Genomic DNA, 57,671 nt, shown 5'->3' with positions numbered 1-57,671 from the left:
TGGCACACACCCCGGCGTCGCTCCAGCACTTCCACCAACGGCGTCGCCACTTGGGTGGCCTCCGCATCGAAGGTGAACTCCTCGAAAATCTTCTCCATCAGCGCTCGAACGCCAAGCATCAACGGTCGTCCCGCCGGAAAACAACTTTCCGAAAATTCCACGAAGCTGCGCTTGAGGTGCACGTAGGGTGACTCGAAACGGTAGCGGCAGGCGTCCAGCAGCGTCGTTGAGAGTGGCCGCCCGCTGTAGGTCAGCGCGTTAGCGGTCGACTCCCAGGCGGGGGACAGATTGAAGTCCAGCTCGGGTCGGGCCAGCACCTCGACGCTCAAGCGGGCATTGATCAACAACTCGTCATGGGGCCGCTCGAAAGCCAGGCGGGTCAGCGGGTTACCGAACACGTCCCGTTCATCGCGCCGGGTGGTCGGCTCGGGGCTGATCAGCAGCTCTCGTTCGGTGCAACGCTGCCAGTCACAGGCTCGCGGCCACAGGTGGGCAAGCTGCTGGGCGAGGGACACCGGGCTGTCGTAGTGATAATGAGTGTCATGGAGTATCTGGTAACGGGCGCTCATCAGACGGACACCGTGCGCTGGCTGACGTCATCGACGTGAGCAAAATGGCGCAACGCCAAGCGATCGGAAACCTGTCCGCTGACGTCGGCCACTTCCTGCAACAGATCGGCCAAGCCATCAAGAGCGGCGCGCAGGCTGGCCTCGCCGAACAGGGGATTCTCCAGGCAGCGCAGGTCAAAGCGTGACAGGCGCGTCACCAGCGCCGGCAATGCGGTTTCCCGCGGTGCGCCGAAATCATCGTTCAGGCGTTTAAGGGTGCGTGCCACCAATTTCAGCTGGAACAGCACAGCGTGAGGGTTCTGTTCGTCCAGCAGCAGCAGGTCGAGCACCGGAATCAACTGCGCCACCGCCAGATAACGCGAGCGGTACGTGATGCTGCTATTGCCCAACTCCAGCAGCCATTCCAGCCCGGCCTGATCGAAAACCGCCTCGCCCCGCAAGAATGCCGCCAGGCTGCTGCTGAGAAAATGCAGACGCTCCAGGCGTCGACCGATCATCAGGAAGCGCCAGCCCTCGTCACGGGTCATGTCGTCCAGGGCGAATCCGGACAACGCGGCCAACGACATTACCAATCGATTGAGAAAGTCCAGCAGCTCACCAAAGTCCGGTTCGCTGGTCTCCAGCTCCAGGGCTTCGCGCTGCAGCTCCACCAGCGCCTGCCAGTTCTCACGCGACAGCTTGCCGCGAACCTGTGACGCAGCCCACTGCAAGCGCTGCAGGTTGGAGCGCAGGCTGAATGACCAGTCATCTCCCAGCATCGCCGCCAGCAGGCGCTCGGGTAATTCGCCCTCCTCCGGCAGCAGCATCAGGCTCTCGCCCAAGGAGACAGCCGACTGCAGGGCCTGCGGGTCGTCACCGTCGACATAGCGCGCCAGCATGATCCGTAAAAGACGGGCGCTGTCGTCGCAACGTTCGCAGTAACGGCCAAACCAGAACAGGTTTTCCACCACGCGGGATGGCAGGTACGGGTCGCGTCGCACAAGGTCATGAACGCCCACGGTTCGCTGGGCCTTCCACTGCTCGCTGCCAGGCGCCTGCTCGCCGAGGACCCAGGTGTCCTTGCTAGCGCCACCGCGCTGCATCGACACCACTTCGGCATCGGCCTCGGCGGCCACGCGGGTCAGGCCACCTGGCAGAACCCGATAATCATCTTTTCCGGACACGGCATACACGCGCATGCCGATGGCCCGGGGCTGGATCTGGCCGTCTTCGGCCTGCCAGACCGGCGCCTGGGACAGTTGCGCCAGTTCCTGGGCAACGTAGGCGTAGGGCCTTGCCTGCATGCGCGCTGCCAGTTGGCCGCGCTGCTCCTCGCTCAGGTCACGACCGAACACCGGGGTGAAGCTCTGGGACGGAAACGCCGGCTTGATCAATAACTGCGGCAGTTTCTCCAACGCCTGCGCCAATACTGGCGGCTCACCGCACCACCACGTGGCAATGGAGGGAAGCATCAACTCTTCGCCAAAGAGGAACTGGCAGATCTTCGGCAAGAAACCCAGGAGCCCTGGGGATTCCAGCACGCCACTGCCCAGCGCATTGGCCACCAGCACCCGGCCCTGACGCACCGCCTCCAACAGACCTGGCACGCCCAAGGCCGAATCGGTGCGCAGCTCCAGGGGGTCGCAGAAATCATCGTCAAGCCGGCGCATGATGGCGTGGACCCGGCGCAACCCACTGAGGGTCTTGAGGTACACCGTGGCATCTCGCACGGTCAAGTCGCCTCCCTCCACCAGCGGATAGCCGAGCTGGCGCGCCAGGTAAAGGTGTTCGAAATAGCTTTCGTTGAACCGCCCCGGTGTCAGCAGCACCACCAGCGGCGCCTCGCCATCGCAAGGGGCCTGCCGCGCCAGGGTTTCCTGCAAGGTGCGGAAGAAGCCAGACAGGTGCTTTACCTTCAGGTCGCGATACAGGTCCGGAAACGCCCGGGACACGATCATCCGGTTCTCCAGCGCGTAGCCCGCACCTGAAGGTGCCTGGGTCCGATCCGCGGTGACCCACCAACGACCATCGGGCGTACGCGCCAGGTCCACGGCGTACAAGTGCAGGAAATCGCTGTCTGGTGGGGTGATGCCCTGGCACGGCCAGAGAAAATTATTGTGTCCAAAGACCAGCTCCGCCGGCAGCAGCCCTTCGCTGATCAGTCGCTGCGGCCCGTACAGATCGGCCAGCACCGCATTGAGCAAACGTGCCCGCTGGGCGATGCCGGCCGACAGCAGCTTCCATTCCTGGGCATCGATGACATGAGGTAGCAGGTCCAGCTCCCATGGACGGTCGGCGCCCTTCGGGTCCGCGTAGACATTGTAGGTGACGCCGTTTTCCTGGATCTGCCGGGCCAGTAGGGCCTGACGCTGGAGCAGTTGGGCCGGCGTGCTGCGCTGCAACTGGTCGAACAGCCGCCGCCAGTGCGCACGCACCGCACCGCTGTCATCCAGCAATTCGTGATAGGTGCCCGTCGTCAACGGGTAACGGTCAAGCAGGTCAGGCATGGAAAGCTCGGCAGGACGGCAATGAAAGGTGAGACTAGCGCAAGCGCATGATGCCCGGATAGGTGAAATATCCGGGCATCCTGTGGGACTTAGAAACGGCGCAGATCGAGCGTGAGCGGAAACTCGTCATCCACTGCCAGGTTGGGTATCGGAAGCTTCCCAGGCGTGTGTCCGATCCGGAAGAAACGCGCCATCCGCCGGCTTTCCGCTTCGTTGGCATTCACCGGCAGGCTGTCGTAGTTGCGCCCACCCGGATGCGCCACGTGATACTGGCAACCGCCCAGTGAACGCTGCATCCAGGTGTCGAGTACATCGAAGACCAGCGGCGCATGGACCGGGATGGTCGGTTGCAGGCAATTGCTCGGTTGCCAGGCGCGGAAACGCACCCCGGCGACGAACTCGCCCACCCGACCGGTGGGTTGCAAGGGGACCGGCACGCCATTGCACGTCAGCAGATACCGTTGCGGCGCCAGGCCGCTGAGTTTGATCTGCAAGCGTTCCAGGGACGAATCCACATAGCGCACCGTGCCGCCCACCGCACCCTCTTCCCCCAGCACATGCCAAGGCTCCAGCGCCTGACGCAACTGCAGCTCGATGCCGTTGACCGCATAATCGCCAACCTTTGGAAAACGGAACTCCAGGTGCGCGGCGAACCACTCGGCGCGCAGCGGATAACCGGCGACATTGAGCTCAGCGATGACGTCAGCGAAATCCTGCTCGATGAAATGCGGGAGCAGAAAGCGGTCATGCAGCTCAGTGCCCCAGCGCGCCAATTTGGCCGGCGCGTAGGGCTCGCGCCAAAACCGCGCGACCAGTGCTCGCAACAGCAATTGCTGGGTCAGGCTCATGCGGGCGTGAGGCGGCATTTCGAAAGCGCGCAATTCCAACAGGCCGAGTCGCCCCGTGGCACCGTCCGGAGAATAGAGCTTGTCGATGCAGAATTCGGCGCGGTGGGTATTGCCCGTCACATCGATCAGCAGGTTGCGCAGCAACCGATCCACCAGCCAGGGCGCACACGCTTCGCCGGGCTCGGGCATTTGCGCGAAGGCGATTTCCAATTCGTACAGCGCGTCATTGCGCGCTTCGTCCACGCGGGGCGCCTGGGATGTCGGACCGATGAACAAGCCGGAAAACAGGTAGGACAACGACGGGTGGTTGTGCCAGTAGCTGATCAGGCTGCGCAGCAAGTCGGGACGGCGCAGGAAAGGTGAGTCAGCCGGCGTCGCGCCTCCGAGGACGAAATGGTTACCGCCACCGGTGCCTGTGTGCCGGCCATCGATCAGGAATTTTTCGGTGGTCAGTCGGTTCAGCCGCGCTTGCTCATAAAGAAACTCAGTGCGTTCGACCAACTCGTCCCACGTCGCCGACGGTTGCACGTTGACCTCAATGACACCCGGGTCCGGCGTGATACGAAAATTGCTCAGGCGCGGATCGCTCGGCGGCTCGTAGCCCTCCAACAGGACCGGGCAATTGAGCTCCTCGGCCGTCGCCTCGATTGTGCTGACCAACTCCAGGTAATCCTCGACCCGCTCCAGCGGCGGCATGAACAGATACAGGCGTCCTTCCCTGGCCTCGGCACAGAAAGCGGTGCGGGTCAGCCAGTCGGCCGATTCGTCGATCTTCGGCGCGCGCTCCTGCTCCAGCGCCGGCTCGCCGTGATCGGCCAGTTGCGAAGTGTCGGGCAACTCGGGCAAATCCTGATTCGGGTCGGTGGGATGGATAAACGGGTATTCAGCCGCCGTCACCCACGGCTGGGACGCCAGTGGCAGGCGATAGCCCAGGGGAGAATCGCCCGGCACCAACCTGCAATGGTTGTCGCGCAGGTACCATCGGCCGCTCTGCCATTGATCGCCCTTGGCGGTGCGGGCCAGTGGCAGGACTTGGCCGATGACCTTGTCCAATCCTTGACTGAAGACCTTGCGCAACCGTGCCCGCTCCAAAGGTTCTTCCAGCCGAGGATCCTCGGCTGTCACGTTTGACGGTAATGAGCCTTCGCGCCAGAGGTAATAGAAGTTGTCTTCGTAGGCCGGGAACACGAATCGCGCGGGAATCTTCAAGCGTTCGGCGACGCTCGCCAGGAAACGTCCAGCGAGTTCGCCATCGGCGCCGTAGTCCTGCTGCTCGTCGGCAATCAACGCGCCGTTTTGCCAGATCGGCACGCCGTCACGGCGCCAGTAGCAGTTGAGCGACCAGCGCGGTAGTTGCTCGCCGGGGTACCATTTGCCCTGGCCGAAATGTACCAGCCCCTGGGGCGCGTAGTGCGTGCGCATGCGCTGGAACAGCTCGGCGGAGAGACGGCGCTTGTCCGGCCCCAACGCCGCGGTGTTCCACTCGGCGCCGTCCGGGTCATCGATGGAGACGAAGGTCGGCTCACCGCCCATGGTCAGGCGCACGTCGCCTTCCAGCAGGTCGGCATCTATCTGCCGGCCCAGGGCCTGGATCTCAAACCATTGCGCTTCGGTGTATGGCTTGGTCACCCGTGGCGCTTCCCAGATGCGCTCCACGGACATTTCGTGGCTGAACTCGGACTTGCAAGGCTCCACCAGGCCACTGATCGGCGCCGCCGAAGACGGATCGGGACTGCACGCCAACGGGATGTGTCCTTCGCCAGCGAACAACCCGGACGTGGCATCCAGGCCAATCCAGCCGGCACCCGGCAAATAGACTTCGCACCAGGCATGCAGGTCGGTGAAATCCACTTCCGTACCGGACGGGCCGTCGAGGCTTTTCACGTCGGCGGTCAGTTGGATCAGGTAACCGGAAACAAAACGCGCCGCCAGCCCCAGGTGACGCAACAGCTGCACCAGCAACCAGGCCGAGTCGCGGCAGGAGCCGGACGCGTGCTCCAAGGTGTGCTCCGGCGTCTGTACGCCGGGCTCCATGCGGATCAGGTAACTGATGTCTTCGCTCAGGCGCTGGTTCAACGCCACCAGGAAATCCACCGCCGGCAGCGGGGTGCGGTCGATGCCGTCCAGATACGCCTGGAACCTGGGCGTCAGCGGCAGTTTTTCCAGATAAGGCGTCAGCTCATGCTTTTCGTCGGGGGCGTAGGTAAAAGGAATTTTTTCAGCGTAGGGCTCGAGGAAAAAATCGAACGGATTGAACACCGCCATCTCGGCGACCAGATCGACTTCGACCCGCAGCTCAGCGGTTTTTTCCGGAAACACCAGTCGCGCCAAGTAGTTGCCCTGAGGATCCTGCTGCCAGTTGATGAAGTGCTGGTCGGGCGAGACCTTCAACGCATACGAAAGAATCCGCGTGCGGCTATGGGGTGCCGGGCGCAGGCGGACGATCTGCGGGCCGAGCTCGACGGCGCGCTCGTAGCGGTAATGCGTGACATGATGCAAAGCGACATGGATCGACACGGCGTGCCTCCTGCGGAGCCTGGGCGTTATCGAAAGCGGCGCAAGACTTATGCCATGCAGGCAGGTCGGACACTTTCTACTTCTACTCAAGGCAGTAGAGCACTAAAACCGCGCGATGCCTGTATTGATCTGCACAGGCCGCACATAAATGCGGCGCAGGCGCTGGCGGTTCGACTCAGCGGCGGGGGCGAGAGGCCTTGGCGGACTTGATGATGAGTTCGCGTTGGTGGCGGATCTCCACGAGCTTGCCGCGCATTTCGCGGTGGCGTTTGCTGTTTAGCAGTAACAGCCCCAGCAGGGGCATCAGTACGGCGAAGATAAACACGCCCGGGTGCGGACCGTAGGCGAACGTCGGCAGCACCGCGGCCAGGCAGGTCAGGAAATAACCCGCCACCCACCAGATTGCCCAGGCGCGTCCGCGGGCGATCAAGAGGTTGCCCAGCACCAGGATGAGCACCAGGGCCAAAGTGCCGAGCCCGACATAGTCGGTCCTGGTCGACGGCTCCAGGGCACGCCAATATGTGGCCCCGGCCAAAACAAGCAGCGTCGAGCCGGAAAAGCAGCCCAGCAGGATCGTCCCCATGAAAACCGGAAAGTAATGGGCCAGGAACTGTTTCAGAGATCCGCCCCCGATCATTCCGTGAACTCCTCATACAGGCCGACGGCAACGGTATTCACGGCGCCTCCGCCCGTATAACTGCCGATGATCCCCAGAGCGCCGCCGAGGGAATCCTTTATCTGGGTCAGCGTGGCGTGCCTGATTTCAGCTGAAGAATAACGCTTGGGCAGAGCGCCCGCGCGTTGCTGCAGTTTAAGCAGCTTCGCAGTAAGGCTCGGATCTTTCAGGGTCAGCAATTCCTTGGTCAGTTTGCTGCGCTCCTGACGATTCAAACCCTTGAGCAATTGATACCAGCTCTTGCCGGTGCCCGCCGCTTTATTGGCTTTGAGCAATCGGACGGTCGTCAGGGCCGAGCCGCCAACGCCGACCAAGGACACCCCGTCAAGAATCGGCGACACGATGTTGTACCAATCAGCGTCGTTCATCTCATCGTTGCCAGTAGGATTGGTCAACTCATTCGCCACCCGCATCCCACCAATGACGCACTGCGCGGTACTGGCCGTCGCGGCCGCGGCGCCAAGGGCAACGACAAAAGCACTTGCCCCGGCGGTAAAAGGCACGGCGACGCTACCACTGAACACCACGACCCAACCAATCACGGCGGCCACGCAGGACAGGCCAGCGTTGGCCGCTTCAAATCCAAGCTTCGATTCACGCGGGCTGCTTTTTACCTGATCGATGAATTGCTGTGGGGCGATGTACTTTTTGGCTTCGCGCAAGATGATGCGCTTGGGCGCGATGCTGCAAATCGGCTTGAATTCGCGCAGCGTGACTACGTTGTAGTCCGAATCGATGTACACCACCCCCGCGCCGACGATGCCAGGGTCGGCGTCAATCGCAGCAAACAGGCGCGGTAGGTTGATCTGGCTTTCGATACGCTTGCGGGCCATGAACTGGGAATAGCTCAAGTCCATGCCGATGCCGGTTGAAGCACTGCTCATATGAATCGTCCTTGAGGAATGGAAGGTGAGGCTTATCCACACTGAACCCTGTGCGAGAGCTCTGCATGGGCGGGCGCCACGATAACAAACGGCCAGCACCCTCGCTAGAAAGCAAAACGCCAGCACTTAAGGCTGGCGTTTTGCGTTGTAGCTTTAGCGATCAGCGCGGCACGACGGGCTTGCGTGCGGGCTTGGGTCCTTTGCCCTTCGCCGCGTCCTTGCGCTCCTTGGCGGCCTGCTGGTTGCGGGCAAACGCGGCGGCCTTGGCTTGTTCGCGCTTGTCCCAAGGATTGCCGCCGTCGCTCGCGCGCGGTGGCAAACCGGTGTGCTGGGTCAGGATCTTGGTGGTTTCCTTGGCTACCTTGTGGCTGCCGGCTGGCGTCGAGTTCTTGCGACGAGCGCTCTGGTAGCTGTCGGTCGCCGGCTGGTGCAGCGGGATCAACTGGTTCTTGCCCGGCCCGATCAGGTCGGCGCGGCCCATGCGGGTCAATGCCTCGCGCAGCATCGGCCAGCCTTTCGGGTCGTGATAACGCAAGAAGGCCTTATGCAGGCGGCGTTGCTCCTCGCTCTTGACGATAGTCACCGCATCACTCTTGTAGGTGACCTTGCGCAGCGGGTTCTTGCCCGAGTGGTACATGGCGGTGGCCGTGGCCATCGGCGACGGATAGAACGCCTGCACCTGGTCGGCCCGGAAGCCATTGCCCTTGAGCCACAGCGCCAGGTTCATCATGTCTTCGTCGGTGGTGCCCGGGTGAGCCGCGATGAAGTACGGAATCAGGTACTGCTCTTTCCCGGCTTCCTTGGAGTACTTCTCGAACATCCGCTTGAATTTGTCATAGCTGCCGATGCCCGGCTTCATCATCTGGTTGAGCGGACCTTCCTCGGTATGCTCCGGCGCGATTTTCAAGTAGCCGCCGACGTGGTGGGTCACCAGCTCCTTGACGTATTCCGGCGACTCGACCGCCAGGTCGTAACGCAGGCCGGAGGCAATCAGGATTTTCTTCACGCCAGGCAATGCCCGGGCGCTGCGGTACAGCTGGATCAGCGAAGAGTGATCGGTATTCAGGTTCGGGCAGATGCCAGGGAACACGCAGGACGGCTTGCGGCACGCGGATTCGATTTCCGGGCTCTTGCAGGCGATGCGGTACATGTTCGCGGTCGGGCCGCCGAGGTCAGAGATGACCCCGGTAAAGCCCGGGACCTTGTCGCGGATCTCTTCGATCTCGCGAATGATCGACTCTTCGGAACGGTTCTGGATGATTCGACCTTCATGCTCGGTGATCGAGCAGAAGGTGCAGCCACCAAAGCAGCCGCGCATGATGTTCACCGAGAAACGGATCATGTCGTAGGCGGGGATTTTTTCCTTGCCGTACGCCGGATGCGGGACGCGCGCGTAAGGCATGCCAAACACGTAGTCCATTTCTTCAGTGGTCATCGGAATGGGCGGCGGGTTGAACCAGACGTCGACCTCGCCGTGCTTCTGCACCAGGGCGCGGGCGTTGCCCGGGTTGGTCTCCAGGTGCAACACACGGTTGGCGTGGGCGTAGAGCACCGCGTCGCCACGGACCTTTTCCACCGACGGCAGGCGGATCACGGTCTTGTCGCGGGTCATCTTCGGGCTCGCCAGGATCTGCACGACCTTGGCTTCGCTCGGGTCCTCGACCGGCCCCTTCTCCTGCTCGATGGCGCAGGCTTGGGTATCTTGGGTGTTGACGTACGGGTTGATGATCTTGTCGATCTTGCCCGGACGGTCGATGCGCGTGGAATCGACTTCGTACCAGCCTTGCGGTGTGTCACGACGGATGAACGCGGTGCCGCGCACATCGGTAATGTCTTCGATCTTGTGACCATAGGACAGCCGCTGGGCGACTTCGACAATCGCCCGCTCGGCGTTGCCGTAGAGCAGGATGTCGGCGCAAGCGTCGATCAGGATCGAGTTGCGCACCCGGTCCTGCCAGTAATCGTAGTGGGCGATGCGGCGCAAGGACGCTTCGATGCCGCCGAGCACGATGGGCACGTGCTTGTAGGCTTCCTTGCAGCGCTGGCTGTAGACCAGGCTCGCACGGTCCGGACGCTTGCCTGCCAAGCCGCCCGGGGTGTAGGCGTCATCGGAGCGGATCTTCTTGTCGGCGGTGTAGCGGTTGATCATCGAGTCCATGTTGCCGGCCGCGACACCGAAGAACAGGTTGGGCTCGCCGAGCTTCATGAAGTCGTCTTTGGACTGCCAGTTCGGCTGGGCAATGATCCCGACGCGAAAGCCCTGGGCTTCCAGCAAACGGCCGATGATAGCCATGCCGAACGACGGGTGATCGACGTAGGCATCACCGGTCACGATGATGATGTCGCACGAATCCCAGCCGAGCTGATCCATCTCCTCCCTGCTCATGGGCAGGAACGGCGCCGGGCCGAAACATTCGGCCCAGTACTTGGGATAGTCAAATAACGGCTTGGCTGCTTGCATGTCGATGACCGGTATAAAAGATGAAAAATCGCGGGCGCGGAATATAGCACAAAAATTAACCAACTGTGGCGAAGGAGCTTGCTCCCATCCGGCTGCGCAGCGGCCAGGGGTCTGCTGCGCAGCCCAGCGGGAGCAAGCTCCCTCGTCACAAAGGCGGTTTAAGCGAACAGGTTATTCGTCGTCGTCAAAATTGTAGCTACCCGGCGCCAGGTTTTCGAAGCGCGTGTATTTGCCGATAAATGCCAGGCGGATAAACCCGATCGGGCCGTTCCGCTGCTTGCCGATGATGATTTCGGCGATGCCCTTGTGCTCCGTTTCCGGGTGATACACCTCGTCACGGTAAACGAACATGATGACGTCGGCGTCCTGCTCGATCGCTCCGGATTCCCGCAAGTCCGAGTTCACCGGACGCTTGTTGGGGCGCTGTTCCAGGGAACGGTTCAACTGGGACAGTGCCACCACCGGACAGTTGAATTCCTTGGCCAGGGCCTTGAGGGAACGGGAGATTTCGGAAATCTCGTTGGTCCGGTTGTCACCGCTGGAACCGGGGATCTGCATCAACTGCAGGTAGTCGATCATGATTAGCCCGACTTCACCGTGCTCGCGCACCAGGCGACGGGTTCGCGCGCGCATTTCCGACGGGCTGATACCGGCCGTATCGTCGATGAACAGCTTGCGGTCGTTGAGCAGGTTGACCGCCGAGGTGAGGCGCGGCCAATCGTCGTCTTCCAGCTGGCCGGAACGGACCTTGGTCTGGTCGATACGCCCGAGGGACGAGAGCATACGCATGATCAGCGATTCGCCTGGCATCTCGAGGGAGTACACCAATACAGCCTTTTCACTGCGTAGCACGGCGTTTTCCACCAGGTTCATCGCAAAGGTGGTCTTACCCATGGATGGACGGCCGGCGACGATGATCAAGTCGGACGGCTGCAGGCCGCTGGTCTTCTCGTCGAGGTCGGTATAGCCGGTGGACAGGCCGGTGATGGCGTTGTCGGTGTTGAACAAGGTGTCGATGCGGTCGATGGCCTTGGTCAGCAGGTCGTTGACGCTCACCGGGCCGCCGGTTTTCGGCCGGGCCTCGGCGATCTGGAAAATCTGCCGCTCGGCTTCGTCGAGAATCTCAGCGGCGGTGCGACCTTCCGGATTGAACGCACTGTCGGCAATCTCAGTGCTGATGCCGATCAACTGGCGCAAGGTCGCCCGCTCGCGCACGATCTGGGCGTAGGCCTTGATGTTGGCGACCGACGGCGTGTTTTTCGCCAGTTCGCCGAGGTAACCGAGGCCGCCGACCTGGGATGTCTGACCTTCCTTGTCCAATTGCTCGGCCAGGGTCACGACGTCGATCGGCATGTTCTGATCGGCCAACTTGGCGATCGCGCGGAAAATCAGCCGGTGGTCATGCCGATAGAAATCGCCGTCGGAGACTTGATCGAGCACGCGTTCCCAGGCGTTGTTGTCCAGCATCAGGCCACCGAGCACGGCCTGTTCGGCCTCGATGGAATGCGGAGGCACCTTCAGGGCAGCGGTTTGCAGATCGTATTGCTCGGGGGCGGTGATTTCGTTCATGGCCACGTCTGGTTATGAAAATCAGGAATTGCAGAAAGACAAAGGGCACGACCTGTAAACAGGATCGTGCCCGATGTTACCGGCAAGCACCCGAGGGTGCCAGCCGACAGGTGTTGCTTAAGCTGCTACCACGACAACGCGTACGGTGGCTTCAACTTCGGCGTGCAGGTGCACGGCTACGTCGAATTCGCCTACGTTGCGGATGGTGCCGTTCGGCAAACGAACTTCGCTTTTCGCAACTTCAACGCCGGAGGCGGTCAGTGCGTCAGCGATGTCGTGAGTACCGATCGAACCGAACAGCTTGCCTTCGTCGCCAGCGGTGGCAGTGATGGTCACTTCCAGCTCGGCCAGTTGGGCAGCACGGCTTTCAGCCGAGGTTTTACGGTCTGCGGCAGCTTTTTCCAGCTCGGCGCGACGCTCTTCGAACGCAGCCAGGTTGGCAGCGGTCGCAGCGGTGGCTTTGCCGTAAGGCAGCAGGTAGTTACGACCGTAACCGGCCTTAACGTTTACTTTGTCACCCAGGTTGCCCAGGTTGGTGACTTTTTCCAGAAGGATCAGTTGCATGTGAAAATCCTCTAACTTTTAACCTTCACCGTTCGCGTTGTCGGCGTCTTTCGGCGCCATACGACCGCGAAAATCAATCAGGCTGTCGACGATGGCCAGGACCACCAGCAACGGATAGATCAGCTGCATGAACAGCAACAACGTGACGTACAACCCCACCAGCCAGAACCTGGCCAGTCGCTTTTGCGCCACCAGCCCGTGAATCAGGGCCAGTGCGGCGAACACCAGCGGTACACTGCACAACGGCGTGAGCATGGCCATCTGCGGACCGAAGTTCGGTCCCAGTAGCATGCCCGCCAGCAGCAACATCGCCAGTCCAAGCGGGAAGCGGATGGCGCGAAACTCGCGACCAAAACCACCCGGGTTGTACAACAACGCCTGCCAGTAGCGCCCGATAACCAGGCTCAGCACACTGACGATCTGCAACAAGGCCGCAATCAGGCCGGTCAGGACGGGGGCGATCAGGGACGCGAAACGCGCCTGCTCCTCTACCGACATCTTCTGGTAGAGATCACCGAGCGCCTCGGGCAGGATTTTTATCAAAGCCTGCGACAGCATCTCGATCTGGGGTGCGAAAGCCACCCCGAGCACCACTGAAAACACCACGCCTATCGCTATGCTGACCAGCAGCACGCGGTTCCAGGATTCGCTGGCGCGCAATACCAACGCCAGCGCCGAAGACCCCAGCAGCACCATGAGTGCGCGCGGGTCAGCGGAATACATCCACCAGAGCAAAGCCGGCAGAAGCCCCAGAGCAAGAACGCCCAAGGCGTCCTTCAATCCGCGCCGCAGGAGTACAAGACTACCCGCGGCAGCACCCAACCAGTACAACAACGGCAATGCCGCACATCCAGCCACTACCAGAGTGGCCTGCACACGTCCCCGCATGATGAAGTCAGCTAAGGCGCGCATGCATTCAATCCCTTACTACTTGTCGACTGCCCGGTCTCAGCGGCCGTGGCTGTCGGTGTAGGCCAGCAGGGCCAGGAAGCGGGCGCGCTTGATAGCGGTGGCCAGCTGACGCTGATAACGAGCTTTGGTACCGGTGATGCGGCTTGGAACGATTTTGCCGGTCTCGGATACGTAGGCTTTCAGAGTGTTGAGATCTTTGTAATCGATCTCCTTCACGTCTTCAGCGGTGAAGCGGCAGAATTTACGACGACGGAAGAAACGTGCCATGTGATTGGCTCCTTAAAAGGTCCGTGGATTACTCGTCAGCGTTATCGCTGTTGTCGCTGTCGCTATCGCTGTCATCGCCATCGGCGCTGTCAGAGTGCTCAGGACGGTCGCGACGCTCACGGCGCTCACTGCGGTTTTCTTCAGCCTTGAGCATCTCGGATTGGCCGGTGACGGCTTCTTCGCGACGGATGACCAGGTTACGGATCACTGCATCGTTGTAGCGGAAGTTGTCTTCCAGCTCGGCCAGGGCCTTGCCAGTGCACTCAACGTTCAGCATCACGTAGTGAGCCTTGTGAACATTGTTGATTGCGTAGGCCAGTTGACGACGGCCCCAATCTTCCAGACGGTGGATTTTGCCGCCGTCTTCTTCGATCAGCTTGGTGTAACGCTCAACCATGCCGCCGACTTGCTCGCTTTGATCCGGGTGGACCAAAAAGATGATTTCGTAATGACGCATGAATGCTCCTTACGGGTTGTAGCCTGCCGCTCAAAAACGGTCAGACAAGGAGTGAATGACACTTATGGACTTGAGGACGCTAGACACATAAGTGCCTGCCATCACAGCAAGGGGCGCAATTGTAGAGAAGGGCTCAAGGCGGCGCAAGGCAATTGGCGAATATTTGAACAACCGCCGATCCTGCCCTACACAAAACAATGTGGGAGCAAGTTTGCTCCCACATTTTCATCATGCGTTGGCTCAGGGCTTTTTAGCGGCAGCCTTGACGCCACGCTGGCGCTGGGCCTCGAACAGGCAGACACCGGTCGCGACCGAAACGTTGAGGCTGCTGACGCTGCCGGCCATCGGCAGCTTCACCAGATAGTCGCAATGCTCGCGAGTCAGGCGACGCATGCCCTTGCCTTCGGCACCCATGATCAGGATGGTCGGGCCCGTCAGGTCCTGGTCATAAATGCTGACTTCGGCCTCGCCCGCCGTGCCCACGACCCACAAGCCGCGTTGCTGGAGTTTCTCCAGGGTGCGCGCCAGGTTGGTCACCGCCACCAATGGAATCACTTCCGCCGCGCCGCAAGCGACTTTACGCACCACCGGCGTCAACGTCGCCGACTTGTCCTTGGGCACGATCACCGCCAGCGCACCGGCGGCATCCGCCGAACGCAGGCAGGCACCGAGGTTGTGCGGGTCGGTCACACCGTCCAGCACCAGCAACAGGGGCGCACCTTCGGTTCGGTCGAGCAGCTCGTCGAGCATCGCTTCGCCCCAGACCTGGCTCGGGCTGACTTCAGCCACGACGCCCTGGTGCACGCCTTCGACCCAGGCGTCCATCTCACGACGCTCAGCCTGACCGACCGCCACGCGATTTTCGCCGGCCAATTCAATCAGGGTCTGCACCCGCGGATCGCTACGCCCCTCCGCCAACCAGATCTGCTTGACCCGCTTGGGGTGATGACGCAGCAGCGCCTCCACGGCATGCACGCCGTAGATTTTCTCCAACTGACTCATGACTTGGCCTTGGGTTTACGCGCCCCGCCACTCTTGGCTGGAGTCGAGCCTGCTTTCGGCGGGCCTTTACGATGTTTGCCCGGTTTGCTGGTCGCCTTGTCCGGGGCCGACCTTGCGGCCTTTCCCCCAGACGACGCTTTACCGCCGTTCTTGGCTTCGGTCAGCAACGCCTGCTTCATTTCACGACTTTTGCGCAGCTCGGCGTTTTTCGCCGCTGCATCGCTCGGGCGATAGGCTTCGGCGGCCTTCTCCTTGGCCGGACCGCGACGCCCGGACTTGGACGATGCTGGCTCGGCGCCGGTCTTGGCCGCAGGCGCCGCGGTTTCGGCACCGCGCTTCTTGCGGCCAATCGGCGCGCTGATGGTTTTTTCAGCCATTTCGAAGTCGATCTTGCGCTCGTCAAGGTCGACGCGCATCACGCGCACTTCAACCGTGTCGCCAAGACGGAAGCTACGGCCAGTGCGCTCGCCCGCCAGGCGGTGGTGCACAGGGTCGAAGTGGTAGTAGTCGCCAGGCAGCGCGGTGACGTGCACCAAGCCTTCGACGTAGATATCGGTCAGTTCGACGAACAGGCCAAAACCGGTCACGGCGGTGATCACGCCTGGGAACGATTCACCCACGCGATCCTTCATGTACTCGCACTTGAGCCAGTTCACTACGTCGCGAGTCGCTTCGTCGGCACGCCGCTCGCTCATCGAGCACTGCTCGCCGAGTTGCTCCAGGGCTGCTTCGTCGTACGGATAGATGCGCGCCTTGGGAATGGTCATCGCACCGGCACGCTTGACGTGCGGCGTGTCCATCTTCGAATGGATGACGCTGCGGATCGCCCGGTGCGTGAGCAGGTCGGGATAACGACGGATCGGCGACGTGAAGTGGGTATAGGCTTCGTAATTCAGGCCGAAGTGGCCCTGGTTATCGGCGCTGTACACCGCTTGGCTCAGGGAACGTAGCATGACAGTCTGGATCAGGTGGAAGTCCGGGCGATCCTTGATACTGGCCAGCAAGGCTTGGTAATCCTTCGGCGAAGGGCCGTCCTTGCCTTTGTGCAGGGACAGACCCAGCTCACCGAGGAACGCTCGCAGTTTTTCCAGGCGCTCAGGCGGCGGACCGTCATGGACCCGGTACAGCGCGGGAATCTCGTGCTTTTTCAGGAATTCAGCGGTAGCCACGTTGGCCGCCAGCATGCATTCCTCGATCAGCTTGTGCGCATCGTTGCGAACGGTCGGACGGATTTCGGCGATCTTGCGCTCGGAGCCGAAGATGATCCGGGTTTCCTGGGTTTCGAAATCGATCGCGCCCCGCACATGACGTGCTGCCAGCAACACCTTGTACAGCGAATAAAGCTGCTTGAGATGCGGCACCACATCGGTGTATTCGCCACGCAGCTTGCGCGACTCGGCCAGCTTCGGCGTTTCCAGCATCGCGCTGACCTTGTTGTAGGTCAGGCGGGCGTGGGAATGGATCACCGCTTCATAGAAGCAATAGTCGGTCATCTCGCCGGACTTGGAGATGGTCATCTCGCAAACCATGGCCAGGCGATCGACTTGCGGGTTCAGCGAGCACAGCCCATTGGACAGTTGCTCCGGCAGCATCGGCACCACGCGCTCGGGGAAGTACACCGAGTTGCCGCGCACCTGGGCTTCGGCGTCCAGCGCCGAGCCGAGCTTCACGTAGCTGGAGACGTCGGCAATCGCGACGTACAACTTCCAGCCACCGGAGAACAGGCGCAACTTGCCTGGCCTGGCTTCGCAGTAGACGGCATCGTCGAAGTCCCGTGCGTCTTCGCCGTCGATCGTCACGAACGGCAAGTGGCGCAGGTCGATGCGCTTCTCCTTGTCTTTCTCCTCGACTTCCGGCTTGAGCTTGGCGGCCTCTTTCAGGACCGCATCAGGCCAGACGTGGGGAATATCGTACGTGCGCAGGGCAACGTCGATCTCCATGCCCGGAGCCATGTAGTTACCGACCACTTCCACGATATCGCCTTGAGGCTGGAAGCGCGGGGTCGGCCAGTGGGTAATTTTTACTTCGACGAACTGACCGATCTGAGCGTTGGCGTTGCGGCCCGGAGTGACCAGGACTTCCTGCTGGATCTTCGGGTTGTCCGGAATGACAAAACCGATACCGCCTTCTTCAAAATAGCGGCCGACGACCGTTTCGTGGGCACGGGACACCACTTCGACGATCACGCCTTCGCGGCGCCCACGACGGTCCAGGCCGGATACGCGGGCCAGCGCACGGTCACCATCGAACACCAGGCGCATCTGCGCCGGACTCATGAACAGATCGTCGCTGCCATCGTCCGGAATCAGGAAACCGAAGCCGTCACGGTGGCCGGCGATGCGACCCAGGATCAAATCGAGCTTGTCGACCGGGGCATAGGTGCCACGCCGGGTATAGATCAGTTGAGCATCGCGCTCCATGGCACGCAGACGGCGGCGCAGGGCTTCGAGCTGATCCTCGGTGGTCAGGCCGAACTCTTCGACCAGCTGCTCGCGGCTAGCAGGCGAACCCCGATCGGCGAGGTGCGCCAGGATCAGTTCGCGGCTAGGAATAGGGTTTTCATATTTTTCCGCTTCACGAGCGGCCTCGGGATCGAGGGACTGCCAATCGGCCATTAGAGAGTTTTCACCTTGTCTATATGCGGGTTAGTTTGGCATAGGCGTAATGAAACGGGAAATTTCAAGCGTCAGATGCCTTTTCTAAAGTCTTTTGACCGACCTTTAAAGCCCTGGATCGCACCACTGGTGAAATTTAACGGTTTTTTTGCTCGCAGGGGTTTACAGTTAAAAACACGCTCCGTATAGTGCGCGCCATCGACGACATACACATGTTGTCGATACTGCCCAGATGGTGAAATTGGTAGACACGCCAGCTTCAGGTGCTGGTGACCGCAAGGTCGTGGAAGTTCGAGTCTTCTTCTGGGCACCAATTCAAGCTTCAAGGTTTCTTGCCTTGAGCCTCTCAAAAACCCGCGAAAGCGGGTTTTTGCGTTTCGCCCCACTGGTTTTCCGTTTTGGCAATTATCAAAACAAAAACAGGGGTTTACAGATCAAAACGCGCTCCGTATAGTGCGCCACATCAACAGCGGCAACGCTGAAGATGCTGCCCAGATGGTGAAATTGGTAGACACGCCAGCTTCAGGTGCTGGTGACCGCAAGGTCGTGGAAGTTCGAGTCTTCTTCTGGGCACCAATTCAAGCTTCAAGGTTTACACACCTTGAACCTCACAAAAACCCGCGAAAGCGGGTTTTTGCGTTTCCGGGCTTAACGCCCCCTCCGTGGCGAGGGAGCTTGCTCCCGCTGGAGGGCGCAGCCCTCCCTGACAATCCGCCAGACAAACCAGACTCCCCAAGCCGCACATGAGAAACAATATCGTTTATCATTGTTACAAGTTTTTGCTACACGACAGTGAGGAACCCCGCGAATGATGTTTCGAACCACCCTGCGCCGCGCCCTGACCTTCACCCTGCTCGGCCTGACCCTCGCCACGCCCCTCACCGAAGCCGCCGACAAGGTAGAACTGACCCTCTACAACGGCCAGCACAAAGAAGTAGGCGACGAATTGGCCAAGGCCTTCGAAGCCAAGACCGGTATCCATGTCAACGTGCGCAAGGGCAGCAGCAACCAGCTCGCCAGCCAAGTGGTCGAAGAAGGTGAGCGCTCCCCAGCCGATGTGATCTACACCGAAGAATCGCCTCCGCTGAACAAACTCGGCGAGCAAGGCTTGCTGGCGAAGATCGATGACGCCACCCTCGACGTACTGCCCAAGGACTATGTGGCCCGCGACGGCGCCTGGATGGGCGTGACCGCCCGCGTGCGCGTGGTCGCCTACAACCCCAAGCTGATCGACGAAAAAGACCTGCCGAAAACCGTCCTCGATTTTGCTCAGCCGCAATGGCAGGGCAAGGTCGGCTTCGTTCCGACCAGCGGTGCGTTCCAGGAACAAGCCGTCGCCATTATCAAATTGCATGGCAAGGAAGCAGCCGAAGAATGGCTCACCGGGCTGCGCGCGTTCGGCAAGGTCTACAGCAACAACATGGTTGCCCTCAAGGCCGTGGAGAACGGCGAAGTGGCGACCGTGCTGGTGAACAATTACTACTGGTTCGCCCTGCAGCGGGAAAAAGGCCAGCTCGACTCCAAGCTGCACTATTTCACTGGCGGCGATGCCGGCGGCCTGGTTACCGTCTCCAGCGCAGCTGCGCTCAAATCCAGTAAACACCCCAAGGAAGCCCAACAATTGCTCGCCTACATGGCCAGTGAAGAAGGCCAGCGCGTGATCACCCAGACGTCCGCCGAATACCCGCTGCACAAGGGCATGACGTCGGATCGCGGCCTCAAGCCTTTCAACGAACTCGAACCACCGAAAGTCACCCCGGCCGACCTCGGCAACGCCGAAGAAGCACTGGAGCTGGAACGTGAAGTCGGCCTGAACTGATGACGCCTTCGCTGACTGCCGGGAATTACGTTCCGCGGCGCAAGCGCCCGTCGATCGGGTTGCTGGTTCCCGTGTTGCTGCTGGTGCTGCTGAGTGCTCTGCCGCTGCTGTACGTCACCGTAAAAGCCTGGCAAGCCGGCTGGGCCGAGGCGCTGCACCTGCTCTGGCGGCCTTACGTGTTCGGCTTGCTGCGCAACACCCTGGCCCTGATGATCGGCGTCACGCTGGCCTGCGGCATCATCGGCCTGTCCCTGGCCTGGCTGCTGGAGCGCAGTGACCTGCGGGGCCGCCGGGTCTGGGGCGTCATTTTGTGCCTGCCGTTCGCGGTGCCGGCGTTTGTCAGCAGCTTCACCTGGGTCTCCCTGAGCGCCCAATTCGAAGGGCTGGGCGGGGCAATCCTGGTGATGACCCTGTCCAAATACCCGCTGATCTTTCTTCCCGTGGCAGCAACCCTGCGCAACCTCGACCCTTCCCTCGAAGAGTCCGCGCGCACCTTGGGGCAGAATCGCTGGGGCGTGTTCTTTCGCGTCACCCTGCCGCTGCTCTGGCCTTCGCTGCTGGCCGGCTCATTGTTGATTGCCCTGCACATGCTGGTGGAGTTCGGCGCGCTGTCGATCATCGGCCTGCAAACCTTTACCACAGCGATTTATCAGCAATTCGAGCTGGAATTCAGCAATGCCAATGCCGCCATGCTGTCGGCCGTGCTGTTGGCGCTGTGCCTGGTCCTGCTGTGGCTGGAGTTGCGAGTGCGCGGCAGGGGCCGTCATGTGCGCACCGGACAGGGCGCGGCGCGACAGCCCGAGCAAGTGCGACTCGGTGCCTGGGCAGTACCCGGTCAGTTGTATTGCTTGGCATTGGCGGTCATTGGCAGCGGTATTCCGCTGGGGATGTTGGCGTACTGGCTGGCGGTGGGCACTTCCGCCGCATTTCCGGCGGGCGAAATCGGCGAGGCGCTGCTGTCATCGCTGGCGCTTTCACTTGGCGGCGCCGCGCTCTGCCTGATACTCGCGGTGCCGGTCGGCCTGCTGGTGGTACGTCATAAGGGTCGCCTGGCGCTATGGGCCGAACGCCTGCCCTACTTGCTGCACGCCCTGCCAGGGCTGGTGATCGCCCTGAGCCTGGTGTATTTCGCCCTGCATTATGTACCGGCGCTGTACCAGACTTCAGGTCTGCTGCTGATTGCCTATGCGCTGCTGTTCCTGCCGCTGGCCCAAGCGCCGGTGCGTACCGCGCTGAACAAGGCTGCGCCGCAGCTGGAAGAGGCCGCGCGAACACTGGGAGCTTCGTCGCTCAGTGCGTTCTGTCGCGTGACGCTGCCGATCATCTTCCCGGCGCTGGGCGCGGCGTTCGCGCTGGTGTTCCTGGATGCGATGAAAGAGTTGACCGCCACGCTGCTGCTCAGCCCCACCGGGCTCAACACGTTGGCAACAGCCGTATGGGCACATACCTCGAATGTGGAGTTCGCGGCAGCTGCGCCTTATGCGGCGCTGTTGATCCTGGTGTCGGGGCTGCCGGTTTATCTGCTGACGACGCGGATGTATCTGAGCCGCTGAAGCGGCCATCGCAAGCAAGCTCGTTCCACAAGGCAACCCTGTGGGCGAGCTTGCCTGCGAAAGGCCAGCGCAGGCTTTTCGATCAAGCCCTGAACTGCCCCAGGCTCGCCTTCAACTGCGCCGCCAAACTGTCCAGCACCTTGCCGCTGGCCGTGGTCTCGACCACGGCCTGGGCGGCTTTTTCGGCCTGGACATGAATGGTTTCCACTCGGCTGCGCACCGCTTGCGCGCCTTGGGCCTGATGCGCGGCTGCCTGGGTTGCCAGGCCGATGGCCGCATGGACTTGCTCGACGGAGGCCTGCACCGACTGCTGCAACCGCGCGCTGTCGCGCAGCACCAACAAACCCTCGCTGGCCTGGCGCCCGGCCTGACCAATCGCAGCCACTGCTTCACGCGCGCCCTGTTGCAAGGCGACGATATGGGCCTGGATGTCGCCGGTCGAACTCTGGGTCTTGCTCGCCAGCGCCCGTACCTCATCCGCCACCACCGCGAACCCACGTCCGGTTTCGCCGGCCCGCGCCGCCTCGATGGCTGCGTTCAAGGCCAGCAGGTTGGTTTGCTCGGCGATGCCATGAATCACAGTCAGCACCACTTCGATCTGCTCGCTCTGCTGCGCCAACCGCTCGATGACTTTCGCCCCTGTATCGACCTGACCGGCCAACGCCTCGATCAACCCCCCCACCTTGGCCGAGGTGCGGGTGTTTTCGTCGGTAGCCTTGCGAATCTCCACCACTTGCTGCAACGCCGCCTGCATCGCCTGGCTTTCCGACTGCGCTTCGTCGGCCATTTGCGACAGCGCCCGCAAGCTCTCGGCCACTTCATCGCGCTGCATGCCGGCCGCCGCATCGGCACCGGAGTTGCGCAAGGTCATCGCGCCAATTTCCTGACCGGTCCGCTGGGCCACATCCCCTGCCTCGCGCACGATGGGCTGCAACTTATCCACAAAGCGGTTGACTGCCGAGGCCATCTCGCCGATCTCGTCCTTGCTGTTGATTTGCACGCGCTTGGTCAAGTCGCCCTCGCCCGCCGCCAGGTCGTTCATCGCCGCGATCAGTAGCTTCAGGCGATTGACCACCCGACGCCCCAGCACCACGGCCAGCAACACCAGAACGCCAAAGCCCACCAACGCCAGGCCCAGGCCGATACGCCAGCGCAAGGTTCCTGCGGCCTCTTGCACGGTAGCGGCGGTGTTGGTCTGCATTTGCGTGGCGGTTGCCTGCGCCGAACCCAAGCGGCCGCGCATGGCGGCGGCGCTGTCGGCGGCGGCACCCTTGAGGCTGTCGCCCACCAGTTGGTCGCTGCTGGCAATCAACGCAGCAAAGCGTTGGTCGAGAGCCCTCAGATCGGTCTCAACGGAGGCCGTCGACACCCCCATCAACACCTTGCCGATTTCCACGCCGTTGGGGTTGATCGAAGCTTCGAGGTAATACACGGAGGGATCGTTCTTCGCAGCATCCAGCACTTTGTCCAGCGCGCGCTCGCCCTTGCCCTTTTCCAGCAAGGCCTTGTTGATCGGGTTCTCCCGGTTCAGGTAGCGCGTAAGGTGTTCACCGGCGGCGTCGTCATAAATGACAAACAGCACGTTGGGATTGCGCTGGGCCCGGCGGGCGAATTCAGAAAGGGTCGGCACGTCGCTGTCCCACATGGCGCGCGGAGCGACCGAAGCCAGAAGCTGCGCCATATCATTGGCGGACTCCTTGAGGCTTTTCTCCAGCGTCGTGCGCAGTTGCGCCTGCTCGTCCTTCAATCGCGTGGACAAACCGGCGGTAAGGCGCTGCCGGGTGCTGGCCGACAAGCTGTCCAGGCTTGAGGTGACTTCATGCCCGGCCTGCTCCAGTTCACCAGACAACTTTTGACTGTCGCCCCCCAGCCGCGCGTTTAGATCGGCCTCCAGCGCGGTGACCGTGCTTCGGGTCAGCGCAACGGCGACCAGCACTTGCACCAAAAGGGCGATACCGAGGGTAACGAACACCGGCCGCAGCAGACGGCTTTGTAACAGTGAGAGAACGGCCGACACAGGAGAATCCCTCTACTAACGCCATTAATTTGATAGCACTCGTATAGACGTGCCGGTAATGGAGTTGCAAAGCAAGTGTCGTGCCGCACGGGCGGCAGAAATGACAAAGGACCCTAACGAGGGTCCTTTGTGTTTTACATCAACGACTTATCAGCCGAATGGGTGACGCAGAACGATGGTTTCGTTACGGTCCGGCCCCGTCGAAATAATGTCGATCGGCGCGCCGACCAACTCTTCGACACGCTTGATGTAATTGCGAGCCGCTACAGGCAGCTCTTCCAAGGTCTTGGCGCCTACGGTCGATTCGGTCCAGCCTGGCATCTGCTCATACACCGGCTCCAGGCCGATGTAGCTGTCGGCATCGGTCGGTGCGTCGATGACCGCGCCGTCCTGGTTCTTGTAGCCCACGCAGATGTTGATGGTTTCCAGGCCGTCCAGTACGTCCAGCTTGGTCAGGCACAGGCCCGAGATGCTGTTGACGTCGATGGCGCGACGCAGGATCACGGCATCGAACCAGCCGCAACGACGAGCACGACCGGTGGTGGCACCGAACTCGTGGCCGCGCTTGGCCAGGAAGGCACCGACATCGTCGAACAGCTCAGTCGGGAACGGACCCGAGCCGACGCGGGTTGTGTAGGCCTTGGTGATGCCCAGGATGTAGTCCAGGTACATCGGGCCAAAACCCGAACCGGTGGCGATGCCGCCCGCGGTGGTGTTGGAGCTGGTGACGTACGGGTAGGTGCCGTGGTCGATGTCCAGCAACGAGCCCTGGGCGCCTTCGAACATGATGTCCTTGCCGGCGCGGCGCAGCTCGTGCAGCTCGGCGGTGACGTCGAGCATCATCGGCTTGAGCAGCTCGGCGTACTCCATGCACTCGTCCAGGGTCTTCTGGAAGTCGATGGCCGGCTCTTTGTAATAGTTGACCAGGACAAAGTTGTGGTAGTCCAGCAACTCGCCCAGCTTGGCGGCGAAACGCTCGCGGTGGAACAGGTCACCGATGCGCAGGCCGCGACGGGCGACCTTGTCTTCGTAGGCCGGGCCGATGCCGCGACCGGTGGTGCCGATCTTCAGTTCGCCACGGGCCTTTTCACGGGCCTGGTCCAGCGCAACGTGATAGGACAGGATCAGCGGGCAGGACGGGCTGATGCGCAGGCGCTCGCGCACCGGCACGCCCTTCTCTTCCAGCTTGATGATTTCCCGCAGCAGGGCGTCGGGCGCAACCACCACGCCGTTGCCGATCAGGCACTGCACACCTTCGCGCAATACGCCCGACGGGATCAGGTGCAGGACGGTTTTTTCACCATCGATCACCAAGGTGTGACCTGCGTTGTGGCCACCCTGGTAGCGCACTACGGCGGCAGCATGTTCGGTCAGCAGATCAACGATCTTGCCTTTGCCCTCATCACCCCACTGGGTGCCCAGGACTACGACATTCTTACCCATAACACTTGTCCTCATTCGCGCAAACTTGGTGCCGGCTGATGGCCGGCAGGAAAACTCAAGAAGCCAGCGGCAATACTTGCCAAAGCCCGTTCTGCTGAATCAATTGCCGGTCGCAGTCCGCTTCACGGGCGGCGGCCAAAGGCTGCCCAGGCAATGCCTGGACAACACGCTGACCCTCACTGCGCAACTGGCAGACCATCTGCCAGAGTGCCGCATCCGTACTGTCAGGCATCCAGATACCGCCAGACGGTAGCTCGATTTCAGCACGCCCCAGGGTCACCAGGGTTTTCAAATCGGTAGAGAAACCGGTCGCCGGACGGGCGCGACCAAAGTCGGCACCGATGTCGTCGTAGCGACCGCCCTGGGCGATGGACTGGCCAACACCCGGCACGAACACGGCGAACACCACGCCGGTGTGATAGTGATAACCGCGCAACTCGCCCAGGTCGAAATACAGCGGCAACTCGGGGAAGCGCACCGACAAACGATCGGCAATCGCCAGCAGATCGTCCAGTGCCGCCAACACCGGCGCCGGCGCATGGGCCAAGCGTTCACGGGCCGCAGCCAACACCTCACGGCCGCCACACAGATCCACCAACGCACGCAACATGCCGGACAACTCGGCCGGCAGGCCTTCGGTCAGGCTGACAACCTCGTCGATGGCCTTGCGCTGCAGCGCGTCGAACAACTGCTGTTCCACTTCGCCGGACAAACCGGCCGCACGGGCCAGGCCACGGTAGATGCCGACATGCCCCAGGTCCATGTGGACATCCGGCACGTCAGCCAGTTGCAGCATAGCCAACATCAGGCTGATGACTTCTACGTCACTGCTCGGGCTGGCGTCGCCATACAGCTCGGCGCCCAGCTGGATCGGGCTGCGCGAAGACGACAAGGCACGCGGCTGGGCATGCAGGACACTGCCGGCGTAGCACAGCCGGCTGGGACCTTCGCGGCGCAGGGTGTGGGCGTCGATGCGTGCCACTTGCGGCGTGATGTCGGCACGAAAGCCCATCTGCCGACCCGACTGAGGATCGATAACCTTGAAGGTGCGCAGGTCCAGGTCCTGGCCCGCGCCGGTCAGCAGGGATTCCAGGTACTCGATATGCGGGGTAACGACGAACTCGTAACCCCAGCTCTGGAACAGATCCAACACCTGCCGACGCGCAACTTCAATACGCGCAGCTTCCGGTGGCAGTACTTCTTCGATGCCATCTGGCAGCAGCCAGCGGTCTACCGTTGCCATTACGCCATTCCCCTATGGTCCGGGCGGCCAGCCTTCAGGCTGGCCTTGAGTGAAGCAGAAAATGCCGGCGCCATGCGAAGATCCGCAAACCACGCGCAAGGGCGACGTGACGAATGGCCCTGGATCGGCCTCGCCAAGCACTTTCCTCGAAAAACCTGTCGAGTCGTTCAACCCGACACCTGCACCTGTAACCACAATCAAACGTGCAGACGCAAAAAAGCCGGGAATTTCCCGGCTGCCGCATCATACACACGTTTTCCGAAAGGATCACCCCGCCCGACGTTTTAGCCGCCGGGCGGAGTGCTTCAGGTCAACGTCGCATCAAGGCTTGGACTTTTCCAGGTACTGGAAGAAGTCACTGCTTGGGTCCAGGACCAGAACGTCGGATTTGTTCGCGAAGCTTTCACGGTAGGCACGCAGGCTACGGTAGAACGCGTAGAACTCCTGATCCTGACCATAAGCCTTGGAGTAGATCGAAGCGGCCTGGGCATCACCATCACCACGGACCTCTTCCGATTCACGATAGGCTTCGGCTAGCAGCACGCGGCGTTGGCGATCGGCGTCGGCACGGATGCCTTCGGCCAGCTCGTTACCCTTGGCGCGGTGCTCGCGAGCTTCACGCTCACGCTCGGTGCTCATCCGCTCGAACACGCTGCGGTTCACTTCCTTCGGCAGGTCGATGGCCTTGACCCGGACATCGACGACTTCGATCCCCAGCTCTTTTTCCGCCATCGCATTCAGCGAACGGGTGATGTCGGCCATGAGCGCATCACGCTCACCAGACACCACTTCGTGCAGGGTGCGCTTACCGAACTGGTCCCGCAGGCCCGACTCCAGGCGACGTGACAGACGCTCGTCGGCGATCTGCTTGAGGCCCGAGGTCGCGGTGTAGAAGCGCTCGGCATCCTTCACGCGCCACTTGGCATAGGCATCCACCATCACGGCTTTCTTTTCCAGCGTCAGGAAGCGTTGCGTCGGTGCATCCAACGTCATCAGGCGAGCGTCGAACTTGCGCACCTTGTTGACGTACGGCACTTTCACATGCAGCCCCGGCTGGACATCAGCCTGGACCACGCGACCGAATTGCAGCAACACCGCCCGCTCGGTCTGAGCCACGATGTAGAAGCAGTTCCAGGCAGCGATCGCCACGACGACACCGACAATAAGGGCGATCAGCGATTTATTGCTCATCAGCGACTCTCCCTGGTACGTGCTTGCTGTTGCTGCAGATCCGCCGCCGCGCGGGCATTGGCTTCATTGCTGGCGGCTGCCGCGCTGGTCGGCGGCGTGCTGGTGTTGCGACCGCTCTCGACCATCTTGTCCAACGGCAAGTACAGCAGATTGCTCTGGCCGTTCTTGTTGCCGGTCACGAGGACCTTGCTGGTATTGCTGAAGACTTCCTGCATGGTGTCCAGGTACAGACGCTGGCGGGTCACTTCGGGGGCCTTGCGATACTCGGCTACCAGTTTGGTGAAGCGGTCAGCCTCACCCTTGGCGCGGGAGACCACTTCGTCGCGATAACCGTTGGCATCCTCGATGATGCGCTGGGCCTGGCCACGGGCTTCCGGCACGACGCCATTGGCATAGGTTTCGGCCTGGTTGCGCGAACGCTGCTCGTCTTCACGGGCACGGATCACGTCGTCGAAGGCTTCCTGTACTTCACGCGGTGCCGCTGCGCTCTGCACGTTAACCTGGGTGACGGTGATGCCGGTGCGATAGGTGTCGAGGAAGCGCTGCAGGCGTTCCTTGATTTCGCTGGCCATCAGTTCACGACCTTCGGTCAGCACCTGGTCCATGGCGGTGGAACCCACCACATGGCGCAAGGCACTTTCGGTCGCATGCTGCAGGCTGATTTCCGGCTGGTCGACGTTCAGCACGAAGTCCTGCAGGTTGGTGATCTTGTACTGCACGGTCAGCGGCACTTCGACGATGTTTTCGTCTTCGGTCAGCATCTGGCCCTGCTTGGTGTAGGCACGCTCACGCGTGACGTTCTCCATGTACTTCTGATCGATCGGCGGGAAGTAGATGTTCAGGCCCGGGCCTACGGTTTCGTAGTACTTGCCGAAGCGCAGCACCACGGCCTGCTCCTGCTCGTCCACGACATAGACCGCGCTGTACAGCCAGACAGCCGCGAGCACGACAAGACCGATGCCGAGCAGGCCGAAACCGCCGCCCTTGCCCGGACGGCTGCCGCCATCGTCACCGCGTTTCTTGCCACCACCGAACAAACCGTTCAGGCTTTCCTGCAGCTTGCGGAAGGCCTCGTCGAGATCCGGTGGTCCCTTGCGGTCGCCGTTGTTACGACGCTTGCCGCCCCAGGGATCCTGGTTATTCGAGTTGCCACCCGGCTCATTCCAAGCCATAGCGCTCTCCATCTGATAAAGCAAAGACGCGCCCACGGCGCGCCGGCCAATGCTACAGAATGCCTGACACAGCTTTCTCAGGCTTTTATTGCAAAGTGTGTTGCTCGATGAATTCCATCGGTTGCAGCCCTTCACGACTGACCAACCGGTTCAGTTCCGCCCGAGGCAGGCGAACGGCCAACAGGCAGACGCCATCTTCATCATGTTCTTCTTTCTGCACCGCGCCCAACTCGAAGAACTGGGCACGCAGCCGGGCAAAACGCTGCGGCAGCTTCAAGGTGCCGACGAACAAGTCATCGCCCAACAGCTCCGCCACGGCCTGCTTGAGCAGGTCCAGTCCACTGCCATCACGAGCTGACAGCCAGACCCGTTGCGGCTTGCCGTCGGCATCGCGCTGGATCTGCGGCTCCACGCCCTCGAGCAAATCGAGTTTGTTGTATACCTCGAGGATCGGCAAGTCCTGGGCCCCGATCTCGCCCAGCACGATCATTACCTGCTCGATCTGCAGCATCCGGTCCGGCTCGGCGGCATCGATCACGTGCAGCAGCAGGTCGGAGTTGCTCGACTCTTCGAGCGTAGCCCGGAAAGCCTCGACGAGTTTATGCGGAAGGTGACGGATGAAGCCCACGGTGTCGGCCAGCACGATCGGCCCGAGGTCAGCCAGGTCGAGCCGGCGCAGGGTCGGGTCGAGCGTGGCGAACAACTGGTCGGCGGCGTAGACGTCGGACTGAGTGACGTTGTTGAACAAGGTCGATTTGCCGGCGTTGGTATAACCCACCAGTGAAACCGTCGGGATGTCCGCCCGCTTGCGACCACGACGCGACTGCTCGCGCTGGCTGCGGACTTTTTCCAGCCGCCCCTTGATCTGGCGCAGGCGAACCCGCAACAGGCGCCGGTCGGTTTCCAGCTGGGTTTCACCCGGACCACGAAGGCCGATCCCGCCTTTCTGGCGTTCAAGGTGAGTCCAGCCGCGGACCAGCCGCGTACTCATGTGTTCAAGCTGGGCCAGTTCGACCTGGAGCTTGCCTTCATGGGTACGTGCGCGTTGGGCGAAGATGTCGAGAATCAGCCCTGTGCGGTCGATCACGCGGCACTCGAAGACACGTTCGAGGTTGCGCTCCTGACTGGGCGTAAGGATGTGATTGAAAATCACCAGATCGATGTGCTCGGCCTTGACCAGGTCGCGCAACTCCTCGACCTTGCCACTGCCGATCAGGAACTTGGCGGTTGGCCGATGACGCGGCACGTTGACAAACGCGACGGTCTCGGCGCCGGCCGAAATTGCCAATTCCTGAAACTCCTGCGGATCTTCGCGCGCCTCAGGGTCCTGTCCTTCCAAGTGAACGAGAATAGTCCGCTCACCACCACCGTGGCGCTCAAAGAACAAAGGAGGCTCCTATCAAGCGTTACCCGGTTCAGCGTCACCGCCTTCGGATTCGGTTGCACTAGGCAGACGAATTGGACGAACCGGCACCACTGTCGAGATAGCGTGTTTGTAGACCATTTGGCTGACGGTATTCTTCAGCAGGATGACGAACTGGTCGAAAGACTCGATCGTGCCTTGCAGTTTGATCCCGTTGACCAGATAGATGGACACCCCAACTTTTTCTTTACGTAAAGTGTTCAAGTAAGGGTCTTGTAGCGAATGCCCTTTTGACATGTGCCGCACTCCTTTAAGGATCAATTATAAAAATCGGAATCAGATGGCTTGGGCCGTCACACCCCCAAGGATAGACGGCAATTGCAAGGACTCAGCTCAATATGGAGATGGTCCCAAGGTATTTCAAGGCGCGTGGCAGATTGTCGCAATCAAGGCTGTCGAGCCAATGCAAGTCAGTCCAGCTGCGCAGCCAGGTGAACTGGCGCTTTGCCAATTGGCGCGTGGCGATAATTCCGCGCTCGCGCATCTCGGCTGACGTCAGCTTGCCGTCCAGGTAGTCCCAGACTTGTCGATAACCTACCGCACGTATAGACGGCAACCCGGCATGCAGGTCACTTCGCTCACGCAGGGCTACGACCTCGTCTATGAATCCCTGTTCCAACATTAATGTGAATCTTTGTTCAATTCGCCGATGCAGCACTTGCCGGTCCGCCGGAGCGATGGCCAGATTCGCGACAGTATAGGGCAATTGTTGCAGTCCCGAAGCGGCTGCTTCAGTACTTCGCGCAGATTGTCGCTGCCTGAGGGCCGTCATGCTCTGGCCGCTGACCCGATAGACCTCCAGGGCCCGGCTGAGCCGCTGCGGGTCATTGGGGTGAATACGCGCCGCCGACTGCGGGTCGATGACCGCCAATTGCTCATGAAGTGCTTGCCAACCAAGGCGCGCGGCTTCTTCTTCGATCTGCGCGCGCACTTCGGGGTCGGCCGCCGGCATGTCCGCCAGCCCGTCGACCAAGGCCTTGTAATACAGCATGGTGCCGCCCACCAGCAGCGGGATCTTGCCCCGGGCGGTGATCTCGGCCATGGCCTGGAGCGCGTCACGGCGAAAATCGGCTGCCGAATAAGCCTCGGCCGGGTCCAGGATGTCGATCAAGCGATGGGGAAATTCGGCCAGCAATTCTTTTGACGGCTTGGCGGTGCCGATGTCCATGCCGCGGTACACCAGCGCCGAATCGACGCTGATCAACTCGCAGGGAAGGACTTTGGTCAGTTCAATGGCCAGGTCGGTCTTGCCGGCGGCCGTCGGCCCCATCAGGAAAATCGCAGGAGGGAGCTGGTTCATCAACGACCGCGCAGGAACAGTTTGTCCAGGTCGTCCAGGCCCAGTTGGGTCCAGGTCGGCCGGCCGTGGTTGCATTGGCCACTGCGTTCGGTGTTTTCCATGTCCCGCAGCAGGCCGTTCATCTCCGGCAGGGCCAGGCGCCGGTTGGCACGGATCGCGCCGTGACAGGCCATGGTGCCGAGCAGTTCATTCAGGTGCGCCTGGATCCGGTCACTGGTGCCGTACTCCATCAAGTCCGCCAGCACATCGCTGACCAGCCGATTGGCCTCGGCCTGTTTCAACAAGGCCGGGATCTGCCGGATCGCCAGGGTTTCCGGCCCCAGCCGCTGCAACTCAAAGCCCAGGCGCTGGAACCAGCTCACATGCTCTTCCGCACAATCGGCTTCGCGCTGGCTGACCGCCAGGGATTCGGGCACCAACAGCGGCTGCCCGCTCAGGCCTTCGCTGGCCATGGCGACTTTCAAGCGCTCGTACATGATCCGCTCGTGGGCGGCGTGCATGTCCACCAGGACCAGGCCCTGGGCGTTTTCCGAGAGAATATAGATGCCCTTGAGCTGAGCCAGGGCATAACCCAGCGGCGGGATGTCGCCCTGGCCGTCGGGAAGTGCCGCCGCGCCGTTCTCCGGCAATGGCTTGAAGAATTCCCGATAGGCCGCCTGGGCCTCGGCTGCCGGCACGTTCGATTGCGGGCGTGGGGTGTATTGATACTGATAGCCGCTGCCGGCACCGCTGCCGGCCGTATTATTGTAGCTCGGCTGAGGCTGGGGTTGCTCCAGCAGGGCATTGGCCGCCAGGCGCATTTCGCCCTGGGGCCCGAATTCGCCAGCGTCCAGCCCCGTTGGCCGGACCATGCCCGCCACTGCCGCCGGCGCCGCCAACTGATCTTCCGGACGCACATCGCCCAAGGCGCGGTGCAAAGTGCCGTAGAGGAAATCATGAACCATGCGCCCGTCACGAAAACGCACCTCGTGCTTGGTCGGGTGCACGTTGACGTCTACCACCGCCGGATCGACTTCGAAAAACAGCACGAAGGTCGGATGCCGGCCATTGAACAGCACATCGCGATAAGCCTGGCGTACGGCGTGGGCCACCAGTTTGTCGCGAACCGCACGACCGTTCACATAGAAATACTGCAAGTCCGCCTGGCTGCGGGAGAACGTCGGCAACCCAACCCAGCCCCACAGGTGCAGGCCATTGCGCTCCACCTCGATAGGCAATGCCTGTTCCAGGAAACCCGCACCGCACACCGCGCCGACACGTCGGGCGCGGGCCGCATCGTCGTGGGCCTCGTGCAGGCTGAGGATGGTCTTGCCGTTGTGACGCAGGTGGAACGCCACGTCAAAACGCGCCAGGGCCAGGCGCTTGATGACTTCCTGCAGGTGGTCGAACTCAGTCTTCTCGGCCTTGAGAAACTTGCGCCGGGCCGGGGTGTTGAAGAACAGATCGCGCACTTCCACCGACGTGCCAACCGGATGGGCCGCGGGCTGGACGCGAGAGGCCATGTCGCGGCCTTCGGTCTCGACCTGCCAGGCCTGCTCGGCGTCGCGGGTGCGAGAGGTGAGGGTCAGGCGCGAGACGGAGCTGATGGAAGCCAGGGCCTCGCCACGAAACCCCAGGCTCATGACCCGTTCCAGGTCTTCGAGGTCGCGAATCTTGCTGGTGGCGTGGCGGGCCAGGGCCAGCGGCAAATCGTCGGAAGGAATGCCGCCACCGTCATCGCGAACCCGCAGCAACTTGACGCCGCCCTGCTCGACATCGACGTCGATGCGCTTGGCCCCGGAGTCGAGGCTGTTTTCCAGCAATTCCTTGATGACCGAGGCCGGGCGTTCGACCACCTCGCCGGCGGCGATCTGGTTCGCCAGCCGAGGGCTGAGCAGTTCGATGCGGGCGGTGCTGCCGATCACGTCGTCACTCATTGCTTGGCCGCCACTTCATTACCCGGAATGGTCAGGGTCTGGCCGATCTTGAGCTCGTCACTCTTGAGATTGTTGGCGCTGCGCAAGGTGGCGGGCGACACCTGGTAACGCACGGCAATCATGGCCAGGGTTTCGCCAGGATTGACCCGGTGATCCCGTGGACCCTGGACGATCTTGCCGGAATCGCGCAGCCAGGCGATGTAGGTGCCCGGCGGCGGATTCTGCTGGAAGAACTGCCGCACGCCGCTGCTGATGGATCGGGCCAGGGCCTGCTGATGGCTCGCAGACGACAGTTTCGAGGCTTCGTTGGCATTGGAGATGAACCCGGTCTCCACCAGGATCGACGGGATGTCCGGCGACTTGAGCACCATGAACCCGGCCTGCTCGACGCGCTGCTTGTGCAGCGGCGTGACGCGCCCGATATTGCTCAGGACTTTCTGGCCGACGTTCAGGCTGGAGGTCAACGAAGCGGTCATCGACAAGTCAAGCAACACACCCGCGAGCATCCGGTCCTTGTCGTCGAGGCTGACATTGCCCGCACCACCAATCAGGTCGGAGCGGTTTTCACTGTCGGCCAGCCAACGGGCGGTCTCGGAGGTTGCGCCGCGGTCGGACAGGGCAAACACCGAGGCCCCGAATGCGGCTTTCGAAGGCGCGGCGTCAGCGTGGATCGAGACGAAAAGGTCGGCGCCCTTCTTGCGAGCAATTTCCGTGCGGCCGCGCAACGGGATGAAATAATCGCCAGTGCGGGTCAGTTCGGCGCGGAAGCCTTTCATGCCGTTGACCTGGCGCTGCAATTCGCGGGCGATCGAGAGCACCACGTCTTTTTCACGCTGCCCACGCGAACCTGAGGCGCCCGGGTCCTCGCCACCGTGGCCGGCGTCGATCACGACAATGATGTCGCGCTTGCCAGCAGGCGCCGGCGGGAGCTTGAGCGCAGGCTCGGTCGGGGTCACCGGCACCGCGGGCACCGTGGCAACCTTGGTCGGCGGCGGTGGCGGCGGGTCGGCATCGGACGGGTTGTCGAACAGGTCCACCACCAGTCGATTGCCGTACTGGGCGTTGGGGGCCAGGGTGAAGCTCTTCGGGGTCACGGCTTTTTTCAGGTCGATGACCACCCGCAGGTCGGTCGGCGTACGCTGGGCCGAGCGCATCGCGGTAATCGGTGTATTGGAGGTGGGCACGTTCAACGGCGCGCCGAGGGACGCACCATTGATGTCGATCACCAGGCGATCCGGGGCCGTAAGGGTAAAGACGCTGTGCTGCACCGGGCCAGTCAGGTCGAACACCAGCCTTGTATTGTCCGGCGCCCGCCAAAGGCGAACGCTGTTGACCTTTGTCTCAGCCACAGCATCGACGGCCAGTGCCGTAAGCAACAGTCCTACGACAGCAACCACCGCGCGAAAGCGCATACCAAACCCCATCATCAATTAGTTTTCCAATGCCAAAGCGGCACACCACGACTCGCCACGCGAGCCCTGCGGAGACAGTTTCACCGAACGCCCGCCATTCTGCGCGCCAATGGTAATGGTCAGGTCGGGCTTTGGCAAAAAGCCTGCACCTTTCTGGGGCCATTCGATCAGGCATAAGGCGTCGTCTTCGAAATAATCACGGATACCGAGGAACTCCAATTCTTCGGGGTCCACCAGCCGATACAGGTCGAAATGGAAGGCGCGGATGTCACCGATCTCGTAGGGCTCGACCAAGGTAAACGTCGGGCTCTTGACTGACCCGACGTGGCCGAGACCGCGGATAATGCCACGGGACAAGGTGGTTTTCCCCGCGCCGAGATCCCCTTCAAGAAAAATCAGGCCGTGGCCGGCGGTGATCTGCGCGATGCGGGCACCAAATTGTGTCATGGCATGTTCGTCCGCCACGTACAGGGTTACTTCAGACACGGTGAACGCTCCTCCAACAACTGACGAATGACCGGAATCAGGTCGGTCGCCACCAATCCACGTCCCAGTTGACCGGCTTGCGCGCCGGCACTGGCGTGCAACCAGACTGCCAGGCAGGCCGCGTCGAAGCCTTCCAGGCCCTGGGCCAGCAAGGCGCCGACCACGCCGGCCAATACATCTCCCAGGCCAGCCGTGGCCATGGCCGGATGACCCTGGCGGCAAACGACCAGGCGACCGTCCGGACTCGCAATCAGGCTGCCGGCGCCCTTGAGGATCACGGTGGCTGTATATTTTTTGCTCAACGCATGGGCAGCCGCCGGACGATCGGCCTGCACCTGGACCGTGGAGATCCCCAGCAATCGCGCCGCCTCGCCCGGGTGTGGGGTGATGACGCAATGCCCGGGCAGGCTGACCGCGCCGCTGCTCAACAGGTTCAGCGCATCGGCATCCCAAACTTGCGGCAACGGCGCATTGGCCGCCGCCGACAACAGACTACGGCCCCAGGCGGCCTGGCCCAGGCCCGGCCCGACCACCAGCACGCTGGCCTGCTTGAGCAAGCCCATCAATTGGTTCGCCGAATGGGTGCCTTGCACCATGACTTCCGGCAAACGCGCCAGGACGCAGGTTACATGCTCGCTGCGCGTCGCCATGGAAATCATGCCCGCGCCGCAGCGCAGGGCGCTTTCGGCGCTCATCTGGATCGCGCCGCCGAAGCCCCGGTCGCCGCCGATCAACAACACATGACCGAACTTGCCTTTGTGGGATGTGGGCGCGCGAGGCGTCAGACGTGGCAGATTGCGCGGCAGGAGTAATAGAGCGCTGGCCGGTGCCGATTCAACGATGTCCGGGGCCGCGTGCAAGTCATTGAAAAACAACTCACCGACCCGGTCCGCCGCATCCCCCGTGAACAGGCCAAGCTTCAGGCCGATGAACGTCACGGTCAGGTCAGCTATCACCGCAGTGCCCAGCACTCGACCGGTATCGGCACACAATCCCGAGGGGATATCCACGGCGGCGACCGGCAGGCCACTGACGTTGATGGTATCGATGGCCCGCACATAAGGCTCGCGCACATCACCACTCAGCCCCGTGCCGAGCAGTGCGTCGAGCAATACACCCCGCAACTCGCATTCGTCCGTCCAGGGTTCTACTGGCACACCAACCGCCACGGCTTCGGCGTGGGCATTGGCGGCATCACCGAGCAAACGCCGGGGCTCACCCACCGCCAGCACTCGGACCGACCAGCCGGCGCGCCGGGCCAGGGTCGCGACCAGGTAGCCATCGCCGGCGTTGTTGCCATGGCCGGCCAGCACGGTCAGCTCGCTGGCCTCGGGCCAGCGCCGGACAATGGCTCGCCAGGTGGCACGGGCGGCGCGCTGCATCAATTCGAAGCCGCTGGTGCCCGCCGCGATCAGTTGTGCGTCGAGGGCCCGGACCTGCGCGGCACTGTACAGCGCGTCGGGAAAATCATCTTTAGTCTGCGGCATGCGTCTTCGGGCTCCGATGTCTGGCAGAATTATACGCATCTCAGCTCCGGTTTCTCTCGCCTCATGCCTGCCATTCCCACCGATCTTGCCACTCTCGCCCAATCCATCAAGGACTGGGGCCGCGAGCTGGGTTTCCAGCAGGTCGGCATCAGCGGCCTGGACCTCGCCGAGCATGAACAGCACCTGCAAGGCTGGCTCGAGGCCGGTTACCACGGCGAAATGGACTATATGGGCGCCCACGGCAGCAAGCGCTCGCATCCAGAAGAATTGGTACCCGGCACCTTGCGCGTGGTGTCCCTGCGCATGGATTACCTGCCGGGCGACACGCAAATGGCGCAACGGCTTGCCCAACCGGAAAAAGCCTACGTCTCGCGTTATGCATTGGGCCGCGATTACCACAAATTGATCCGTAAACGCGTGCAGCAACTGGCAGAAAAAATCCAGGCGGCCATTGGCCCCTTTGGCTATCGCGCGTTCGTCGATAGCGCGCCGGTGCTGGAAAAAGCCATCGCCGAACAGGCCGGGCTGGGCTGGATCGGCAAGAACACCTTGGTGCTGAACCGCAAGGCCGGCAGCTATTTCTTCCTGAGCGAACTGTTCGTCGATCTTCCGCTCCCGGTAGACCCGCCCCATGCCAGCGAACATTGCGGAAAATGTACCGCCTGCCTGGATATCTGTCCTACCAACGCATTCGTCGGCCCCTACATACTCGATGCACGGCGGTGCATTTCCTACCTCACTATCGAGCTGAAAAATGCCATCCCGGAGGACCTGCGGCCATTGATCGGCAATCGGGTGTTCGGCTGTGACGACTGCCAGATCGTCTGCCCGTGGAACCGCTTCGCCCGGCCGTCGGGGGAAGGCGACTTCAAGCCCCGCCACAACCTGGACAATGCTGAACTGGCCGAATTGTTCATGTGGGATGAGGACAAATTCCTCAGCAACACCGAAGGTTCGCCACTGCGCCGCGCCGGTTACGAACGCTGGCTGCGCAACCTGGCGGTGGGGCTCGGGAACGCGCCTACGACGATACCGGTAATGGAAGCGTTGAAGGCGCGACGGGACTATCCGTCAGCCTTGGTGCAGGAACATGTGGAATGGGCGTTGCGCCAGCACGCCGAGCGTCAGACTTCGTCGTTATAGACAAACTTGGGCATTTCCCAGTGGAAGCGGATTGCCAGGAGCCGCAGCAGGAAACCGCCAAACAGCGTGATGAGGATCGACTGTTCGCTGGGCAGTTGCAGGAAAACGCATAACAAATAGCACCACGCGGCGGCAAACGAGACGCTGGCATAAAGCTCACGGCGGAAGATCAGCGGGATATCGTTGCAGAAAATGTCTCGGAGGATGCCGCCGAACACTCCTGTTATTACGCCGCTGACCGACGCAACCAACATGCCGTGCCCCATCTCCAGTGCGGTCATGCAGCCAATCAAGGTGAACGCCACCAAGCCCACGGCGTCGAGCACCAGGAACAATGAGCGCAAGTGACGCATCCAGCGTGCCAGGAATACCGTCAGCATGGCCGCCGCGGTGGTCAGCACCAGGTATTCCGGATGCTTGACCCAAGTCAGCGGGTAGTGCCCCAGCAGCACGTCGCGCACCGAGCCGCCACCCAGCGCCGTGATGCAGGCGATCAGCACCACGCCGAACCAGTCCATGCCCCGTCGCCCGGCGGACAGCGCGCCGGTCATGGCTTCGGCGGTTATGGCGATCAGATACAGCATCAGCAGCATGATGGCGGTCCTTGCAGGAAGGCGCGCAGTCTAGCCAGTTTGGGCTGGCACCAAAAGAGGGCGGCGCCGCTCAACGGCTAAATCCCCTGTGGCGAGGGAGCTTGCTCCCGCTCGGCTGCGCAGCAGTCGCAAACCAGACGATTGAGTCTTCCTGGAAAACTGTTGGGGCCTGCTACGCAGGCCAGCGGGAGCAAGCTCCCTCGCCACAAAAGCAATCCCGCCAGTCGCTGGAGTGCCGGTTAGAACTTGATGAAATGCTTGCGGTAATGCTGCAACTCGGCGATGGACTCGCGAATGTCATCCAGGGCCAGGTGCGTGCTGCCTTTCTGGAAGCTGTCGCGAACTTCGGGGGCCCAGCGGGCGGCCAGCTCCTTGAGGGTCGAGACGTCCAGGTTGCGATAGTGGAAATAGCTTTCCAACGATTTCATGTGGGTATACAGGAAGCGCCGGTCCTGGCAGATGCTGTTGCCGCAGATCGGCGATTTGCCCCTCGGCACCCATTGCTCGAGGAAGGCGATGGTCCGGGCTTCCGCCTCGGCCATGCTGATCTTGCTGTCGCGCACCCGCTGGGTCAGGCCCGAGCCACCGTGCTGGCGAGTGTTCCACTCGTCCATGCCGGCCAGGATCTCGTCGCTGTGATGGATCGCAATTACCGGGCCTTCGGCCAAGGTGTTGAGATCGCTGTCGGTGACGATGGTGGCCATCTCGATGATGACGTCGGTGTCGGGGTTCAGACCGGTCATTTCCAGGTCGATCCAGATGAGGTTTTGCGGGTTTTGCATGGGAAAGCTCCTCGGCGTAGCTGCGCAGTTTAGCCTAGGCAGCCTCCGGGGCGTGCTAAACTCGCCGCCGTTTTACCCTATTCGCTGCATTTCTTCATACGGAACACCCATGGCCAAACGCCAACTCAATCGTCGTCAGAACTGGCGCATCGAAAAGATCCAGGGCGAGCGCGCCGCCCGCGCCGCCAAACGCGAGTCCAGCGCTGTCGAAGCCTTGGAAGGCGGTGACCTGGGCCCGGAACAGACCGGGCTGGTGATCGCTCACTTCGGTGTGCAGGTCGAGGTCGAGGCCAAGGAAGGCGAATTGGCCGGCCAGGTTTTTCGATGCCACTTGCGGGCCAACCTGCCAGCGCTGGTGACCGGCGACCAGGTCGTCTGGCGCGCCGGTAACCAGGGCATCGGCGTGATCGTCGCGCAATTGCCGCGCCACACCGAGCTGTGCCGTCCGGACAGCCGAGGCCAACTCAAGCCCGTGGCCGCCAACGTCGACATGATCGTGATCGTGTTCGCCCCGCTGCCCGAGCCTCATGCCAACTTGATCGACCGCTACCTGGTGGCAGCCGAGCACGCCGGCATCCGTCCGTTGCTGCTGCTCAACAAGTTCGACCTGATCGACGAACACAACGCCCCGGCGTTGAACGCGCTGCTGTCGGTCTATCGGGACCTGGGTTACCCGGTGCTGGAAGTCTCGGCTCATCACGGCAATGGCATGGAGCAGTTGCAGCAGCAACTGGACGGGCGCATCAGCGTGTTCGTCGGCCAGTCCGGCGTCGGCAAGTCTTCGCTGGTCAACAGCCTGCTGCCAGAAGTCGAAACCCGCGTCGGGCCGTTGTCCGAATTGTCTGGCCAGGGCACCCACACCACCACCACCGCGCGGCTGTTCCATTTCCCCGGTGGCGGAGAATTGATCGACTCGCCGGGTATCCGGGAATTCGGCCTGGGGCATGTCAGCCGGGCCGATGTCGAGGCCGGGTTCATCGAGTTCAACGAGCTGATCGGCACCTGCCGCTTCCGTGATTGCAAGCACGACCGCGAGCCCGGTTGCGCCCTGCTAAAGGCATTGGAAGAAGGTCGCGTGCATCAGCAACGGATGAACAGCTACCGCTCGATCATCGCCAGCCTGCCGGAAAGCAGTTACTGACCCCAGTTAGACGATCGTTCCCACGCTCTGCGTGGTAACGCATCCGGTGACGCTCTGCGTCACAAGGGACGCGGAGCGTCCTGGGCGACATTCCCACGCAGAGCGCGGGAACGATCAGACGGAAAAAAGCCGACGATGATGTCGGCTTTTTTGTGGGTCACTGCGCTGGCGGTTCCGTCGGTTTCGGTGCGGCGTCGTCGAACAGGTTCAGGCGTTCGCGCAACTCATGGGCCGGCACCGGCTGCTGGTCCGCTGGCAGCGCGTTCGGATCAGCCGCCGCACCAGGCGTCACGGGTGCAGTGGGCGCTTCACCCGGCGCGCCCTCGCTTTGAGCTGGGTCTGGCGCCGGATCGTCGGTCTGCGAACCTTCGATGGCTTTCTGCGCCTTCTTGGTCAACACCACGATATCAATACGCCGGTTGACCGGGTTGAACGGTTCCTTGCGATCGAACAGCGCCGAGGACGCGTAACCGACGACCCGCGCCACTTGCTCGTCCGGGTAGCTGCCCGCCACCAGGGCGCGCCGCGCTGCGTTGGCCCGGTTGGCCGAGAGCTCCCAGTTACCGAAGTCGCCTTTGCCAACGTACGGCTTGGCATCGGTATGACCGCTGATGCTGATCTTGTTCGGCACCGCTTTGATGGTATCGGCCATGGCCAACAGGATGTCTTCGAAATAGGGTTTCAGCCGCGCGCTGCCCGAGTCGAACATCGGCCGGTTATCGGCGTCCATGATCTGGATGCGCAGGCCGTTCGGGGTGATCTCGAAGAGGATCTGGTCCTTGAATTTCTGCAGCTCCGGGTTCTCCTCGACCTTGTTCTGCAATTCCTGCAGCAGCAACTCCAGACGCTCGCGCTCGACCTGCTCGGCCATGCCTTCGGCCTCATTGGCGTCGACGGTCGCCTTGTCGGGCTGAGGCTGCGACTTGACCTCGGGGTTGAGCGTATTTTCCGGCGCGAGGACGGGCGAGCCGCCCAGATCGATAATGTACGGCGTGCCGCTCTCGGAAAAACCGACCGGATCCTTGAAGTACCCGGCGATGGCGATCTTCTGTTCCGGGGTCGCGGTGGACAGCAGCCACAGCACCAGGAAGAACGCCATCATCGCCGTCGCGAAGTCGGCAAAGGCGATTTTCCAGGCACCGCCATGGTGTCCGCCGGCAATGCGCTTGATGCGCTTTACGATGATCGGCTGATTATTTTCCATTGCTTAGCGACCGCGAACCGCTTGTTCCAGCTCGGCGAAGCTTGGACGATGCGCCGGGTACAGGACTTTGCGACCGAACTCCACCGCCAGGGATGGCGGCATGCCCGAGGCGGAGGCCACGAGCGAAGCCTTGATGGCCTCGTAGACATTGAGCTCTTCCTTGGCGTCGTGGGCCAGGGAATGGGCCAGCGGGCCGAAAAAGCCATAGGCGGCCAGAATACCGAAGAACGTACCTACCAGCGCCGCACCTACGTGCAGGCCGATGGACGCCTGATCGCCCTCACCCAGGGAGGCCATGGTCACCACGATACCCAATACCGCCGCGACGATACCGAAACCGGGCATGCCGTCGGCGATGCCGTTGACCGCGTGCGACGGATGTTCCAAGTCTTCCTTGAGGCTGTACAGCTCCATGTCGAACAGGCCTTCGAGCTCATGGGGCGCCATGTTGCCGGACGACATGATGCGCAGGTAATCACAGATGAACGCGGTCATGCGCTCATCCTTCAGTACGGTGGGGTACTTGGCGAAAATCGGGCTGGAGGCGGCGTCTTCGATATCGCCCTCAATCGCCATCATGCCCTCACGGCGGCTTTTGTTGAGGATCTCGTAAACCAGCCCCAGCACTTCCAGGTAGAAGGTGTGGCTGAAACGCGAGCCGAACATGCTCAAGGATTTCTTGAGCACGTGCATGGTCATATAGCCAGGGTTGGCCTGCAGGAATGCGCCAAGGGCCGCACCGCCGATGATCAATACCTCGAAAGGTTGGATCAGGGCTGCGATCTTGCCATGGGAGAGCACGTATCCGCCGAGTACGCTCGCGAACACGACAATGATGCCGATAATTTTAGCCATAGGTAGAAAGTACTTATTTAAGTCGGGTTCAAGGTCATATTCGGAAGCTGAAAAATCTCTTCTTCTACTTATCGGCAAAACTGCGCCAGACTATAGCCAGTTCTGGCGAAAAGCCAATTTTGCCCCGTTCCGGGCGTTGATACCTCATGTGAAGATCGCGTCTAGTCATGGCTAACGAAACGAAGGTTCCAACTCCGCGACCCACCACGCTCGAAGGCTGGGTAAAGCTGCTCGAAGGCATCCACTTGCCGGTGCCCCTGGCCAGTCATGACCTGGTCTGCAAGGCTATTGCCGACAGCCGCCGCTCGTTGCGCGACATTGCCGAACTAATGCAGGGCAGCCCCGCCCTGGCCCTGAGTGTCATCCGCGAAGCTAACCATCACACCCACGGCACCCTGGCGGAACCGGCGGAAAATCTCGAGGTGGCCATCAACCGCCTCGGCCTCAAACGCACCGAGGAACTGCTCGCCCGCCTGCCCTCGTTGCCGGAATATGAAATTCCCGTGGCGCTGCGCCAATTGCAATTGATCAGCCAGCACGCCTCGCAACAGGCCAACGGTTTTTTCGCCAACCGCCTGGCTCGGCTGTGGCAGGACATCCATTGGGGCAGCCTGTTATTTCTCTCGCCGCTCTGGCCACTGGCCCTGACGCACCCGCGGCTGCTGGGTGAGTGGGAGTTGCGGGTGGTCCATAAAGGCGAGCCAGCCGACCGGGTCGAGCGCGAACTGTTCGGCGTCAGCCTGCTGAAAATCTGCCTCGCGCTGGTGGAGAGGTGGCACCTGCCAGCGTGGGTGATGCAGGGCTATCGTCTGTTGCTCAACGAGCGCCGCGAACTGATCAAAGTGCTGCGCATCGCACGCGACAGCGATCACCCGCTACGCCAGCAGAATCGGCTGGACGACGATCCAACCCTGCGGCGCTGGCTCAACCAGCCCGCCAATACCGTGTTGCTGGCCAACGGCCTGGCACTGGCGGCGCAACAGGCTTGGGACAGCCCGTCCAGCGCTCGTTGGCAGTACCTAACAAGCCTGTATCTGCAAATGCCAATGGATGAGCTCCAGCAGCAGCTTCATCAACAGGCTGTCACCAGCGCCCGCCAAAACGCCATGCCAGACCTCTGGCATCCCGCCGTGGCGTTGATCTGGCCCTGGGGCAGCCGCCGCGTTCACCCGGGCTTGCTCCCGGCCGCGCCGCCCAGCGCCGAAGACCTGACCCAATGGCGCAAGCAATGCGCCGCGCTGTTGGTGGAACCCAGCCCCTTCAGCAATGCCATGCATCTGACGACCTCGGCCCGCGACGCCTTGGTGGCGTGCGGAATGCGCCGGGTCATGATCTTGATGGCCGACCGCAGCCAGACCAGCGTGCGCGTGCATCAGACCGCCGGCCTACCCAAAGAGGCGGCGGCGATGAGTTTCTCCATCAGCCAGAGCAAGGTCCTGCAGCGACTGCTGGCCCAGCAGGCCCAGGTTCGCCTGAACCCGGAGAACAATGCGCAATATTCGGCTTTGCTGCCGCCGGGCCTGCGCAGCCTGTTCAAGGGCGAGCACTTGCTGTTGCGCTCACTGACCTGCAACGGCCGGGTGATCATGTTGGTCGCTGTGGACCAGGGTGGCGGGCCGTTCTCGGACGTGACCGTACAGGCCTTCGGCAAAACCTCGCAATGCATCGAAAGGGCCCTGCACAGCTTTACCAACCGTGGCCGCTGAACTTGGTACAATCTTTTCCCTTTGCGCCCCAGGAGACCTCATATGCCTGACTTCTCTGGCTTGCCGCTGGTAATCGAGCCTAACGAGCTGCTGCCGCGCCTCGATGCTGCCAATCTGATTCTGGTGGACCTGACCAGCGCCGCCCGCTATGGCACCGGACATGTTCCTGGCGCGCGCTTCGTCGACCCCAAGCGCACGCAACTGGGCCAGCCTCCCGCGCCAGGCCTGTTGCCTGCCAATGCCGAGCTGGAGGCACTGTTCGGCGAGCTCGGCCACAACCCCGATGCGATCTACGTCGTGTATGACGACGAGGGCGGCGGCTGGGCCGGGCGCTTTATCTGGCTGCTGGACGTGATTGGCCATTCGAACTATCACTACCTCGATGGCGGCTTGCTGTCCTGGCTGGACGAGGGCTTGCCAGTCTCCACTGAAGTTCCGGCGGCAGTCGCGGGCTCGGTAAGCCTGACCCTGCACGAAGCACCCACCGCCACCCGCGAATATTTGCAAAGCCGCCTGGGCGCCAGCGACCTGGCGATCTGGGATGCGCGCGGCCCGCTCGAATATTCCGGCGAAAAAGTCGTTGCGGCCAGGGGCGGACACATCCCTGGGGCAATCAACTTTGAATGGACCGCAGGCATGGACCCGGCACGCAACCTGCGTATCCGCAAGGACATGCCACAAATACTCGAACAACTGGGCATTACGCCTGACAAAGAAGTCATCACCCACTGCCAGACTCACCACCGCTCTGGCTTCACCTATCTGGTGGCCAAGGCGCTCGGTTATCCGCGAGTCAAAGGCTATGCCGGTTCCTGGGGCGAATGGGGCAACCACCCTGACACCCCCGTTGAGCTTTGAAGATTTTTAAGGACAGTTAATGAAAAACCGCTTGTTCATCCTCTCCCAGTACCTGCTGCCGCACCATTTGCTGTCGCGGCTGGCCGGCTGCATCGCCGAGTGCCGAGTGCGCTGGTTCAAGAATGCCTTCACGGCCTGGTTCGCCAAGCGCTACCAGGTGGACATGTCCCAGGCGCTGGTGGAAGACCTGACGGCTTACGAGCACTTCAATGCCTTCTTTACTCGCGCCCTGAAAGAGGGAGCGCGCCCTCAGGACGAAACCCCCGGCGCGATCCTCAGCCCTGCCGATGGCGCCGTCAGCCAGCTCGGCCCGATCGAGCATGGGCGGGTGTTCCAGGCCAAGGGCCACAGCTTCAGTGTGCTGGAGCTATTGGGCGGTGATGCGGCCAACGCGGCGCCGTTCATGGGCGGCGATTTCGCCACCATCTACCTGTCGCCCAAGGATTATCACCGCGTGCACATGCCGCTGGCCGGCACTTTGCGGGAAATGGTCTACATCCCAGGGCGGATCTTCTCGGTCAACCAGACCACTGCCGAAAACGTCCCGGAACTGTTTGCCCGTAACGAACGCGTAGCCTGCATTTTCGACACCGAACGCGGCCCGATGGCCGTGGTGCTGGTGGGTGCAATGATCGTGGCTTCTATCGAAACCGTTTGGGCCGGGCTGGTAACGCCACCCAAGCGCGAATTGAAAACCTTCCGTTACGACGAAGCCGCCCGTGCACCGATCCACTTGGAAAAAGGTGCAGAACTGGGCCGATTCAAACTGGGCTCCACCGCAATCGTGCTGTTTGGCCCGGACCAGGTGAAATGGGCCGAAGACCTGGTGGCCGGCTCGCCGGTGCAGATGGGCCAAGGCTTGGCGCTGCCCAAAGCCTGATTCATCGGCCAGGTGCGGGCGAGGCCTGTCGCTCCCACCTGGCACCCGACATCGGACGCGCCTTTTCGCACATAACTGCTAGAGTTGGAACATCCCCTTCATTTCCCGCCGGAGCCCGTCCACGGCATGAATGAGACCAGCCCTCTCCAGCTACTGCGTGTTTCGACACCGACCCAGTCGCGCCTGTCCTTTTGCGATGCCACGCCTCGCGACCTCAAGCGTTGGATTGCCAACCTGCCCAAGGCCAACATCGGCGAAACCGCCCGCCTGTTGTATCAGGCGCTCGGCGAGCTGAACCTGCTGCTCACCCCCAGCGAAAACCGCCTGCAACTGCTCGAACTGCTGCGGCCCGAGGTTTATTACGTCTGCAAGCACCTGGAGCGACACTTCCTGCAGCAGGCCATTGTGCTGGACGACCGCTCGCGCAAGATCGTCAACCTGTGCCAGGCCCTGCAGACCCATCTGGCGATGGGTTACAAGCAAATAGTCGTACGCCTCTCGCCCAAGTTCACCAAGGATCGGGCGCGCGTGCTCGCCACCGCACTGCAACGGGCGCTACATGCCCTCGACGGCAACCTGTTGCGCGCCGGCCAGCTGTACAGCCCGGTGCCCGAGGGACTTTGGCTTGATTTGCACCAGCTGTACCGGATTGCCTGCCAGCACAAGTTGCAACACCTGAGCGTCAGCGATGAGCTTGCCAGCCAGGTTCATCAGTTGAACGCCGAACAGACCTACGTCGTCGCCCTGCTGCTAGGCGCCTCGCGCAGCAATCAGTTGCGCCAGAGCCAGATCGCGCGACTGGCCGAGGTACTGGAATCGTGGAGCCAGTGGGTCAAGCTGGACCCGCCCGCCAGCGCCGCCACCAGCCTTTTCGCCGTCGCACCGCAACTGGATGTCGGACCGCGGTATCGCTCCAAATTCCGCGCCGAGCAGCAACCTAGCCTGCAAGGTTTCGATCTTGAGCCGTTGGTACGCGCGATTACCACCCATCTGGCGCACCCTGTCGAATCATCGCTGCCAGTACCCGCCGGCATGAGTGCCGACACCCTGCACCACCTGCAAGCCGCCTGGGGCGAGGCCGTCGAACGCAGCTTCCAGCGCACCGAGGGCAACGGAACGCTGACGTTGTGCGTGGGCATGAGCGCGCTGCACTACTACCTTGGAGGCGAGCGCTCCTTCAGCGAAATCCTGAAGAATCCAGCGACGCGCAAGGCCCGGTTCGAGGCCTCGCCGACCACAAAAAACGACACTTGGAGCCAGGCCTTCGACGCCGCGCCAGCCGGTGACAGCGAGCTGCTGCCCTACGAAGAAATCGAGTACCCGGTCAATCCGGCCGATGACGACAGCACCAGCTCCGACAATCAGCATCACTTTCCAACCTACGACCTGCCAATCATCAATCACAGCCCGGGCGGTTACTGCCTTGGCTGGCCGAAAGAGGTGCCGGAACAATTGCAGGCCGGGGAGATGGTCGGCATTCGTGACGCCAACGACCAGACCTGGAGCATCGCCGTGGTGCGCTGGATCCGCCAGGTACGCAATGGCGCCATGCAGATGGGCATCGAGCTGGTCGCACCCCACGCCCAGCCTTGCGGGTTGCAACTGATCCGCGAACAGAGCGACCAGGGACATTACCTGCGAGGATTGTTACTGCCCGAAATCAGCGCCATCGACCTGCCGCCCACCGTTATTGCCCCGCGCCTGCCTTTCCAGGAAGGCCAGCAAGTATTGATCAATACCGACGGGCAGGCACGTCGTGCCGGCCTGGATCGCCGGGTCACCAGCACCCACAGCTTCAACCAGTTTGCCTACCGCCAGGAGGATTCGGGCACGGCCGGGGATGGCGGCGCGCAAGAAGGGGATTTCGATTCGTTGTGGAAGTCGCTCTAGAAAGCGACCAGTTCCCGTGGCGAGGGAGCTTGCGCCCTCGCCACAAGAGCGTATGCCCTGGAAATTGATGCAGGGCTCAAACCTGCCCGTCGCGGTCCCTGAAGCCCAGCAGATACAACACCCCATCCAACCCCAAGGTTGAAATCGCCTGCCTGGCCGACTGCTTGACCAGCGGCTTGGCCCGGAACGCCACGCCGAGCCCGGCGATGGCCAGCATCGGCAGATCGTTGGCTCCGTCGCCTACGGCGATGGTCTGCTCCAGGCGCAGGCCCTCTTTGGCGGCCAGTTCACGCAGCAGATCCGCCTTGCGCTGGGCATCGACGATCGGCTCGACCGCCACGCCGGTCACCTTGCCGTCCACCACTTCCAGCTCGTTGGCGAACACGTAGTCGATACCGAGCTTGGCCTGCAATTGCTTGGCAAAATACGCGAAGCCGCCCGACAGAATCGCGGTCTTGTAGCCCAGTCGCTTGAGTTCGGCAAACAGGGTTTCGGCGCCTTCGGTCAGGCGCAGGGAAGCGCCGATGGAATCCAGCACGCTCACATCCAGGCCTTGCAGCAGCGCCAGGCGCTCCTTGAAGCTGGCCCGGAAATCCAGCTCGCCAGCCATGGCCCGCTCAGTGATGGCCGACACCTTGTCGCCGACGCCGGCAGCCTTGGCCAACTCGTCGATCACTTCGGCTTCGATCAGTGTCGAGTCCATGTCGAACACCGCCAGGCGGCGGTTACGGCGAAACAGCGAATCTTCCTGGAACGCGATATCGACGTTCAGCTCCTGGGCCACGCTGAGGAACTCAGCACGCAACGCCTGGGGATCGGCAGGTTCGCCGCGCACGGAAAATTCGATGCAGCCCTTGCCTTGGTCGGCCGGGGTATCGAGCGGCATGCGCCCGGACAGCCGATCGATGTGATCGATGTTCAGGCCATATTTCGCCGTGATCGAACTGACGCGCTGCAATTGCTCGGCGGTGACCTTGCGAGTCAACAGCGTCACGATGTGCCGTTTCTTGCCCTGCCCGGCCACCCAGTTTTGGTAATCGGCTTCCGATACCGGAGTGAACCGTACCTGCTGGTCAAGCTTGTAGGCGGTAAACAGGATGTCCTTGAGCACCGACTTGCCCTGCTCGGTGTCCGGGATTTCAACCAGGATGCCGAACGACAGCGTGTCGTGGATCACCGCCTGTCCAATGTCGAGAATGTTCACACCACCCTGGGCCAGAACGCCGGTAATGGCCGCAGTCAGACCCGGACGGTCGCTGCCAGTGATGTTTATCAGGACAATTTCGCGCAAGGCGCACCCCCGCAGGTGGAAAAAAACCGCATTCTACCCACATTCAGTGACCATCGGGCACCGCCAGTGCTTTGCCGGTCATGGGGCTATCGCTATACTGCGCGTCAATTTCACGGACAAAGAGCCGAGCTCAGTGAACCGGCCCACGCCAGTCAAAACCGACAATTTCTTTCTGCTGATCTTCCGTGCACTGCGCCATCGTCGCGTGCCGATTGCATTACGCATTGCCAGCCATAACGTGATCCTGGTCGCCCTGGCCCTGGTCATCTATGCCTGCGTGATGGGTTTGCAGTTCAAGCAGGCCATGCACGAGCAGGCTGATGCCTTGGGCGAAAGCCTGACCACCCAGACCGCCACGTCCGCCACCGAGTTGCTGGTGTCCAACGACATCCTCAGCCTCAACGTGCTGCTCAACAACCTGACCAAGAACAAACTGGTCGCCCACGCCGCCATCTACAGCGTGGACAATCGCATCCTGGCGGAGGCCGGCCAGCGTCCCAAGCCGGGCCTGCTGGGTGAAACCGGTGGCATGTACCAGAGCAAGATCACGTTCCAGGATGTGACCGCCGGGCAACTGCGCATCAGCCTGGACATGGATCAGTTCCAGCAACCGATGACCATCAGCCTGCAGAGCATGGGCATTCTCAGCGCGATATTGTTGGCACTGGCACTGGCCTTGAGCCTGCGCCTGGGACGGCATATTTCCACGCCGCTGCTGCAATTGCGCGTCTGGCTGCGGGACATCGACGAACACACACCCGCCACCCAGCGCCAGGACGAAATTGGCGACCTGGCCCGGCAACTTCACGCCAGTTTCGCGCCGGAGCCTGAGCCCGTGCCTGAGCCCGAAGACATCGACTACGTCGATGAGGACGATGCCGAGCCGGAATTTGAAGTGCGCAACCTGCGGGACCCGGGCTTTGACGAAAGTGCGCCGATGCCTGCTTCCCGCCCTGTGCCGCGTCATGTGGTGCGTACGGTTGAAGACGATGAAGACGACGATGCCTTCGCCGACTTGCGAGATGAAACGGTCGCCGACGCGCCTCAACCGATCGCCCGCCCTGTCGCCTCGAACCTGCCGCAGCACAGCGCCGTACTAGCCGTTCAACTGGGCGCCCAGGATCAATTGCGACGCCTGCCCCAGGCCCGCCTGAAGGAACTGCTCGAACGTTATCGCGACTGCCTCGACCAGGCGGCATCACTTTATCAGGGCGAACTGCACACCTTGAACGACGGCAGCACATTGATGCTGTTCCACGCCGAAGACAGCGGCGACGACTACCTGACCAACGCCATTTGCTGCGGTGAATTGCTGCGGGCATTGGGTCATCAGTTGCAGATCGAGGTTGCCGACAGTGGCATTACCCTGCAATTGCAATTAGGCCTGACCCTCGGCGACAGCCTGCTCGGCCTGAGCCAGATCGATCTGCTGTTGACCGAAACAGCCCAGGACGCACTGGCCCTCTCCCAACACAGCCGCAACCTGCTGCTGGTGGAGCGCAAGATCAACGACGACGCCCTGATCCGCCAGCGCGCGCGTATCCGTCCCATCGCCAGTCCCGAAGGCGCCTGCTGTGTAGAGCGATTGATGGAGCCGTATCCGTCGATGCTGGAGCGGCAATTGGCGCGGATGCATGAGCGCCAGGCCTGAGCCTCGGCATCTGAAATAACGAAGCCCGCTGGCGAGTGATCGCCAGCGGGCTTTTCATATAAACAACAAAGCCCGCATCAATGCGGGCTTTGCCCTGTATCCGGTCCGGCTATCAGAACCTGAACACTTCCATGTCCGTACGAATCGGCAAGGCCATGGGAATCTTGTCCTTTTCCTTTTCAACCGGTTTTGCTGGGGCGGGAGCAGCCTTGCGTGGGACCTCTGCGATAGGCGGCTGGTTGGCCAGCGGCTTGAGCGACACGGACAATTGCTCGGCCAGGCGCTGCAAGAGCACGCCTTGTGCCTGGACCTGCGCAGCGGTGGAGCCCGCGTGCTGCTCTTGCAGATGAACAATGCGGTTTTCGCGAACCTTGCCGCGACGGTCGATCAGTCGCCACTGGGCATCGAGGACCGCTGGCTGGGATTCGCCTGAGTCCAGCCGGGTAATTGACAGCAGGACCTGAACATCCGGGGAGAATCCCTGGGTGGCCGGGGCCAGCACTACGCGCTGACTGTCCAAATGGCCCGCAACCTGGCGCAGCAACAACTGATCGATGTCGGAAGACAAGCTGCCAGCCCAGCGTCCATCCGTGGCGGCTTGCAGGCTGCCGTCTGGCTGGCGTTGCAACAGGGTTTCACGCTGAAGGTAGTCGGCAATCAGCACCGGGCCGAGCAATACGGCCATGCCTGTGCTTTGCGCAGGCTGGGCTGGGGTACCGCTGTCCAGTTGGTACAAGGACACCGGCTGATTCATGCTGCAGCCCGCCAGGCCAAGCAGGCCGGCGAGCCACAAAATAGGAAGGCGCAGAACAGTCATCGTCTCGTCCAGGTGGCGGCCACAAGGCTTACCACAGTGAAAAATACTCGGTCATATGAAGAACGCCCGGCCACGCCGGCGCTTGAAAGGGCCTATCATCCGTGAATATGCGTCCCGACTCCAGCGCCAAAGTTCCGATCTGCGGGTTTTAATCGCAGATCGAGGCCTCTAGCACGCTTAATTGAGGTTTTCGACGAGCAGCGCATCCACCCTCTGAAAACCCCTCGGAAGCTTGTTGCCCCGCCGACCGCGTTCACCCTTGTAATGCTCAAGATCGTCCGCTTTCAAAGATAGCGTCCGCTTTCCTGCCTGAAGCACAAGCGTGGCACCCTCGGGTATCACTGCAATATCCGTGACATATTCCTCGCGACTCGCCACCCGTTCGCCGGAAATACCGATAATCTTGTTGCCTTTGCCTTTCCCCAGCTGTGGCAGGTCGCTTATCTTGAACACCAGCAACCGACCCTCGGTCGTCACCGAGGCCAGCCAATTGTTCTCGCGGTCGGTGACCGGGCGCGGCGCAATGACCTTGGCGTTGTTCGGCAGGCTCAACAACGCCTTGCCCGCCTTGTTCTTGGCTTGCAGGTCCTCACCCTTGACGACGAACCCGTAACCGGCGTCCGACGCGATAACGTACAGCCCGTCATCATCAGGCATCAGCACGCATTCAAAAGTTGCACCCGGCGGAGGAGTTAATCGTCCGGTCAGCGGTTCGCCCTGGCCGCGAGCCGAAGGCAAGGTATGGGCCGGCACCGAATAACTGCGCCCGGTTGAATCGATGAACACCGCGAACTGGTTGGAACGTCCCGGCGCCAAGGCCTTGAAGTTGTCCCCAGCCTTGTAGGAAAGCCCGGCAGCGTCGATGTCGTGCCCCTTGGCGGAGCGCACCCAACCTTTTTCCGACAGCACAACCGTCACTTTCTCGTTCGGCAACAGATCATGTTCGGTCAGTGCCTTGGCTTCGGCGCGCTCGACGATAGGCGAGCGGCGGTCGTCACCGTAGGTTTCGGCGTCCTTGAGCAGTTCGGTGCGTACCAGTTTCTTGAGCTTGGCTTCGCTGCCCAGCAGGGCTTGCAGCTTCGCCTGCTCCTTGAGCAATTCATCCTGCTCGGCGCGCAACTTCATTTCTTCCAGGCGCGCCAACTGCCGCAGGCGGGTATCGAGAATGTAGTCGGCCTGGATTTCGCTCAGGGCGAAACGGGCGATCAGGCTGGCCTTGGGGTGCTCCTCGGTACGGATGATGTGGATCACTTCATCCAGGTTGAGGTAGGCAATCAGCAAACCGTCCAACAGGTGCAGGCGGCGCTCTACTTTGTCCAGGCGGAATTGCAAGCGCCGGCGCACGGTCTTGACCCGGAACTCCAGCCATTCCACCAGCAAGGCCCGCAGGTTTTTCAACTGCGGCTTGCCGTCCAGGCCGATGATGTTGATGTTGACCCGGTAGCTGGACTCCAGGTCAGTGCTGGCGAACAGGTGCTGCATCAGCGCATCGTGGTCGACCCGGCTATTGACCGGAATGATCACCAGGCGACACGGGTTCTCGTGGTCGGACTCGTCACGCAGGTCAGCAACTTGCGGCGCCTTCGATGGCTTTGCCTGCATCATCGCGGCAATCTGTTCCATCACCTTGGCACCGGAAACCTGATGCGGCAGCGACGTGACAATGATGTCGCCGTCTTCGATGTGATAAACGGCACGCATGCGCACCGAACCACGGCCGGTCTCGTAGATTTTCAGTAGATCGGCGCGGGGAGTGATGATTTCCGCTTCGGTCGGGTAGTCCGGGCCTTGGATATGCTCGCAGAGCTGCTCCACCGTGGCTTTCGGCTCGTCCAGCAGACGCACGCACGCCGTGGCCACTTCCCGCAGGTTGTGCGGCGGCACGTCAGTGGCCATGCCCACGGCGATACCGGTGGTGCCATTGAGAAGAATATTCGGCAAACGTGCCGGCAACACCAGGGGTTCGTCGAGGGTACCGTCGAAGTTCGGCCCCCAGTCCGCAGTGCCCTGGCCCAGTTCGCTGAGCAGCACTTCGGAATAACGCGACAGCCGCGCCTCCGTGTAACGCATGGCCGCGAACGACTTGGGATCGTCCGGCGCACCCCAGTTGCCCTGCCCGTCCACCAAGGTGTAGCGATAGCTGAACGGCTGGGCCATCAACACCATGGCTTCGTAGCAAGCCGAATCGCCGTGGGGGTGGAATTTACCGAGCACGTCACCGACGGTCCGTGCCGACTTCTTGTGCTTGGAGTCAGCGTCCAGCCCCAACTCACTCATGGCGTAGATGATCCGCCGCTGAACCGGCTTGAGACCGTCGCCGATGTGCGGCAAGGCGCGGTCCATGATCACGTACATGGAGTAATTGAGGTAGGCATTTTCGGTGAAGTCAGCCAGCGACCGGCGTTCTACGCCGTCTAAGCTGTCTGCAAGAATGTCGCTCATGCGGGCCTCATCAGTTCGTTGTCTGGCGCAACAGCATGGTGCCGTCGCGCTGGGTAAATTCAAGTTTGTTCAGGGCGCTCATGCCCAGTAGCACCTGCGTGCCACCCAGGCCTGGCGCCACCAGGGCGCGGACATCGCGCAAGACGATGTCGCCCAATTGCAGCCGGTCGATGCGGGTGCGATAACCTTCGCTCAAACCGTTGGCGGTGCTCAATGTCACGCCAAAACCTTTTTCCAGCTTCAGCCGCTCGGCCAGTTCCTGCGGGACCGCCACATCGGTGGCCCCGGTGTCGAGCATGAAATCCACCGGCTGGCCGTTGATCTGGCCGCTGGCGACGAAATGCCCCTGTTTATTGCCGACCAGCTTCACCTCGATAAATCCTTCGCCCTTTTGCGAATACACCTCTGTGTTGGGATTGTGCTCGCGCTGCTCCCACTGGGCGAAAAACCGCGTCGCCAGAAACAGCGCCGCGCACCAAGCCACGATCATCAGCACCCGGCCGGCGCGCTTGCCCGGCGGTTGCTGGCTCATGGCGTGGCGCTCCAACCACCCGTCGGTGCGGAAAAACGCCAGACGATCGGCCGCGTTTCGCCGTCGGCGCGCTTGCCATTATTGTTATCCAGGCCGATCCACGCGCCACCAGCGTCCACGACCAGCGCTTCGGCCAGGCCGAAGGGTTGTGGATAAAGACGCTTATCCTGCAGCGCCTCAGCGGCGAATGACCAGCAGCGCTCGACCTTGGCGGTCTGCGGGTCACGCCGGCAGACCTGATAGGCGTTTCGCTCCAGGGTAAACAGCTTGCCGTCGAACAATGACAGGTCGGCGAAATCCCGCGACACCGCCTTCGGCTTGAAAAACTGCTCGGGCTGCATTTCCTTTCCCGCTTCGCTCAGCAACACACAATTGCCATCGCAATCCCATACCGTCTGCTGACGCTTGATCAATAACAGCCCCCGACGCTCGCGTTCGGCCGCCAGCCATAGCTGGTCACCGGCGGGGTTCACGGCCAGGCCTTCGAACAGTGCGTTGAAATGCAATAGCATACCGCTGCCCCGGGCCTGACGGATCAAGGTCGGGGCGATTTTCAGCCAGGACGCCGCCCCAGTTGGCGGCACGAGCAGCACGGCGGCATGGGACTCGCTGACCACGTAGCGATTGCCGGCGCTGTCGCAACTGACGCCTTCGAAATCCAACTCGCCACCGCGCAGAAACGACGCCGCCCACGTCCGCGAGCTCAAGCCCCAGGGCAAACCGCTGTCCGGCACCCGCGGCACTTCGATAGCCACCGCTTCAGCCTGCCAAACCGGCGCATCGTCGGGGTTGAGGCGGTAGATTTGGTCATCGTCGCGATCGGACACGGTCCACATCTCGCTGCCGCACAGCGCAAGCCCGGACAGGTTGCCGCCGCGCAGGCCATCGACGACGTGCTCGGACACCAGCTTCAATTCCGGCGCGGGCCCTGCAACTACCACCCCCGCCCACAGCAACAATCCCAGGGCGAACCCGTTGCGCATCAGGCCAGGACCTCGGCCAAGTCCCCTTTGGATTCGAGCCAGGACTTGCGGTCGCCGGCGCGTTTCTTCGCCAGCAACATATCCATCATTTCCGAGGTCGCCTCGAAGTCATCCAAGGTCAACTGCACCAGGCGGCGGGTGTTCGGGTCCATGGTGGTTTCACGCAACTGCGGCGGGTTCATTTCGCCCAGGCCCTTGAATCGGGTGACCTGCGGCTTGCCACGTTTCTTCTCGGCCACCAGGCGATCGAGGATGCCGTCGCGCTCGGCTTCGTCCAGGGCGTAGTAGATTTCCTTGCCCAGGTCGATGCGATACAGCGGCGGCATCGCCACGTAGACGTGACCGGCGTCCACCAGCGGGCGGAAATGCTGGACGAACAGGGCACACAGCAATGTGGCGATGTGCAAGCCGTCGGAGTCGGCGTCGGCGAGGATGCAGATCTTGCCGTAGCGCAACTGGCTCATGTCCGCGGCGCCCGGATCGACGCCAATGGCCACCGCGATGTTATGCACTTCCTGGCTGGCCAGCACTTCGCTGCCGTCCACTTCCCAGGTGTTGAGGATCTTGCCCCGCAGCGGCAGGATCGCCTGGAACTCCTTGTCCCGCGCTTGCTTGGCCGAACCGCCGGCGGAGTCACCTTCCACCAGGAACAGCTCGGAACGCATCGGGTCCTGCCCGGCGCAATCGGCGAGCTTGCCCGGCAATGCCGGCCCCTGGGTGATGCGCTTGCGCTCGACCTTCTTGCTGGCCTTGAGACGACGTCCGGCGTTGTTGATCGCCAGCTCCGCCAGGGCCAGGCCGGTCTCAGGATTGGCGTTGAGCCACAGGCTGAACGCGTCCTTGACCACGCCGGAAACAAACGCCGCCGCCTCGCGGGACGACAGGCGCTCCTTGGTCTGGCCGGAAAATTGCGGTTCCTGCATCTTCATCGACAAGACGAAGGCGATGCGTTCCCAGACATCTTCCGGCGCCAGCTTCACGCCGCGAGGCAGCAGGTTGCGGAACTCGCAGAACTCGCGCATGGCATCGAGCAAGCCCTGGCGCAAGCCATTGACGTGGGTGCCGCCCTGGGCCGTGGGGATCAGGTTGACGTAGCTTTCCTGGACGCTTTCGCCGCCTTCGGGCAGCCACAACAGCGCCCAGTCCACCGCCTCCTTGTTACCGGCCAGACTGCCACAGAACGGCTCGTCGGGCAGGCGCTCGAAACCGCTGACCGCGTCCACCAAGTAGGAGCGCAGGCCGTCTTCGTAATGCCATTCGACTTTCTCGCCGGTGGCCTTGTCCTCGAAACTGACCAGCAGCCCCGGGCACAACACGGCCTTGGCCTTGAGCACATGCTTGAGGCGGCTGACAGAAAACTTCGGCGAATCGAAATACTTCGGGTCCGGAGCGAAATACACGCTGGTCCCGGTGTTGCGCTTGCCGACGGTACCGATCACTTCCAGCTCGGTGGCCTTGTAGCCGTCGGCGAAGGTCATCTGGTATTCATTACCGTCACGCTTGACCCGCACCCGCACCTGGGTCGACAAGGCGTTGACCACGGAGATACCCACCCCGTGCAAACCGCCGGAGAACTGATAGTTCTTGTTGGAAAACTTGCCGCCGGCGTGGAGCTTGGTGAGGATCAGCTCGACGCCCGACACACCCTCTTCAGGGTGAATGTCCACCGGCATGCCGCGACCGTCATCGCTGACTTCCAGGGAGTGATCGGCGTGCAGGATGACCTGCACCGACTTCGCATGCCCGGCCAAGGCTTCGTCGACACTGTTGTCGATGACTTCCTGGGCGAGGTGGTTCGGCCGACTGGTGTCGGTGTACATGCCGGGGCGCTTGCGCACCGGGTCGAGGCCCGAGAGGACTTCGATGGCGTCTGCGTTATAAGAGCTAGCGCTGGGAGTGGCCATGGGGTCTCGTCGTCAGTGTTCAATGAAAAAGGGGCGATGGCTCACAGCGACGTGAAGTCGATCGCCTGGTACAAATCGGCGCCAATGCCGGCAAAACTCAACAGTGCCGGCAACTGCTGGGCAAACCCTTGGAAACTGTGGTCGCCGCCGGCCTGGATGCGCAAGGCGCAGGCGCGGTAATACTGCTGGGCGTGGCGATAATCCAGCGTTTCGTCACCGGTTTGCAACCATACCTGAAACCGCTGCGGATCCCGGGGCGCCGGCACTTCCAGCTCGGCCAGGGCCGTCACGTGGTCGTGGGTCAATTCCCAGGTTTCGTCGGTGTATAAATTCTTCTGCGTGCCCAGGTAGCCGTCGAACATCCGATGCGGGCTCACGGCAGGATTGACCAGCAGGGCTTTGAGCCCGTGGCGCTCGGCCAAGTGAGTCGCATAGTAGCCGCCGAGCGAGCTGCCGACCAGCAGCGGCCGCTCCAGTTCTGCAATCGCCTGTTCCAGCTGACCGATGGCTTGGCGGGGGTGGTGGTGCAAGGCGGGCACCCGCAACTGGTTGCTCAGGCCCAGGCGTGCCATCACGTCGACCAGTTGGCAGGCTTTGGTCGATGCTGGGGCGCTGTTGAAGCCGTGGATATAAAGGATCGAACCCGACATTGCCGACTCCCTGGGTGTTGGGCAAAGGCCGGAGTTTACAGGGAGTTTGTGGAGGTTTGG

Annotated in this window: 45 protein-coding genes and 2 tRNA genes (1 of these 47 running past the window's edge); 11 read left to right on the top strand and 36 right to left on the bottom strand. The window is 61.9% G+C overall.

What is annotated here, in order from left to right:
- The 13 genes from HU742_RS20015 to rnr all read right to left on the bottom strand — a co-directional run.
- Positions 1–569, bottom strand: the 5' portion of a protein-coding gene (locus HU742_RS20015) for a transglutaminase family protein (RefSeq protein WP_186644345.1). Its footprint begins 325 nt before the window's first position; the window shows 569 of its 894 coding nt (coding positions 1–569); the start codon lies at positions 567–569; its stop codon lies off the left edge, out of view.
- Positions 569–3,055 (bottom strand): circularly permuted type 2 ATP-grasp protein, encoded by a 2,487-nt coding sequence (locus HU742_RS20010; protein WP_186638515.1) that lies wholly within the window; start codon positions 3,053–3,055, stop codon positions 569–571. Before HU742_RS20010 ends, HU742_RS20015 begins: the two co-directional genes overlap by 1 nt.
- A gap of 89 nt (positions 3,056–3,144) precedes the next feature.
- Entirely contained in the window at positions 3,145–6,420 is a 3,276-nt protein-coding gene (locus HU742_RS20005) for a transglutaminase family protein (protein ID WP_186644346.1), read from the bottom strand.
- A 175-nt stretch (positions 6,421–6,595) separates the two neighbouring features.
- Complete coding sequence (locus tag HU742_RS20000; protein WP_186644347.1) at positions 6,596–7,057, bottom strand: hypothetical protein; 462 nt, start codon at positions 7,055–7,057, stop codon at positions 6,596–6,598.
- Entirely contained in the window at positions 7,054–7,980 is a 927-nt protein-coding gene (ssp4, locus tag HU742_RS19995; protein WP_186638511.1) for an Ssp4 family T6SS effector, read from the bottom strand. Before ssp4 ends, HU742_RS20000 begins: the two co-directional genes overlap by 4 nt.
- 160 nt (positions 7,981–8,140) lie before the next feature.
- A complete protein-coding gene (locus tag HU742_RS19990; protein WP_186638510.1) occupies positions 8,141–10,441 on the bottom strand; it encodes a YgiQ family radical SAM protein in 2,301 nt (766 codons plus the stop codon).
- A 171-nt stretch (positions 10,442–10,612) separates the two neighbouring features.
- Positions 10,613–12,010 (bottom strand): replicative DNA helicase, encoded by a 1,398-nt coding sequence (gene dnaB, locus HU742_RS19985; protein WP_014336312.1) that lies wholly within the window; start codon positions 12,008–12,010, stop codon positions 10,613–10,615.
- A gap of 117 nt (positions 12,011–12,127) precedes the next feature.
- Complete coding sequence (rplI, locus tag HU742_RS19980; RefSeq protein ID WP_003197251.1) at positions 12,128–12,574, bottom strand: 50S ribosomal protein L9; 447 nt, start codon at positions 12,572–12,574, stop codon at positions 12,128–12,130.
- 18 nt (positions 12,575–12,592) lie between these two features.
- Positions 12,593–13,486, bottom strand: coding sequence for a YybS family protein (locus tag HU742_RS19975; RefSeq protein WP_186610740.1), 894 nt, complete (start codon positions 13,484–13,486; stop codon positions 12,593–12,595).
- 36 nt (positions 13,487–13,522) lie between these two features.
- Positions 13,523–13,753: a 30S ribosomal protein S18 gene (gene rpsR / locus HU742_RS19970; RefSeq protein WP_002551829.1), complete on the bottom strand. Its 231-nt coding sequence runs from the start codon at positions 13,751–13,753 to the stop codon at positions 13,523–13,525.
- A 28-nt stretch (positions 13,754–13,781) separates the two neighbouring features.
- The gene (rpsF, locus tag HU742_RS19965) at positions 13,782–14,210 is read right to left on the bottom strand and encodes a 30S ribosomal protein S6 (RefSeq protein WP_003186395.1); all 429 of its coding nucleotides are present in this window, start codon (positions 14,208–14,210) and stop codon (positions 13,782–13,784) included.
- Positions 14,211–14,450: 240 nt separating this feature from the next.
- Positions 14,451–15,212 (bottom strand): 23S rRNA (guanosine(2251)-2'-O)-methyltransferase RlmB, encoded by a 762-nt coding sequence (gene rlmB, locus HU742_RS19960; protein ID WP_092395762.1) that lies wholly within the window; start codon positions 15,210–15,212, stop codon positions 14,451–14,453.
- The gene (gene rnr, locus HU742_RS19955) at positions 15,209–17,827 is read right to left on the bottom strand and encodes a ribonuclease R (protein WP_186638508.1); all 2,619 of its coding nucleotides are present in this window, start codon (positions 17,825–17,827) and stop codon (positions 15,209–15,211) included. Before rnr ends, rlmB begins: the two co-directional genes overlap by 4 nt.
- Before the next feature lie 226 nt (positions 17,828–18,053).
- On the opposite strand from rnr, the gene HU742_RS19950 reads away from it, so the two are divergent.
- The 4 genes from HU742_RS19950 (at position 18,054) to HU742_RS19935 (ending at position 21,199) form a co-directional block, all read left to right on the top strand.
- A tRNA-Leu gene (locus tag HU742_RS19950) sits at positions 18,054–18,140 on the top strand.
- 176 nt (positions 18,141–18,316) lie between these two features.
- Positions 18,317–18,403, top strand: a tRNA-Leu gene (locus HU742_RS19945).
- Between the two features lie 232 nt (positions 18,404–18,635).
- Positions 18,636–19,646 carry an extracellular solute-binding protein gene (locus tag HU742_RS19940; RefSeq protein WP_186638507.1) on the top strand — a complete coding sequence of 337 codons (1,011 nt, stop codon included), beginning with the start codon at positions 18,636–18,638 and terminating at the stop codon, positions 19,644–19,646.
- Positions 19,646–21,199: an ABC transporter permease gene (locus HU742_RS19935; protein WP_186645245.1), complete on the top strand. Its 1,554-nt coding sequence runs from the start codon at positions 19,646–19,648 to the stop codon at positions 21,197–21,199. The genes HU742_RS19940 and HU742_RS19935 overlap by 1 nt, the downstream gene beginning before the upstream one ends.
- A gap of 82 nt (positions 21,200–21,281) precedes the next feature.
- On the opposite strand, the gene HU742_RS19930 is transcribed toward HU742_RS19935, so the two are convergent.
- The 12 genes from HU742_RS19930 to HU742_RS19875 form a co-directional block, all read right to left on the bottom strand.
- Positions 21,282–23,216, bottom strand: a complete 1,935-nt coding sequence (locus HU742_RS19930) for a methyl-accepting chemotaxis protein (protein WP_186645247.1) — start codon at positions 23,214–23,216, stop codon at positions 21,282–21,284.
- Positions 23,217–23,366: 150 nt separating this feature from the next.
- Complete coding sequence (locus HU742_RS19925; RefSeq protein WP_039592540.1) at positions 23,367–24,659, bottom strand: adenylosuccinate synthase; 1,293 nt, start codon at positions 24,657–24,659, stop codon at positions 23,367–23,369.
- 55 nt (positions 24,660–24,714) lie between these two features.
- Entirely contained in the window at positions 24,715–25,902 is a 1,188-nt protein-coding gene (locus HU742_RS19920; RefSeq protein WP_186638501.1) for an ATP phosphoribosyltransferase regulatory subunit, read from the bottom strand.
- A gap of 321 nt (positions 25,903–26,223) precedes the next feature.
- Positions 26,224–27,093: a protease modulator HflC gene (gene hflC, locus HU742_RS19915; RefSeq protein WP_186638499.1), complete on the bottom strand. Its 870-nt coding sequence runs from the start codon at positions 27,091–27,093 to the stop codon at positions 26,224–26,226.
- Complete coding sequence (gene hflK / locus HU742_RS19910) at positions 27,093–28,265, bottom strand: FtsH protease activity modulator HflK (protein ID WP_186638497.1); 1,173 nt, start codon at positions 28,263–28,265, stop codon at positions 27,093–27,095. The genes hflC and hflK overlap by 1 nt, the downstream gene beginning before the upstream one ends.
- Before the next feature lie 85 nt (positions 28,266–28,350).
- Positions 28,351–29,652, bottom strand: a complete 1,302-nt coding sequence (gene hflX, locus HU742_RS19905) for a ribosome rescue GTPase HflX (protein WP_186638495.1) — start codon at positions 29,650–29,652, stop codon at positions 28,351–28,353.
- A 12-nt stretch (positions 29,653–29,664) separates the two neighbouring features.
- Positions 29,665–29,925 (bottom strand): RNA chaperone Hfq, encoded by a 261-nt coding sequence (gene hfq / locus HU742_RS19900; protein ID WP_003186419.1) that lies wholly within the window; start codon positions 29,923–29,925, stop codon positions 29,665–29,667.
- A gap of 91 nt (positions 29,926–30,016) precedes the next feature.
- Entirely contained in the window at positions 30,017–30,988 is a 972-nt protein-coding gene (gene miaA, locus HU742_RS19895) for a tRNA (adenosine(37)-N6)-dimethylallyltransferase MiaA (protein ID WP_186645249.1), read from the bottom strand.
- Entirely contained in the window at positions 30,988–32,904 is a 1,917-nt protein-coding gene (gene mutL, locus HU742_RS19890; RefSeq protein ID WP_186645251.1) for a DNA mismatch repair endonuclease MutL, read from the bottom strand. The genes miaA and mutL overlap by 1 nt, the downstream gene beginning before the upstream one ends.
- Positions 32,901–34,331, bottom strand: coding sequence for an N-acetylmuramoyl-L-alanine amidase (locus tag HU742_RS19885; RefSeq protein WP_186638485.1), 1,431 nt, complete (start codon positions 34,329–34,331; stop codon positions 32,901–32,903). The genes mutL and HU742_RS19885 overlap by 4 nt, the downstream gene beginning before the upstream one ends.
- A 3-nt stretch (positions 34,332–34,334) precedes the next feature.
- A complete protein-coding gene (gene tsaE, locus HU742_RS19880; RefSeq protein ID WP_186645253.1) occupies positions 34,335–34,802 on the bottom strand; it encodes a tRNA (adenosine(37)-N6)-threonylcarbamoyltransferase complex ATPase subunit type 1 TsaE in 468 nt (155 codons plus the stop codon).
- Positions 34,790–36,289 (bottom strand): NAD(P)H-hydrate dehydratase, encoded by a 1,500-nt coding sequence (locus tag HU742_RS19875; protein WP_186645255.1) that lies wholly within the window; start codon positions 36,287–36,289, stop codon positions 34,790–34,792. Before HU742_RS19875 ends, tsaE begins: the two co-directional genes overlap by 13 nt.
- A 63-nt stretch (positions 36,290–36,352) precedes the next feature.
- Between HU742_RS19875 and queG the strand changes: the two genes are divergently transcribed.
- Positions 36,353–37,432, top strand: coding sequence for a tRNA epoxyqueuosine(34) reductase QueG (gene queG / locus HU742_RS19870; protein WP_186645257.1), 1,080 nt, complete (start codon positions 36,353–36,355; stop codon positions 37,430–37,432).
- Here the strand turns inward: queG and HU742_RS19865 are convergent.
- Positions 37,414–38,028: a TRIC cation channel family protein gene (locus HU742_RS19865; RefSeq protein ID WP_186615643.1), complete on the bottom strand. Its 615-nt coding sequence runs from the start codon at positions 38,026–38,028 to the stop codon at positions 37,414–37,416. The two genes, queG and HU742_RS19865, sit on opposite strands and share 19 nt — an antisense overlap.
- 236 nt (positions 38,029–38,264) lie before the next feature.
- Entirely contained in the window at positions 38,265–38,807 is a 543-nt protein-coding gene (orn, locus tag HU742_RS19860; RefSeq protein WP_186638480.1) for an oligoribonuclease, read from the bottom strand.
- Between the two features lie 109 nt (positions 38,808–38,916).
- On the opposite strand from orn, the gene rsgA reads away from it, so the two are divergent.
- The gene (gene rsgA / locus HU742_RS19855) at positions 38,917–39,948 is read left to right on the top strand and encodes a small ribosomal subunit biogenesis GTPase RsgA (protein WP_186638478.1); all 1,032 of its coding nucleotides are present in this window, start codon (positions 38,917–38,919) and stop codon (positions 39,946–39,948) included.
- A 157-nt stretch (positions 39,949–40,105) separates the two neighbouring features.
- Here rsgA and motB read toward each other — a convergent pair whose 3' ends face one another.
- Positions 40,106–41,152, bottom strand: a complete 1,047-nt coding sequence (gene motB / locus HU742_RS19850) for a flagellar motor protein MotB (protein WP_186638468.1) — start codon at positions 41,150–41,152, stop codon at positions 40,106–40,108.
- A gap of 3 nt (positions 41,153–41,155) precedes the next feature.
- Complete coding sequence (gene motA / locus HU742_RS19845; RefSeq protein WP_186611872.1) at positions 41,156–42,007, bottom strand: flagellar motor stator protein MotA; 852 nt, start codon at positions 42,005–42,007, stop codon at positions 41,156–41,158.
- A 167-nt stretch (positions 42,008–42,174) separates the two neighbouring features.
- Between motA and HU742_RS19840 the strand changes: the two genes are divergently transcribed.
- The 4 genes from HU742_RS19840 to HU742_RS19825 all read left to right on the top strand — a co-directional run bounded on the left by HU742_RS19840 (position 42,175) and on the right by HU742_RS19825 (position 47,341).
- On the top strand, positions 42,175–43,713 hold the full coding sequence (locus HU742_RS19840; RefSeq protein WP_186645259.1) for an HDOD domain-containing protein: 1,539 nt from the start codon (positions 42,175–42,177) through the stop codon (positions 43,711–43,713).
- 42 nt (positions 43,714–43,755) lie between these two features.
- Positions 43,756–44,571 (top strand): rhodanese-like domain-containing protein, encoded by an 816-nt coding sequence (locus tag HU742_RS19835; RefSeq protein ID WP_186645260.1) that lies wholly within the window; start codon positions 43,756–43,758, stop codon positions 44,569–44,571.
- A 19-nt stretch (positions 44,572–44,590) separates the two neighbouring features.
- Entirely contained in the window at positions 44,591–45,451 is an 861-nt protein-coding gene (asd, locus tag HU742_RS19830) for an archaetidylserine decarboxylase (protein ID WP_186645261.1), read from the top strand.
- A gap of 126 nt (positions 45,452–45,577) precedes the next feature.
- A complete protein-coding gene (locus tag HU742_RS19825; RefSeq protein ID WP_186638453.1) occupies positions 45,578–47,341 on the top strand; it encodes a cyclic-di-GMP receptor FimW-related protein in 1,764 nt (587 codons plus the stop codon).
- Positions 47,342–47,417: 76 nt separating this feature from the next.
- On the opposite strand, the gene serB is transcribed toward HU742_RS19825, so the two are convergent.
- The gene (gene serB, locus HU742_RS19820) at positions 47,418–48,632 is read right to left on the bottom strand and encodes a phosphoserine phosphatase SerB (protein ID WP_186645262.1); all 1,215 of its coding nucleotides are present in this window, start codon (positions 48,630–48,632) and stop codon (positions 47,418–47,420) included.
- Between the two features lie 133 nt (positions 48,633–48,765).
- Between serB and HU742_RS19815 the strand changes: the two genes are divergently transcribed.
- Positions 48,766–50,283 (top strand): AhpA/YtjB family protein, encoded by a 1,518-nt coding sequence (locus HU742_RS19815; protein ID WP_186645263.1) that lies wholly within the window; start codon positions 48,766–48,768, stop codon positions 50,281–50,283.
- A 112-nt stretch (positions 50,284–50,395) separates the two neighbouring features.
- Here HU742_RS19815 and HU742_RS19810 read toward each other — a convergent pair whose 3' ends face one another.
- The 6 genes from HU742_RS19810 to HU742_RS19785 form a co-directional block, all read right to left on the bottom strand.
- Positions 50,396–51,100, bottom strand: a complete 705-nt coding sequence (locus HU742_RS19810; protein WP_186638447.1) for a PqiC family protein — start codon at positions 51,098–51,100, stop codon at positions 50,396–50,398.
- A gap of 177 nt (positions 51,101–51,277) precedes the next feature.
- Positions 51,278–53,542: a DNA topoisomerase IV subunit A gene (gene parC, locus HU742_RS19805; RefSeq protein ID WP_186638445.1), complete on the bottom strand. Its 2,265-nt coding sequence runs from the start codon at positions 53,540–53,542 to the stop codon at positions 51,278–51,280.
- Between the two features lie 10 nt (positions 53,543–53,552).
- Positions 53,553–54,074, bottom strand: a complete 522-nt coding sequence (locus HU742_RS19800; RefSeq protein WP_186645264.1) for a retropepsin-like aspartic protease family protein — start codon at positions 54,072–54,074, stop codon at positions 53,553–53,555.
- Complete coding sequence (locus HU742_RS19795) at positions 54,071–55,057, bottom strand: esterase-like activity of phytase family protein (protein ID WP_186645265.1); 987 nt, start codon at positions 55,055–55,057, stop codon at positions 54,071–54,073. Before HU742_RS19795 ends, HU742_RS19800 begins: the two co-directional genes overlap by 4 nt.
- Entirely contained in the window at positions 55,057–56,961 is a 1,905-nt protein-coding gene (gene parE / locus HU742_RS19790; protein ID WP_186638439.1) for a DNA topoisomerase IV subunit B, read from the bottom strand. The genes HU742_RS19795 and parE overlap by 1 nt, the downstream gene beginning before the upstream one ends.
- A 41-nt stretch (positions 56,962–57,002) precedes the next feature.
- Entirely contained in the window at positions 57,003–57,611 is a 609-nt protein-coding gene (locus tag HU742_RS19785; RefSeq protein WP_186638437.1) for a YqiA/YcfP family alpha/beta fold hydrolase, read from the bottom strand.
- Between the last annotated feature and the right edge of the window lie 60 nt (positions 57,612–57,671).

The sequence above is a fragment of the Pseudomonas marvdashtae genome (assembly GCF_014268655.2).
Taxonomy (GTDB): Bacteria; Pseudomonadota; Gammaproteobacteria; order Pseudomonadales; family Pseudomonadaceae; genus Aquipseudomonas; species Aquipseudomonas marvdashtae.
This window is presented reverse-complemented; position numbering and strand designations above follow the sequence as displayed.

Bases quoted from the DNA above. Each gene is read 5' to 3' on its own strand.
- HU742_RS20010 (WP_186638515.1), bottom strand. From the start codon at position 3,055: ATGCCTGACCTGCTTGACCGTTACCCGTTGACGACGGGCACCTATCAC.
- HU742_RS20000 (WP_186644347.1), bottom strand. From the start codon at position 7,057: ATGATCGGGGGCGGATCTCTGAAACAGTTCCTGGCCCATTACTTTCCG.
- ssp4 (WP_186638511.1), bottom strand. From the start codon at position 7,980: ATGAGCAGTGCTTCAACCGGCATCGGCATGGACTTGAGCTATTCCCAG.
- HU742_RS19990 (WP_186638510.1), bottom strand. From the start codon at position 10,441: ATGCAAGCAGCCAAGCCGTTATTTGACTATCCCAAGTACTGGGCCGAA.
- dnaB (WP_014336312.1), bottom strand. From the start codon at position 12,010: ATGAACGAAATCACCGCCCCCGAGCAATACGATCTGCAAACCGCTGCC.
- rplI (WP_003197251.1), bottom strand. From the start codon at position 12,574: ATGCAACTGATCCTTCTGGAAAAAGTCACCAACCTGGGCAACCTGGGT.
- HU742_RS19975 (WP_186610740.1), bottom strand. From the start codon at position 13,486: ATGCGCGCCTTAGCTGACTTCATCATGCGGGGACGTGTGCAGGCCACT.
- rpsR (WP_002551829.1), bottom strand. From the start codon at position 13,753: ATGGCACGTTTCTTCCGTCGTCGTAAATTCTGCCGCTTCACCGCTGAA.
- rpsF (WP_003186395.1), bottom strand. From the start codon at position 14,210: ATGCGTCATTACGAAATCATCTTTTTGGTCCACCCGGATCAAAGCGAG.
- rlmB (WP_092395762.1), bottom strand. From the start codon at position 15,212: ATGAGTCAGTTGGAGAAAATCTACGGCGTGCATGCCGTGGAGGCGCTG.
- rnr (WP_186638508.1), bottom strand. From the start codon at position 17,827: ATGGCCGATTGGCAGTCCCTCGATCCCGAGGCCGCTCGTGAAGCGGAA.
- HU742_RS19940 (WP_186638507.1), top strand. From the start codon at position 18,636: ATGATGTTTCGAACCACCCTGCGCCGCGCCCTGACCTTCACCCTGCTC.
- HU742_RS19935 (WP_186645245.1), top strand. From the start codon at position 19,646: ATGACGCCTTCGCTGACTGCCGGGAATTACGTTCCGCGGCGCAAGCGC.
- HU742_RS19925 (WP_039592540.1), bottom strand. From the start codon at position 24,659: ATGGGTAAGAATGTCGTAGTCCTGGGCACCCAGTGGGGTGATGAGGGC.
- HU742_RS19920 (WP_186638501.1), bottom strand. From the start codon at position 25,902: ATGGCAACGGTAGACCGCTGGCTGCTGCCAGATGGCATCGAAGAAGTA.
- hflC (WP_186638499.1), bottom strand. From the start codon at position 27,093: ATGAGCAATAAATCGCTGATCGCCCTTATTGTCGGTGTCGTCGTGGCG.
- hflK (WP_186638497.1), bottom strand. From the start codon at position 28,265: ATGGCTTGGAATGAGCCGGGTGGCAACTCGAATAACCAGGATCCCTGG.
- hfq (WP_003186419.1), bottom strand. From the start codon at position 29,925: ATGTCAAAAGGGCATTCGCTACAAGACCCTTACTTGAACACTTTACGT.
- miaA (WP_186645249.1), bottom strand. From the start codon at position 30,988: ATGAACCAGCTCCCTCCTGCGATTTTCCTGATGGGGCCGACGGCCGCC.
- mutL (WP_186645251.1), bottom strand. From the start codon at position 32,904: ATGAGTGACGACGTGATCGGCAGCACCGCCCGCATCGAACTGCTCAGC.
- HU742_RS19885 (WP_186638485.1), bottom strand. From the start codon at position 34,331: ATGATGGGGTTTGGTATGCGCTTTCGCGCGGTGGTTGCTGTCGTAGGA.
- HU742_RS19875 (WP_186645255.1), bottom strand. From the start codon at position 36,289: ATGCCGCAGACTAAAGATGATTTTCCCGACGCGCTGTACAGTGCCGCG.
- queG (WP_186645257.1), top strand. From the start codon at position 36,353: ATGCCTGCCATTCCCACCGATCTTGCCACTCTCGCCCAATCCATCAAG.
- orn (WP_186638480.1), bottom strand. From the start codon at position 38,807: ATGCAAAACCCGCAAAACCTCATCTGGATCGACCTGGAAATGACCGGT.
- rsgA (WP_186638478.1), top strand. From the start codon at position 38,917: ATGGCCAAACGCCAACTCAATCGTCGTCAGAACTGGCGCATCGAAAAG.
- motB (WP_186638468.1), bottom strand. From the start codon at position 41,152: ATGGAAAATAATCAGCCGATCATCGTAAAGCGCATCAAGCGCATTGCC.
- motA (WP_186611872.1), bottom strand. From the start codon at position 42,007: ATGGCTAAAATTATCGGCATCATTGTCGTGTTCGCGAGCGTACTCGGC.
- HU742_RS19840 (WP_186645259.1), top strand. From the start codon at position 42,175: ATGGCTAACGAAACGAAGGTTCCAACTCCGCGACCCACCACGCTCGAA.
- HU742_RS19835 (WP_186645260.1), top strand. From the start codon at position 43,756: ATGCCTGACTTCTCTGGCTTGCCGCTGGTAATCGAGCCTAACGAGCTG.
- asd (WP_186645261.1), top strand. From the start codon at position 44,591: ATGAAAAACCGCTTGTTCATCCTCTCCCAGTACCTGCTGCCGCACCAT.
- HU742_RS19825 (WP_186638453.1), top strand. From the start codon at position 45,578: ATGAATGAGACCAGCCCTCTCCAGCTACTGCGTGTTTCGACACCGACC.
- HU742_RS19810 (WP_186638447.1), bottom strand. From the start codon at position 51,100: ATGACTGTTCTGCGCCTTCCTATTTTGTGGCTCGCCGGCCTGCTTGGC.
- parC (WP_186638445.1), bottom strand. From the start codon at position 53,542: ATGAGCGACATTCTTGCAGACAGCTTAGACGGCGTAGAACGCCGGTCG.
- HU742_RS19800 (WP_186645264.1), bottom strand. From the start codon at position 54,074: ATGAGCCAGCAACCGCCGGGCAAGCGCGCCGGCCGGGTGCTGATGATC.
- HU742_RS19795 (WP_186645265.1), bottom strand. From the start codon at position 55,057: ATGCGCAACGGGTTCGCCCTGGGATTGTTGCTGTGGGCGGGGGTGGTA.
- parE (WP_186638439.1), bottom strand. From the start codon at position 56,961: ATGGCCACTCCCAGCGCTAGCTCTTATAACGCAGACGCCATCGAAGTC.
- HU742_RS19785 (WP_186638437.1), bottom strand. From the start codon at position 57,611: ATGTCGGGTTCGATCCTTTATATCCACGGCTTCAACAGCGCCCCAGCA.